Genomic DNA, 57,671 nt, shown 5'->3' on the forward strand with positions numbered 1-57,671 from the left:
GGCGAGGTCCGCCGTGGTCATCGTGCCGGCCGGGGCCGGGAGAGTGGACGACGGATCGATCCGCGGATGCTGCACCACATCGGCGATCTCGGCGGCGAGCCTGCCCTCGTACAGCGCGTTCGGTCCGCGCAGGGCGATGAGGGCGAGGGTCTTGGCCAGCGCCGGGTTGCGGAAGGTCGTGCCCACCCGGGGAGCGTCGCCGCCCGGAAGGAACAGCTTCGCGGTGTCGGGGAACGCGGAGAAGCGCGCCTTGTTGTCGAGGGTCTGGCTGCGGAAGGTCTCATCGACCGGGAATCCCTTCGCGGCCAGCAGGATGGCCGGCGCGAGCATGCTCGAGAGCCGCTTCGTGCCGAACTCGTCGAGCGCGGCGTCCCACGTGGCGAGGGTCCCCGGCACCCCCACGGAGACGCCCGAGGAGACGAGCTGCGGCGTGAACGGATAGGGCGCGCCCGTTGCCGGGTCGATGAACGCATCAGGCGTGATGCCGGCCGGTGCCGTCTCGCGGCCGTCGATGGTGCTCACCTCGCCCGACTTGGCGTCGAAGTACACGAAGTACCCGCCACCGCCGATGCCGGCGCTGTACGGTTCGGTCACTCCGAGTGCCGCCGCCGTTGCGACAGCCGCATCGGCCGCATTGCCTCCGCGCTTCAGCACCTCGATGCCCACTCGGCTCGCCGACGCGTCGACGGACGACACGGCGCCGCCGTACCCCGTGGAGGTGGGTGTGGGGCGCTGCGCGCCTGGCCAACCCCCATGGCCTCCTCCGTTTCCGGAGCCCTGTGCGATGACGGATGCGGCTGCAGCCGTGGCGTTCTGCGGCTGCGCCGTCGCCGGAGCGACAGTGGCGAAAGCCCCGAAGGCGAGAGCGCCGGCGGTGGCCAGCGCCAGCCGTCGAAGCACCGGCCCCCGACGCTTCGACGATCCGTGTGCGGTGATGATGACCATGAGCGTGTCCCCCGAAATGGTTACGTACGGTCTTCCACACGGTAGACCCGGAGTCGGGTTCGGACAAGGGCCATGCCGAGCGCCGGGCAGGCCGGGATGAGGCGGAGACCCGAACTCCACCCCATCCCGGCGTCCTTCTGCCGTCAGATCGACGACGGTCTGTGCGCCGGCGTCACCGCCGCGTCATCACCACCCGACGCGCCACGATGAGCAGCGCACCAGCGGCGAGCAGCATCAGCGCGAACAGCGGGGCCGAACCGACGTCGGTTCCCGTCGACGCGAGGGTGCCCGCATCGGCCGCCACCATGGCGACCGGTGTGACGGCCGACATTCCAGCGGTCGTGGACGAGTCGGTCGGATCCTGTGGGGCTCGCGGGTCCACCGGCGTCACCTGGTCGGTCGGATCGGTCGGAGCGACCGGGTCGGTCGGAGTGACGGGGTCGGTCGGGTCGGTCGGGTCCGTCGGGTCGGTCGGAGTGACCGGGTCCGTCGGGTCCGTCGGGTCCGTCGGGTCCGTCGGGTTGGTCGGGTCGGTCGGAGTGACCGGGTCCGTCGGATCGGTGGGGTCCGTCGGCGTCACCGGTCCGGTCCCCTCGGATCCGCCCGTCTCGGCGTCACCGATGACGCTCACGGCGTCACCGCTGATGACCACGGGAATCGACACTCCGATCGGCAACTGCGTGCCCGAGAGCACACCACCATCCCCCGAGGTGACGATCGGACCGGCAGAGCCACCGGGAGCGGCATCCGTCGACCCCGCCGAACCGGAAGCGCCGGCACTGCTGGCGTCACCGACCACGGCGACCGCGGTGTCGCTGACGGTCACAGGAACCGACACGTCGATCGGCAGCTGGGTGCCGCCCAGGATGCTGTCGCTTCCGTCGGTGCTCATGCCCGCGCCCGGAGCAGGGGCAGCGGGCGCCGACGACCCGGCAGGAGCCGCCGCATCGGTTCCCGCGGCGCTCGAGTCGCCGAGCACGCTGACGGCGTTGCCCCCGATCGTGATCGGCAGGTTCACCGCGATGGGCGCCTGGGTCCCGGATGCCACACCGTCCGAGCCCGAGGTGGAGAGGTCCCCACCAGACGCCGAAGGTGCCGGGGCAGCAGCGGCCGTCTCGTGGGTGCTCTCAGCGTCGCCCACCACGCTGATGGCGTTGCCACCGATCGTGATCGGCACGCTCACCGCGATGGGCGCCTGCGTTCCGGATGCCACACCGTCCGAGCCCGAGGTGGAGAGGTCCCCACCAGAGGGCGAAGGTGCCGGAGCCTCAGCGGCAGCGGGGGCCGCCGCGGCCTCCTGCGTGCTCTTGGCGTCGCCGAGCACGCTGATGGCGGTGTCGGTGATGGACACGGGCACCTCGATGGAGATGGGCGCCTGCGTTCCCGACGCCACCCCATCCGAGCCCGACGTCGACAGCGACGGCGGCACAGCCTCGGGAGCGGGAGCCGCGGCCGGGGACTCGGCCTCAGCGGGCTGGGCGGCTTCCGTCACGGCGTCGCCGAGCACGCTGATGGCGTCGCCGACGAGAGTGACGGGAACGGAGAGGGACAACCCGCTCTGGGTGCCCGAGGCGATGGCGTCGGTGCCGTCGGTCTCAGCAGCATTCGCTGCACAGGCCCCGCCCACCGATAGACCGCCCACGAAGAGGGCGAGCCAGAGCCCTCTGGAGACGTACTTGTTCATGATGAAACTCCTTGGTCGAGTGTTGGTGCTCCCATGCGGGAGGCTTCGGATCGCGTTCTGCCTCACGGGCAGACGGATCCCACTCAGCCAGGGGTGGTGTCGTGCGCGGCCACGGGCGACGCCGGGATGCGGTCATCGCTCGGACGGTCGAAGAGTGCGGTGGTCGGATCGGGGATGAGGGCGCGAGCGGATGCCTCGGCAGCGATTCCACCGTGGCCACCGCCGCCCGGTGCGCTCGAGGACCCGCCGGCAGCGCTCGGAGCTGCGGGCAGCGCGGGATCCGGCGAGCCGTGGCGTGGCGCGTAGGGAGTCGTGGGCTCCGGAGTCAAGGTCGCTGCGGCGACGGATGCCGCGGCCGACAGCACGGCAGAACTCGCCGAGGCGGCGGGAGAAGCGTCGAGGCCTGCTTCGATGGCAGAGAGCGCCGCGAGGGTGGCCGCATCCGCGGCACTCGGACTGCGCGGCCCGAGGACCACGGGTGCGTGCGAGGAGTCGCCGGATCCGTCGGCGCCGTCGGCGCCTGTCGGATCGCTTCCCCCGGCGCCCGGGCCACCGACGGGCGGGGTCTCCGGCACCAGCACGGGCGGGAGACCGGGAGCTTCCGGCGTGCCGCCGAGATCGTCGACAGCCTGCGCGGGAACGTCGAGAGTGTCGTCCACGGCGTCCACGACAGGGTTCAGCAGGTCGCCGGTCGGTGCGTCACCGAGCAGGTCGGAGGCGATGGGAACGCTGCCGACGACATCGTCGACGACGCCGGTCACCGGCGTCACGACGCTCGACACCGGATCGGCGTCGGCCACGGCCTGGACCACATCGGAGACGGGATCGGTCACCGCGTCGACGACGGGTGCGAGGGGCTCGGGGACGACGGCGTCCACCGTCGGAACGACGGCATCCACGGTGGCATCGACCACGTCGACGGCACCGGTGACCGCCCCTCCGACGGTCGAGCCGAGAGTCGACACGAGGGAGGACACCGCAGACGGCGAGCGAGGCGGCTGCGATGCCTCGTCGGCGGATGCCGATGAGGAGCCGAAGAAGAATCCGGCGATTCCGAGGGCGGTCGACGCGATCAGCCCGCCGAGGATCAACCGCCGAACGGGGTACAGGCCGGATCGAACTTGTGCGTCGATGCTGACCACCCCCCGATGGATACCTTGCATTCACGGTACAAGTGCGGCCCTCGATACGTCTACCCCCAACTTCTCCGCGGGTGCCATCGATGTGATCTCGATACGTGTCCGACTTCGTCGGGCACTACTCGATCAACGGGGGACGTCGGGCACTACTCGATCAGCGGGGGAGACGTCGGGCGGTGCCCTACGCCGACCCGCGCACCACGAGTTCGGTGGGCATCGTGAGCCGCGCGGCGGGCTGCCCGTCGATGACCTCGAGCAGCATCCGCACCATCTCGCGCGCGATGCGATCGAAGGGCTGGCGCATGGTGGTGAGCTCCGGCGAGGTGCGCGTGGCTATCGGGGCGTCATCGAAGCCGGCGACGGCGACGTCTGATGGCACCGAGCGCCCCGCGGCGTGCAGCACATCGAGCGCACCCGCCGCCATGAGGTCGTTGGCGGCGAAGACGGCGTCGACATCCGGATGCCGCTCCAGGAGCGCCCGCATCGCGCGCTCGCCGCTCGTGCGGGAGTAGTCGCCCTCCTCGACGAGGGAGTCGTCGAAGTCGTCGCCCATCTCGAGGCGGTAGCCCTCGAGCCGACCGGTTCCGCCGGAGGTGTCGAGAGGCCCGGCGATGTGAGCGACCCGACGGCGCCCGAGACCGCGGAGGTGGACCACCATGTCCCGTGCCCCCTCGAGGTCGTCGGCGGACACGTAGCCGATTCGCCGTTCGTAGCCGAGCGGGATGCCGCAGGCGATCACGGGGATCTCGGCGGCGACGAGCTCGCCGAGGAAGCTCTCGCGTCCCCGGTGCGACGAGACCAGCAGTGCCCCGTCGACGTGGCCCGCCGTGATGAACTCCGTGGCACGGCGCTGCTCGTCGTCCGACCCGGCCATCAGCAGCACGAGGGGGAGATCGCGCTCGGCGAGCGCCTGCGCCGCTCCACGCATGAGGGCGGAGAAGTTGGGATCCTCGAAGAGCCGCTCGTGCGACTCGGTGAGCAGGAACGCGATGGAGTTCGCGCGCGCCGTGGCCAGGTTGCGGGCGTGCGGGTTGGCTCTGAAGCCCGTCTTCTTGATCGCCTTCTCGACGGCGGCTGCGGCATCCGGGCTCACCCAGTGTCCGCCGTTGAGCACGCGCGACACCGTTCCGCGTGAGACACCGGATTCGCGGGCGACGTCCTCGATGGTCGGGCGCTTGCGCGCAGTGCTCTCTGCCACGGTGTCAGCCTAGGGGTGGGCGAGCGATCACGCCTTCACCGCACCGGCCGCGAGGTCGACGCGCCAGTAGCGCTGCAGCACCAGGAACAGCGCGATGAGCGGGATGATCGAGAGCAGCGCGCCCGTGATCACCAGCGTGTAGAGCGCCGGAACCGTCGACCCCTGGTTGAGCAGGCCGGAGAGGCCGACGGTGATGGGGAACAGCTTGTCGTCGCCGAGCATGATGTAGGGCAGCATGAAGTTGTTCCAGACGGCCACGAACTGGAACAGGAACACCGTCACCAGGCCGGGCAGCATCATCGGCATCGCGAGGCGGTGCAGGATGTACAGCTCGCCGGCACCCTCGGTGCGTCCGGACTCGATGATCTCGGTCGGCACGGCTGCCGCGGCGTAGATGCGTGCCAGGTAGATGCCGTATGGGCTGATGATCTGCGGAAGCAGCACAGCCCAGTACGTGTTGGTCATGCCCACCTGTGCCAGCAGGAAGTACTGCGGGATGGCGAGGATCACGCCGGGCACGAGCACGCCCATGAGCAGCACCTTGAACACGCCGGACTTGCCCGGGAACGTGAACTTGGCGAGCGCATAACCCGAGAGCATCGAGACATAGGTCGAGAGGATGGCGCCGACACCGGCGTAGAGGGCGGTGTTGAGCATCCAGCGCCAGTACAGACCGCCTCGGTACTGCGTGAGCTCCACGATGTTGTCCCACAGGTGGGTCGACGGCGCGAAGGTGAACGTGCTGAACAGTTCCGAGCCGTCCTTCGTCGATGCGATCACCACCCAGAGCACGGGCGTCAGGCAGTACAGGGCTCCGATGAGCAGCACGAGCGTCGTGCCGATCGACATCGGAGCCTGGGCGCGCGGGGCGGCGGGCGACGCCGACGACCGCCGGGACAGCGACGGCAGGCGGGGAGCATCCGTCGTCGAAGGCAGGTCGGAAGGCGAGGAGCCGGGGTTCACGGCGGGCATGTTCGTTGTGGCAGTCATGGATCAGTCCTCCTGACCGAAGGCGCGACGCTGAACGACGCGGAGGAAGAAGAACGAGATGGCGAAGGTGGCCAGCGCGATGATGATCGAGGTGGCGGATGCCGTGTACACGTCGTCGCGCGTGAAGGCGTCGCGATAGACGAGCATGAGCGGGGACCACGTGCTCGAGAGGCTGTTGGTGAGGGGCCGCAGCGTCATGGGCTCGGCGAAGACCTGCAGCGTGGCGATCATGGAGAACAGCGCCGTCATCACGAGCGCCGGCGTGATGATCGGGATCTTGATGCGCAGGGCGATCTGCACCTCGGATGCTCCGTCGATGGTGGCGGCCTCGTAGATCTCGCTCGGCACGGCCTTCAGCGAGGTGTACATCACGATCATGTTGAATCCCACGCCGCCCCAGAGGGCGATGTTCGCGATGGCGAAGATCACGAGGTCTGGCGAGAGCATCGACGGGACATCCCAGCCGAGCTGGTCGAAGATCCAGTAGAACGGGCTCACGCCCGGCAGGTAGAGGAAGCCCCACAGCAGTGACGAGATGACGGCCGGTACCGCGTACGGCAGGAAGATCGAGACCCGCGAGAAGCCACGAGCGCGCGTGCGGCGGGAGTCGAGCAGCAACGCGAAGAGCAGAGCGAGGCCGAGCATGGTCGGGACGAGGATGAGCCCGTAGAGCAGCACGCGGCCGACGGATGCCGCGAAGGCGGGGTCGGTGAGAGACGCGATGTAGTTGTCGAATCCGGCGAAGACCTGCGAGCGAGCGCCTGAGCCGAGGCCGAGGCCCTTCACGACGGTCTTCTGGAAGCTCAGGTAGAGCGTGTAGACGATCGGCGCCGCCATGAACACCAGGAACAGGACGATTCCGGGCAACAGCATCATGTAGGGGACGATCGCGCGCTTGCGGGCCGCCTTGCGCTTCGCCGGGCTGAGCTTGACCGGCCTCTCGGCTGTCGCTGTCATCGGGGTCTCCTGAGAGTGTGCGCTTCTGGCGCGGCCTGCGGCCGGGCCTCAGCGAGCGGTGGGAGGGGTGGCGGGGGCCGCATGGACTCGGCCCCCGCCCGGTGCTGCTACTTGACGGTGAAGCCGCTCGACTTCATGTCGTCGAACGTGATCTTCTGCATCGATGTCACCGCGTCGAGGAAGGCACTCGCCTGCTTCGACTCGGCAGCCTTGGCGAACTCGTCGTTGTAGGCGCTGTAGGCCACGTTGACGTTCGGGCCGTAGGTGAAGTCGCCGACGGACTGGGCGGCCTCGGCTGCCACGTCGTAGAAGTCGGGCTGGTTGCTGAAGAACGCCGGCGCCTCGGTGAGGGCGGCTGCCGCGGCATCCGTCGCAGCCGGGTAGATGCCCGTCTCGGTCACGAGCGCCTTGACGGCGTCGGGGTCGGTGTTCAGCCAGGTGGCGAACTCCACGGCGGCCGCTGCGTGCTCGGACTGCGTGGTGACAGCGGTCGAGGATCCGCCCCAGTTGCCGTTCGAGGGGCTCGACGCATCCCAGTTGGGCAGCGGCGCCGCCTTCCACTTGCCGGCGGTGTCCGCGGCATTGCCCGAGAGCACACCCGGGCCCCAGACGGCTCCGGTCCAGCCGACCTGCGAGCCGTCGTTGAGTCCGGCGTTCCACTCCGGCGTGTACATCGGCTTGTTGTCGATCACGCCTTCCTCGACGAGCCCGCCCCAGTACTCGGCAACCTTCTGCGTGGGCTCGGCGTCGATGTCGACACCCCAGGCGTCTCCGTCGATGCTCCACCAGGAGGCTCCGGCCTGCTGCGAGAGGCCGGTGAACCAGCCGGCGTCGTTCGCCGAGAAGGTGCCGAGGAACTTGCTCGGGTCGGCTGCGTGGATCTTCCTGGCGGCATCCGCGTACTCGTCCCACGTGGTGGGAACGCTGACGCCGAGCTGTTGGAAGATGTCATCCCGGTAGAAGAACATCATGGGGCCGGTGTCCTGGGGGATGGCGTAGACGGCGTCGCTGCCGAGGGTGACCGAGTTCCAGACGCCGTCGGGGAAGGTCGAGGCGAGGTCGCCAGCGCCTTCGCCCGCGATGTCGGCGATGGCGTCGGCCGAGACGAGCGTGGGGATCTTCTGGTACTCGGCCTGGATCAGGTCCGGAGCCCCGCTGCCGGCCTTGATGGCGGTGAGGAGCTTGGTGATGGCCGGGTCGCCGCCGTCCTGCTTGGCGACGGTGACCTGGATGTTGGGGTTCGCCTTGTTCCAGATGTCGACCACCTTGTCGAGGTTGGGCGCCCAGGCCCAGTAGGTGAGTTCCACCTTCTCGTCCGATGATCCGCCGCCGCTGCCGGAATCGGCTGTCGCCGTGCATCCCGTCATGATGAGCGCTGCTGCGGCGGCTGCTGCCATGGCGCCGATGCGAAGTCGAGCTCGCATTTCGTCCTCCTTGTCGAAAGCTGTGTCGTGCAGGTCTGTGGCACCACCGCTCTCGCTGAAAGAACGCCGCTGTGCCTGTGAGCGATCCCAGTAACGCACAGACTGAATGGCTTGTCAACACGATTGCGTCCCGTCTTTGCTTATGTTTACTGGTGTGCTAGAACTGGGAACGCACACAGTCAAAGGAGATCACCCCATGTCGACCCAGCACGCGGACAGCCCGCTCGCGGCACCTGCCGAGCACGCCTTCGACGTGTCCGACGGGGTGACGGATGCAGCACGCGTCGTCGGCTCCTCCCCAGCAGCATCAGCTCGCTCTGGCTGGATCCCCGGAACCGACCGACTGCGCTTCGGCGGCGACTACAACCCTGAGCAGTGGCCTCGCGAGACCTGGCTGGAAGACATCGAGCTGATGCGCGAGGCTGGGGTGAACCTCGTGAGCGTCGGCATCTTCTCCTGGGCCCTCATCGAACCCCGGGAGGGCGAATACGACTTCAGCTTCCTCGACGAGGTGCTCGATCTGTTGGCCGGCGCGGGCATCGACGTCGACCTGGGAACCCCGACGACAGTGCCGCCGGCCTGGTTCTGGAAGAAGTACCCGGAGTCGCGACCGGTGACGAGAGAGGGTGTGACCCTCGGTTTCGGTTCGCGCGGGCTCGTCAGCCCGTCGTCGCCCGAGTACCGCGCGGCATCCGTCGCCGTCGCCACGGCACTCGCCCAGCGCTACGGCCAGCACCCCGCCGTCGTGCTGTGGCACGTTCACAACGAGTACGGAGCGCCCATCGGCGAGAGCTACGACGAGTACTCGGTGCTCGGCTTCCGGCGGTGGCTGCAGGATCGATACGGATCGCTCGAGCAGCTGAACGCAGCCTGGGGAACGTCGTTCTGGGGTCAGCGCTACGGCGACTGGGACGAGATCGACGCTCCTCGCCTGTCGGCCTCCATCACCAACCCGGCCCAGCGCCTGGACTTCGCGCGATTCTCCTCGGACGCCCTGCTCGCCTGCTTCATCGGAGAGCGTGACGCGATCCGCGCTCACGCGCCGCAGCCCATCACCACGAACTTCATGGCCACGAGCTGCCCGTCCGTCGACTACTGGACCTGGGCCCGCGAGGTCGACATCGTCTCGAACGACCACTACCTGACGGCCGAGCGCGACGACAACCACGTGATGCTCGCCATGGACGCCGACTTCACCCGCTCGCTCGCGGGCGGCAAGCCCTGGATCCTGATGGAGCACTCGACCTCCGCCGTCAACTGGCAGCCGCGCAACATCGCCAAGCGCAGCGGCGAGCTGGCTCGCAACTCGCTGGCGCACGTCGCTCGCGGCTCGGATGCCGTCCTGTTCTTCCAGTTCCGCGCCAGCCGCTTCGGAGCGGAGAAGTTCCACTCGGCGATGCTCCCCCACGCGGGCACGGCATCGCGCACCTGGCGCGAGGTCGTCGCGCTCGGAGACCTGCTGGGCGCGGCGGCCGAGCTGCGCGGCTCGCGGGTGGAGGCATCCGTCGCCATCGTCTGGAGCACCGAGTCGTTCTGGGCTCAGGATCTGGAGTGGCGCCCATCGGTCGACCTCGCCCACCGCGAGCGGATCGAGGCCTTCTACACAGCACTCTGGACCCTGGGTGTGACCGTCGACTTCGTGCATCCGTCGGCCGACCTCTCTGCCTACTCGGTCGTCTTCGCACCGTCGCTCTACCTGCTCGACGACGAGGGGGCCGCCAACCTGCGCGGCTACGTCGCCGGCGGCGGCACTCTTGCCGTGTCGTACTTCTCGGGCATCGTGTCGTCGAACGACGACGTGCCTGCCGGCTCGTACCCGGGCCAGCTGCGCGAGGTGCTCGGTCTGTCGATCGAGGAGTTCCTGCCGCTGAAGGCCGGCGACCGGGTCGCGCTATCGAGAGCCGCGGATGCAGCCGCCGATGTCGCGCCCGATGCCGGTGCTGCGGCGCCCTGGTCCGGCTCGGTGTGGAGCGACGCCATCGTGCTCGAGGGGGCGCGAGCCGTGACGCACTACCTCGACGGGCCGGCCGCCGACCAGCCCGCCGTCACCCTCAATGACCTGGGCGACGGGTCGGCCTGGTACCTCTCGACCCGCCTCGACGGGGCAGACCTGGAGGAGTTCGTCTCCGAGGTGCTCGCGTCGGCGGGCGTCGCCGTGTCACGCCCGGCTCCCGGCGTCGAGCGGGTCACTCGCGTCGCCGACGACGGCACGCGGTTCACCGTCGTGATCAATCACGCCGACGCCGCTGCATCCGTCGGCGTGGAGGGAACGGACCTCGCCACGGGAGAACCGCTGACCGCCGACGCCGAGGTGGCTGGCGGGGCCGTGCGGATCGTCAGGTCTCCGGCTACCGCGCCACGTCGTACACAGCCTTGATGATCCCGTTCTCGTAGGCCGCCTGGTCCACGAGCTCGAGCTTCGAGAACGGCGCACGATCGTCGTCGGCGAACAGCCTCTTGCCTGAGCCGAGGAGCACCGGGAACACGAGCAGGTGATAGCGGTCGACCAGACCGGCGGCCGCCAGCCCCTGCGCGAGGGTCGCACTTCCGTGCACGATGATCGGGGCGCCGTCGCCCTCCTTCAGTGCCGCAACGTCGTCGAGCGAACGCACGATCGTCGTGTTGTTCCACGTCGGTTCCTCGGTCAGCGTTCTCGACACGACGTACTTCGGCATCGCGTTGTACTGCGCGAAGTCCTCGACCATGCTCGGCCACACCGGGGCGAACTCCTCATAGCTCACCCGACCCATGAGCATCGCACCGGCCTCGAGCTGCTCGGTGCCCTTGATCTCGTAGGCGGCCGCGACGAACGGCACCTCCGTGAAGGTCCAGCCGGCGCGCGGGTGCGAGCCGCCGCCCGGTGAGTCGATGACTCCGTCGAGCGACATGAATTCGGTGACGATGAGCGTGCGCATGAGTCTCTCCAGAAGTTCGGATGATGAGGCGGAGCATCCGTCTCATCATGACGTCGAACGGCGGGCGAGGCGATCGACATCCGGCACGAGATCCGGTGCGGCGAGGCCGACGGACGCACCGCGGATGCTGCGGGCGACTACACCATCGCGCCGCGGCTCTCGCAGGATCTGCGGTTTCATGTCACCCGTTTGTGGGACATCGACCTTCTTGGCGCCAGACCCTTGCAGCCTGCGCTGCAGCGGTGGAATCATCGCGACTCATACGCCGGAGTCCACCGGCGCGCACTCCTACTACGACGTCAGGATCGACATGCGCAGATTGAGAACCATCGCAGTGACATCGACCATCGCACTCGCCATCACGGCATTGGCAGCCGTTCCGGCGAGTGCCGTCACGACCGAGACCGCCTCGGCGACGGGCGAACAGGAATTCGTCGTGCTCTTCGCCGAGGGCACCTCCCAGGCCGAAGCCGCGGCCGCAGTGACGGCGGCAGGCGGCACGATCGTCTCCCAGAACACCGACGTCGGTGTCGCAACGGTGCGAACGACCGACGCCGATTTCGCGACGGATGCCGCAGCCCAGGGTGCGATCGAGGGAACCGCCCAGAACCGCGTCGTCGCCGACGTGCCTGCTGGTCGATCCGCCTCGGGTGACGCGAAGAAGATCGACCAGGCGGAGGCCGAGGTGCGCGCCGCGGGCGGCACAGCCACCGCGCCGAAGGCAGCCAAGGCCCCTGCAGCGAAGAAGGGGGCGATCGCTCCGGAACCACTCGCATCGCTGCAGTGGGACATGAAGCAGATCGGCGCCACGACAGACGGCTCGTACAAGTACGAGAAGGGCAGCAAGAAGGTGCTCGTGGGCATCCTCGACACCGGCGTGGACGGCGCGCACCCCGACATCGCCCCCAACTTCGATGCGAAGCGGAGTCGCAACTTCACCGTCGACATCCCCGTCGACGCCAACGGGGCCGACATCGACGGCCCGTGCGAGGAGGAGCCGGACCAGTCCTGCACCGACCCGTCCAACGTCGATGAGAACGGCCACGGAACCCACGTCGCCTCGACGATCGGGTCGCCCATCAACGGCATCGGCATCGCCGGCGTCGCTCCGAACGTGTCGCTGGTGAACCTGCGCGCCGGTCAGGACTCGGGATACTTCTTCCTGCAGCCGTCGCTCGACGCCCTCACCTACGCGGGCAAGATCGGCGTCGACGTCGTCAACATGAGCTACTACGTCGACCCGTGGCTGTTCAACTGCACCGACAACCCGGCGGACTCCCCCGCCGACCAGCAGGAGCAGCAGACCATCATCACCGCCATGCAGCGCGCCCTCGACTTCGCGCGCCTGCGCGGGGTGACGCTGATCTCGGCCGCCGGCAACGGTGCAACCGACTACACCAAGGCGCTGACGGATGCCGACAGCCCGGACTTCGCCGACGTTCCCGGTGAAGTCGCCTACACGCGCGACCTGCTCGACCCCGCCAGCTGCGTCTCGATGCCGTCGGAGGGCAAGGGCGTGATCGCCGTCAGCAGCACGGGCCAGACCAAGCGCAAGGCGTACTACTCCGACTACGGCAACGGCTACGTCGATGTCGCTGCTCCCGGTGGCGACGTCTACGACACCCCGGCGGGCACGCGAGACTACGCGGGCGGAATCCTCGCGGCCTACCCCGCGGCCCTCGCCGCGTCGGAGGGTGCCATCGACGAGGCGGGCAACGTGATCGTTCCGTGGGCTGTGAAGAGCTGCGATGCCGCGGGCACGACCTGCGGGTACTACCAGTACCTGCAGGGCACATCGATGGCGTCGCCGCACGCCGTCGGAGTCGCCGCGCTCATCGTGAGCAAGTACGGCCTGCCCGACATCTTCCGGGGCGGAAAGTACCTGCCGGCCCAGCTGGTGGAGGCACGGCTGAAGCAGAGTGCGGTCGCGACCGCCTGCCCGGTTCCGGCGGCGTTCACGTACACGCGGACGCTGGTCAGCGGCGCTGTTGTGACCGACACCCACACCTGCGAGGGCACGACGTCGAAGAACGGGTTCTACGGATCCGGAATCGTCAACGCGCTGCGGGCCGTCGGGCACTGATGCGCTGATCAGTCAGCAATGACGGGGCCGACCTTCGGGTCGGCCCCGTTTCTCGTTCTCCCCCTCCGCTCGCTGAGACCCGGACGGAGTCCGCGGCCGAAGCGCTTCGGGCGGTCGCCACGCTCGGCCCTCAGCGACCGGGCAAGCTCAGTCGGGGTGCTCCGCCAGCCACACCTTCGCGAGCTTCTGCGGCGCCACGGCGAACCACGCCTCCACGACGAGCTCCTCGAGCCGGCGCTGCGGAATGCGGTCGAGCCACACCAGGATCGCCGGGAAGTCCACGAAGTGCGGAGTGGTGAAGAAGACGTCGGGGTCCTCCTCGAGAAGCGCCAGCTTCGTCGCCTCGTCTTCGACCCGCGCGCCGAGCACGGGCTCCGGCTGCTCGTCGAGCCCGAGATGCACGAGCTCCTTCTTGCGCAACGGCCGCTCCCACACGAAGCCCTTGTCGCGCACACGCCAGTGGGCGCTGCCCCAGCTCACTGCCTCGGTCGTGTCGGGCAGCTCGAGAGCGAGCCGTCGCAGCTCATCCCAGTCGGCCATGTCGCCACGCTACGCCTGGGCACCGGTCGCTGTCACCAGTCAGCCGCCGGGTCGGTTGGCAGCCACGTCCCACTGGAACGTCGAGGCCGGTGCCTGCGACCCGTCGGGCAGCTGCCGACGATACTCGAAGGCCACAGCGGCGTAGCCCAGGCTCACGCTCTCCACGGCGTCATCGCCCTCGACCGCATCGAGGAGCACTGCCGCGATCGTCGCGCTCGTGAACCTGATGACCAGGTACTCCAGCGGATTCTCTCCGGCCCGCCGCACGGTGAAGACGGCCTCGGGAATGTGCTTCCCGGTCGCGCAGGCGAGCATCAGGCCGGCGGATGCCGCATCGACGCGATGCGTGAAACGGAAGTCCTGCGCAGTCACCTTGCCGACTCCCGCACCGCCGCCCCCTCCTCCTCGCCCACCCGAGATGGCGGAGGCGGAATTCGTGGCGCCCCACGTCCACGAGAGCACCTCGATCTCATCGGCATGCTGGGCATCGACACTCTCGCCCGCGATGCCGGCGACCTTCAGGAACATGGGACCGGACATGATGGCACTCCTCGTCTCGCACGACGGATGCGTCGGGTGGCGCCCCGCTCGCCCCTATCCCACCCCTGACCGCCGGTCGGCGCAACCTTCCGTCGAGGATGGCTCGGGAGTAGAACTGACAGCATGGAGCCTGCAGACACGTGGCGGCAGGGCGGAGCCTACGACAGGTACATCGGTCGCTGGAGCAGCCGGGTCGCCGACCTCTTCCTCTCCGGGCTCGACGCGGCGCCGGGACTGCGGTGGCTCGACGTCGGCTGCGGAACGGGCGCGCTGACGGAGGCGATCCTCGACCGGTGCTCGCCGTCCGAGGTCACCGGCATCGAACCGTCGGCCGGATTCAGATCCTCAGCAATCGAGCGCGTCGGTACCCGCGCCCGAATCCTGCCGGGCGACGCCCAGCGCATCCCGTTGCAGGATGCATCCGTCGACGTCGTCGTCTCGGGCCTGGTGCTCAACTTCGTGCCGGATGCCGTCGCCGCGCTCACCGAGATGACCAGGGTGGCGACGGATGCCGCCATCGTCGGCGCGTACGTCTGGGACTACTCCGACGGCATGGAGATCGTCGGCCGGTTCTGGGAGGCGGCGGCGAAGCTCGACTCCGAGATCGACTCGCTGCGGGAAGCGACGCACGTCGAGTTGTGCCGCCCGGACCCCCTGCTGCAGCTGTTCTCATCGCGGCTCTCCGCTGTCGAGGTCGAGGCTCTCGATTTGCGCGCGGAGTTCCGGGACTTCGACGACTACTGGACACCCTTCCTCGGCGGTCAGGGTCCGGCGCCCGCCTACGCGATGGCCCTCGACGAGCAGAAGCGCGTCGCGCTTCGCGAAGGTCTGCGCGCTCTGCTCATCGAGCGCGGTCTCCGCGTCGACAGGCCCTTCACGCTCGGCGCTCGTGCGTGGGCGGTGCGAGGCCGGGTCGCCCGAGGCCGCTAGGCTGCCTTCCCCTCCAGGTAGCGCCGTTCGGCGGCGTTCAGCGCCAGCCGCGCCGCCATCGCGAACTCGGAACGGGCGGCGTCAGTCTCCCCCGACAGTTCGAGGAGGTGCCCGCGAACTGAGTGCACCCGGAAGTGGCCGGCGAGCGCCGGTTCGAGGGCGACCGTCTCGAGCTCGCGCAGGCCGACGGCGGCACCCCACACCATGGCCATCGCCACCACCCAGTTCAGCTCGACCATCGGCCCGGGCGCGATGCGGCGGAGCAGTTCGTAGAGTCCGAGGATCTCGGGCCAGTCGGTCTCGGCGGTCGATGGCGCCTCATCATGGACGGCGGCGATGGCGGCCTGCAGTTGGTACGGCCCGGCAGGTGCCGATTCGAGAGCCCCGCTCACCAGCGCGACGCCCTCGTCGATGAGGGCCCGGTCCCACAGCGAACGATCCTGTTCCGCGAGTGGGACGAGGGTGCCGGGGCCGCCATCCACCTCGAAGCGGATCCGGGCGCCCCGACGACATTCCGTCAGGAGCATGAGCGCGAGCAGCCCGGCCACTTCCCCCCTCCACGGCGCATCGGCCGGCGTCGCATCCTGCAGCTGCCTCGCCAATCGGATCGCCTCCGACGACAGGTCGACCCTGGTGAGCGACTCTCCGCCCGTCGCCGTATGCCCCTCGGTGAATACGAGATAGAGGACCGAGCACACCGCACCGACCCGGTCGCCCAGCTCCGCGTCGGACGGCATCCGGAACTCCGAGCCACTCGCGCGGATCCTCGCCTTCGCCCGCGAGATGCGCTGGCCGATGGTGGCCTCCGGAACGAGAAGGCCGCGCGCGATCTCGGCCGTCGTGAGACCGCCGACGGCGCGGAGTGTCAGGGCGAGCTGCGCCGGCAGAGCCAACGAGGGGTGGCAGCAGAGCAGGAACAGCGTGAGCGAGTCATCGCGCGACGGCACGAGGTCGGGCGGCGCCTCGAACACGCTCTCCTCGCGACGACGCCTGGCCACGTCGCTCCGCACCTGCTCGACATGGCGCCGGTGGGCGACGGTCACGAGCCAGGCCCGCGGGTTGTCCGGCGGATCGCTGCGCCACTGAACGGATGCCGCGAGCAGCGCCTCCTGCATCGCGTCCTCGCTCGCCTCGAAGTCGCGGGTGCGGCGCACGAGGATCGCGAGAGCCGACGGGGCGGCGGCCCGCAGCATCCGTTCGATGTCGGTCATCGGCGGCAGGATGGACCGTCAGAGCTCCATGCCCGCGGAGGCCATCACCGGATGCACCGACACCATGCCGTTCCTGGCCTCCGGCAGGCGGCCGGCGATCTCGACGGCGCGGTCGAGCGTGTCGACGTCGACGATGTAGTACCCGCCGAACCACTCCTTGGCCTCGACGAACGGTCCGTCGCTCGCGACGGGGCCGTCGGCGCCGATGCTCACGACGCGGGCGGTCTCGGGAGCGGCGAGCTGCTCGGCATCGACCAGCTCACCGGACTCCTGCAGGTCGGAGAACAGCTTCTCGTAGAGAGCCATGCCCTCGGCCTGCTGCTCTGGCGTGAACGAGGCGAAGGCGCCGGCCCACTCGGGATTGCTCTTGATGAGGATGAGGTACTTCACGAGATCCACTCCTTGCACTGGTGTTCGGGAGGCCGGACGGCGTTCCCATCAGTATGTCGATGCCGGCCACGCGATTTCGACACCTCCGCCCAGAACCCCCCAGCCGCTGCATCCGCGCGCCGGCGACGGCTGCGCTCGGTTCACCGCCGGCGGCAGGACCGGGGCCTGCCCCTAGAGGCTGACGCCGCGCCGGGTCTATAGTCGGACACCAGATCAGTCGTCAGCTCCCGCCCCTTCGCGTCAGTCGACTGCCCCGAACAAACTGAATTCTCGCGATGCCCGCTGTGTTTCGGGCGTCCTTCGCCCGCGCGCCGAGCCTCCATCCCGCCCGATCGCGTGCCCGGAGCTGATACGCCCGCAGCGCTGCGGGCGCACGCACACAGGAAGCCAGGCGCCACGGCACGCACGCCGCCACGAAGCGCCCGCACCGCACAGTGGGACACGATGACCGACATCGGAACCGGATTCCTCAACGGAATCGAAGCCTTCGCCAATTCCCGCCTCGGCGACATGAGCGGCACGACGTTCAAGGACACCGTGCCGTTCCTCGAGTCCATCGTCACCTTCGGCATCGTCGGCGACGTGAAGCCGACCTTCGAGAAGCTGAAGGCCGACATCAAGGCGGCCGTCGCCCTGGTCGAGCCGATCTCGAAGGCGATCAAGAAGCAGACCGACCTCATCGCGAAGATGGTCAAGGAGTCGGCCGACGACATCGACAAGGACGACTTCGACATCGACACGGCGTCCAGGGTCGCCGTGCGGATCGGCATGGCGCTGGCGGCCATGGACGAGGCGTTCAACATCGTCGCCAAAGAGTTGGCCAAGAAGGCCGACGGCACCGTGGACGAGGCCATCCGTTCCGGCCTGATGGACCTCTGGAATCCCTGGGCCCAGCCGTTCAAGGACCTGGGCGCCGGCTCCGGAAAGCTGCTCGACAGCTTCGGTTCCACTGTGCTCGGCGTTCAGGGCCTGACCAAGAAGCTCGGCGACGTGCTGGTGCTCGACCGCACCGGCGGCAAGTTCCTGCTCGCCGCCAAGCTCGTGAACCTCGGCCCTGTCGGACTCGGAGCGATGACTCTCGACAAGGTGTCGTTCGAGGCCTTCCTGCAGTTCAGCGACCGCGAGATCGCCAACCCCACGGCCGAGGAGAAGACGAGCCTGCTGGAGCGGGACGGCAAGTGGTTCATCGGCGACGTGGCGATCCTCGGCTTCCGGATGCAGACCATGCTGGAGCCCGGGCTCACGAAGGACCCGCTGCTGTCCAAGGTCATGCCGGGCTCGCAGGAGCCGAAGACCACGACGCTGACCACCATCTCGGTCGACACGGGGCAGGGCGTGTACCTCGGCGACGGACGAGGCAACGAACGCGCCGTCCTGCCGGTGCGGTTCTCGTTCCCCGGCGTCGAGCTGCGCGAGGTGGCGTTCGGACTCCGTCGAGACGCCGCCCGCGACGTGACGGGCTTCGAACTCACCACGTCGATCGCGGCCAAGATCGGCGACGCGGTCGGCCTGCAGATCGTCGGTTCCGGCTTCATCGTGGCACTGAACGGCGACGTCGAACAGCAGGCGATCTTCGACATCCCGGTCTCGCCGCGCTGGCCCGATGCCATCGGGCTCCGGGTGAAGGCCGGCCCCGTGACCGGCGGCGGCTTCATCCAGCGCGTCGAGCGCACCTACAAGGTCGACGGACAGGACGTGAAGAGGGTCGAGTTCGGCGGCGTGGTGCAGCTGCAGATCCTCAAGTTCGGCGTCTCGGCCATCGTCATCCTCTCGCCAGACCCGTTCTCGCTGGTGCTCGTCATCGGGGTGCGCTTCCCTGTCGCCATCGACCTCAGCATGGGCTTCACGCTGAACGGCATCGGCGGCATCCTGGCCCTCAACCGCGGTCTCGACCTGGAGGCGCTGCGCTCGGGCATGAAGGAGCACATCCTCGACAAGATGCTGTTCCCCGACAACCCCGTCGCCGAGGCACCCAAGCTGCTCGACAAGGTGGCGAACGTGTTCCCGCCGAAGGACGGCGGCTTCGTCTTCGGTCCGATCGTCGAACTCGGCTGGGGCTCGCAGGCGAAGTTCGTCGAGATGAAGCTCGGCGTCGTGCTGGCCCTCCCCGACCCGATGATCGTCATCCTCGGGTCGCTGCGGGTGCGGGTGCCCACGAAGGAGGCGCCGATCACCGACATCCGCGCCGACGTCTTCATCGCCATCACGCCCGACTACCTGCTGCTGTTCGCCAGCATGCGCGACTCGACCGTGGCGGGCATCAAGATCTCCGGCGACCTCGGGCTCTACATCCAGTGGTCGGGCAGCGGCGCGTTCGAGTTCTCGGTCGGCGGCTTCCACCCGGAGTATGAGAAGCTCACGGGCGGCAAGCCGAAGCTCGGCGACATGGACAGGGTCACCATCGACCTATCGCCATCGAAGGCGATCAGCTTCGTCATCAAGGCCTACTTCGCCATCACGGCTGGATCCGTCATGCTCGGCGTCGACGGCCGCCTGAACGCCGACTTCGCCGTCATCACGGCGAAGGCCTGGCTCACCCTCGACATGATCTTCATCTGGGCGCCGCGGTTCGCGTTCAAGATCACCATCGAGGTGGGCGTCGAGGTGGAGCTGTTCGGCTGCACCCTCTGCTCCATCGTGTTCCGTGGCTCGCTCGAGGGGACGAAGCCCTTCCGCCTGGCCGGTCACATCAAGGTCGACGTGTGGTTCCTGCCGACGTTCGACGAGGATCTCGGCCCGGTCGAGTGGGGTGAGAAGCCCGCCCCGATCCTCACCAAGGTCGACGCGCTCCAGATCGCGGCGAAGGCCATGAACGAGGACGACGCGTGGAAGGTGCAGCTGCCGGATCACGCGGCTCAGCTCGTCACCCTCGCCGAAGTCGATGACATCGACGGACGCATCGCGCATCCGCTCGCCGGAGTGGAGGTGTCGCAGACCCAGGTGCCGCTCGGGGTGAAGATCGCCCGCATCGGCTCGGCTCCGGTGGCGGCGGACATGGTGACCATGGGCACTCCGACGTCGAGCCCCGACGCCGGCATCGTCGGCGCCGTCAGCGAGCTCAAGACGGCCTTCGCTCCCGGCCAGTTCTTCGAGCTCGAGGGCGAGGGCCTGCTCGCGCGGTCGGGATTCGAGGACATGACCGGCGGATGCCGCATCGCGGCGGCGACGACGCCGAAGATCGGCACGGCCACCCCGGCGAAGGTCGCCTACGAGACCTACGTGCGCAATCCGGACGAACCGAGCTCGCTCATCGAGTTCGCCGGGAAGTTCGCCGCCTACGCCAGCTCCTACGCCACCAAGACGACCGTGGGCCGGGCCGTGGCGGAGGTCGGCAATCCCTACGTCCAGCCGAAACCGCCGAACGCCGGCGTGACGGTGTCGGACAAGGGCACCTCGATCATCGCGGATGCCGTCACCGGTGCCGCCCTGGTCTCCGGGCTCGGAGAACTCAGCGCAACCCAGGCCGCGCTCGTGACGGCGGCAGTGAACACCGGAAGCGCCGCATCGGCGACGCGCCTGATCGTGAAGGGGTGACCTGATGGCCGACCTTGATGCCATCGCCGCGAGCGTCGTCTCGCCTCTCGCCAACACGGCGACCAACGTGGTGCGGGATGCGTTCCTGCTCGCGATCAGGCCAGAGGACGAATTCGACGAGAGCGCCGTCGCCATCGAAGAGCTCGAGTTCGCCTCATCAGCCGTCGGCGGCCTGTCCTCCGCGGCGAGCACGCCGGCGGCCGGCACCGTGCGCTCGACCTCGCGCGTCGAGGTGCCGCTGGCTGACAGCGCCGGAGGCAGTGCATCCGCTGGACTCTCGGTGACGCTCTACGGCCCTGGAGATGTGCGCGGGATCGACCCGGCCCAGATCGTGCGACGCTTTCCGGCCCCGGGCGCCCAGACGGCGGAGGAGACCGTCCTCGCGCACATCGAGTTCGATCGGCCGGAGCTGCCGTGGGCGTTCAGCGCGACGAAGCAGGCCGCCGTCATGCGCCCCTGGCTGACGCTCGTGGTTCTCGAGCGCTCCAGCGTCATCCGGGAGCCCGCGACCAGTGCATTGCTTCCCGTCTTCCAGGTCCCCCTCGCGCAGCTGCCGGTGCTCACCCACGCCGACCTCTGGGCTCACGCCCAGGCACCGGCGACCGCGACCGGGCAGGACCTGAGCGCACGGCTCTCGCCGGCTCACGCCCGCGTCAACCTCTCTCGGGTCATCTCCCCGCGCATCCTCACCCAGGACACCGACTACATCGCCGCTCTCGTTCCGACGACCGACGTCGGGGTGCGCGGCGGTCTCGGCCTGACCGGAGGCACCCTCGAGCCCGCGTGGACCAGCTCCTCCCCGGATCCCGTGCGGCTGCCCGTCTACGACAGCTGGGAGTTCCGCACGGGTCCCAACGGCGACTTCCGCTCGCTGGCGCTCAAACTGGAGGGTGTCGCCGCCCCCTACGAGGTCGGGCGCAAGTTCATCGACACCTCGCAGCCGGGCAAGCCACTGCTGGCCCTCGGGCCGGACGAGGTCGGTCGCAAGCAGGTGCTGCGGTGCGCGCTGTTCTCCCCCAGCCTGCCGAAGACCCCGGAACAGCAGGTGGCCGAGACCGCCGTCTGGCCCGATGCGATGATCGACAAGCTGCACAAGGAACTCGACCTGCCGGCCGCCATCGAGGGCACGCAGAAGCAGACCGCCGGAGTACCGGAGCTGCCCATCATCGGTCCGCGCATCTACGCCAAGCTGCACCGGGGCAGCGCGGTGATCGAGGGCTCCGACTGGTTCTCGGAGCTGAATCTCGCCCCCGTGAAGCGCATCGTGGGCGGACTCGGCACGCGCGTCGTGCAGCGCGACCAGGAGCGGCTCATGCAGTCGGCATGGGCGCAGCTCGGCGAGGTCGAGGCCGCCAACCGCGCCATCCGCCTGGCCCAGCTCGCCGAGCTCCTCGCCACGAGGCTCCACAGCAGGCTCGGAGAGCTGCAGACTGGCCACCTGCTGCAGGTGACGTCGCCTCTGGCCACCCGCATCTCGGTCAGCGCCGGGAGCACCCTCTTCGCCGACGTGACGCTGAGCGCGACACCGGTGGCAGCCACGAGCGGCGCCTTCCGACGGGTCACCCGGCCGGCCGGCCCGATGATCCGCCGGACCGACGCCGCCTCGCAGGAGCGCGTCGGCAACGTGGTGGGCACCGAGACCACCCTGCGCGACTTCACCAGGGTGTACTCGAACCCGGAGGGGATCGGCAGACTCACGGCCGACGTCGTGGCGCATCTCGACCTCCAGCTCGTGAGTGCCGCCATCGGCACGCCGGTCGACGCTGTCGACGGGCTGCTCAAGCGGGCGAACGCGGAGGTCGAAGGTCAGGGCGGCTTCGCCACCTACCTCACCGAACCGAGCCGGTGGCGGGCTCCGGATGCCGGCTTCGATCTCGGCGCCGTCGTCGCCGAGCAGTGGACGGAGAAGCTGCTGCGCTCATCGCCGATCCCCGTCATCGAGTCGATCCGCGCCCAGCGCGTCGGGCCTCTCGCTGCCGAACTCTCGCTGTCGAAGACGACGAGTGCGAGCCCTCTGCTCGAGCAGTTGAAGGGCACGGCCGTGAAGCTGAACGACAGGGTGCTCGTCGACCTCGGCGTCGTCGACGGACGACCCGGCGGACCGGTGATCGACGGACCCATCGTCCGTGGGCCCGTCATCGACGGTCCTGTGATCGACGGTCCGGTCATCGACGGCCCGATCATCCGCGGGCCCGTCATCGACGGACCGATCGTCCGCGGACCCGTCGTCTCACCGCTGAACCCGCGCATCCCACTCACCCGCCGTTCCCCCATCGGCGGAGCCGTCGGCCGCCTGCCTCAGAACGGTGCCGGCGCCGCGGTGCGGGTTCCCCTGGGGGGCGGAGTCCTCGCCGGGGGCGGAGCCGGGGGAGGCGGGCGAGACGGCCTGCGTGCTCGCCGGATCCCCGTCGACGGGCACGTCCTGATCGATGGTCGCGGCCTCCGCGTCATCGACGTCCGGCACCTCAAGAAGCTGGGCGACACCCGCGACGCCGCCGAACTCGACGCCGGCCTGGCGCAGTTCGCCGATCTGGCCGAGGTGAAGCTGACCCCCACCCTCGATCGCATCGACCAGCTGCCGGTCGACGTGCTGCGTGCTGAGATGACCAGCATCATCGACCCCGGCGCCCTGCTCACGATCGACGTCGTCCCGCATCGTGATGCTCTGGCCGTGGCATCCCCGGCTCTCATCGCGGCGATCGATCCGAAGCAGACCGTGCGCGCGTCGCTGGCCGGGCGACTGCACCTGAGTGCCGGGCTCGCCGAGCGCTGGTTCGCGCAGCCCCGCATCGCGCCCATCATGGCGGCCCCTCGCTTCGACCGGCCGATGTACCGGGCGCTCGAGGAGTACGACCGCGACTGGCTCGTCCCCGGGCTGGGCCTGCTGCCCGCCGACGACTTCGTGACCGTGCTGTCGACCAACCGTGAGTTCATGGCGGCGTTCTTCGTCGGACTCAGCGACGAGATGGGGCGCGAGCTCCTCTGGCGCGGCTATCCGACCGACCAGCGTGGCACCTACTTCCACCGCTTCTGGAACCCGAACACCGACGAGCTCGCGAAGCCCATCCACCTGTTCCCGAAGAAGCCATTGGCCGAGCAGGTCTCGATCGGCGGCAGCGGCGGAAAGGACTGCGCCGTCATCGTGGTGAAGAGCGAGCTCGTGCGCCGCTTCCCCGACCTGATCATCCAGGCCGTCGAGAACCAGGGCACTGTGCGCGACCCGGTGTTCGAGAAGGTCGACTCGCCGCAGAAGACCGCGCGCGTCCTGTTCTCCGAGGTGCTCGACCCCGACATCGCGCTCGTCGGCGTCGACATCAGCGTCGACGAGCTCGACGGCGAGAAGTGGTGGATCACCATAGCCGAGCATCCGAGCGCCACCCGCTTCAAGCGACCGCCCGACACCGATCTGCCGGCGGCACAGAAGTTCCTCACCGACACAGCCCCGCATTCCGCCGTCTACGCCGAGGATCACCTGCACCGTCCGGTGCGGGTCGCGTTCCAGGCGACGGACCTCATCGTGAGAGAGGCATAGACCATGCCCGTCGAGACCCCAGCCGAGCTCGCCAGGGTGCGCGAGAGCATCGCCACCCTCACTGAGAAGCGCCGCACGCTCATCCGCAAGCCGGCCGAACGCGGCCTGCGAGGCGACATCCTGAAGCTCGACGGCGACCTGCGCGAGATCATCGGGGGCCTCCGGGAACGACTCGATCCCTGCGACGCATCGCCCGAGGTCCCCCTCGTCCTCCTGCCCGTGCGCATCGAGAGCAAGCTCGCTCCGGGCACGTCGACGCTGCGGGTGCGCATCTCCCCGGACGAGGCGCACATCGACAGCCTGCTGCGGTCGGTGACGGATGCCGAGGTCGCCGCCGGCCAGGCCTACTGGCGTGCCGTCTGGGTCGACGCCTCAGACTCGGCGGCATGGCCGGAGCTCATCGAGGCCGTCGGCGCCCGTCGAGCCGGCTGGGTCGCCGAGGTGACGACGCCGACGAACCTCGCAACGCGCGGACAGGGCGACCCGTCGTTCCCGACCACCCCGGAGGAAGTCGCCCACGGCACCGTCGCACGGTGCCTGCCCGACCAGTTCGTCGTCCGAGTGTTCCCGAACGGCGCAGCGCCCATCACGGTGACGGGCTCGCCCGTCGCCCCCGACGTTCCCCTCTCGCCCATCGCCTTCGGCGACGACGAACTGAGCGAGGTCTCGGGACTGAACGTCCCGGTCGGCTCGGAATGGACCGTCGACTTCCCGGCGGCCGTGCAGGCCGGTCTCGGGGTCGAGGTGCCCCTGCCTGCCGGCACGACGCTCATCGACCGCATCGTGGTGGTCGGCACGCGCAACTCCGTGTCGGAAGAGGCCAACGCGGCCGACTTCGTCGAGCTGCTGACGAGTCACAGGTTCAGCGACGGGGTGTCACTTCTCGCCGCCGGAACCGCAACCAACAACGCCGACGCCGAGCGGTCGCCGTACCGTCCGGGCGCGAGCGCCGGCGCACCTGCGCTGGAGCCGCGCACGCCGACGCGGGACGCCACGCGTCTGGCCGCTGCGCTGGGTTTGGATGCCGCATCCGTCGAACACCTCCTCGACCCCGCCAGTCCGGTGTCGACCCAGGACGAGGCGGAGGAGGCCGCGAACACCGCCCTCTGGTTCGCCACGTGGGAGGGTGTGCTGGAACGCCTCGACGACCCGGCCATTCCGGCCGTCACTCCGGGCAGCATCGAATCTGCCCGGCGTCTGCACCGCGACCACGTTCGTGGAGCCGGCCCGGCCCCGGCGCTCCGCATCGGCGCCCAGCCGTACGGCGTGCTGCCGGTGACGGACCTCGACGCCTGGAGCCCGTGGTCGGGCGAGATCACAGCGCAGCTCGTTCCGCTGATCCGCCGCACGTTGGCGCGCTGGGCCAGTCGCTCGTCGGTCGTCCCCCACGTGCGGCCCGGTGACCAGCTCAGCGACCAGGACCTGCTCGACATGCTCGGCACCAGCCCGGTCTCGACCGGCGTGAGGGCGCGGCCGGCGGTCGATGGCGCGCAGGTGGGCCCCTTCGCCGCAGCGACGGGGGCGGATGCTGCCCGGGTGCAAGCCGAGGCGCAGCTGCGCACGGCCATCCTCTCCCAGTTCTCCGTCGACGCCGCCAAGATCCTGAAGACCCCGGCGCTGCACGACGAATCCCGCACCATCGGCCTGCCGCTGGTGTCGGATCGAGACGCCGAGGTCGTGGCCGAGATCCTCGCCGGCACCACCCCGAAGGTCGACAGCGTGCTGCAGGCTCTGCTCGACATCGCGTGGGACAGCGCGAAGCGGCTGCGCTTCCGGGCGACGCCGCAGGAGTTCGTGGGTCCGCTGCTCGACTTCGTCGAGCTCGACCCCGAGATCGTCCGTCTCGTGACCTCCGCGGCATCCGCCGATGCAGCCCTCGACGACACAGCACCCTCTCACTTCTTCGCCGCGGCCGAGAAGGTCGCGTCGGTGCAGCACTTCGAGGGTCAGCCGGCCGAACGGGTGAGCATCGCGGCGATCGAGCCGATCGCTGAAGCACGCACCTCGCTCGCTCAGGTCGCGCTCGATCTCGGCGACACCGCCCAGGCCAAGTGGCTGGGAGGCAGTGCCATCACCGAGCTGCTCTACGCCTTCGGCGTCAGCGGGGAGGTGCGCGCCGCCATGATCGCGCTCGCTGCCGCCCCGCTCGAGGAACGCCGCATCGCCGTCGCCCACGCCCTCGACCTCGCGTCGCACCGGGTCGACGCATGGGCGACGGGCCTCGCGACATCACGTCGGGCCACGCTCGCGGCATCCGCTCCCGTAGGGATGACCATCGGGGCGTTCGGCTACGTCGAGCAGATCCGGCTTGGGGCCGGCCGCCGCGATCCGGACGGATGGATCCACGCGCCGAGCAGTTCGCACGCCGTCGCCGCCGGAGTGCTCGCGAGCGCGCACCGCTCCAACATCGGCGCGAAGCCCGGCGCTCAGCCCTTCGCGATCGACCTGTCGAGTCGCAGGGGCGTCGAGCTCCGCCGCGTGCTCGAGGGTGTTCAGGCCGGCCAGTCGATCGGGGCGCTGCTCGGCTACCAGATCGAGCGCGGCCTCGCCGGAACATCGGCGGCCCGCTTCCAGCTCAGCCTGCGCCAGATCGCACCGGAGGCCACCGACCAGCTCGGCAACGACGAGGCCCAGGAGGTCGCCGCCGCCAGGGTCGCCGGTGGTGACGTCGTCGACGGCGCCGAGCTGCTTCGACTGTTCCCGGTGGACTCGCTTGGCGGGGCCAACCCGCCGCTGCGCGCCCGGCTGTCACGCAAGCCCGACAACGCCTTCATCGAGACCTGGGATGCGGTGTCGGATGCCGAGTGGAACCTCGTCGTCGCTGCGATGCGCGGTGCAGCGGCCACCCTCGACGCCGTCTCTGACGCCCTGCTCAGCGAGAGCGTGCTGCAGTACTCGTCAGGCAATCCGTCGCGGGCCTCCGCCGCGATGGACGCCATGGCCAGTGGCGCAGCCGTCGACCCCGACCTCGGCGTGCTGAACGTGCGGCAGACCGGCCGCATCCTCACGCACGGAGTGTTCGCCGTCATCCCCGTCGGGGCACCGGGCTGGTCGACCACCCGCCCGCGCGCTCTCGCAGAGCCGCGACTCGAGGCCTGGGCTGCCCGGCGTCTCGGCGATCCGGCCGGCATCACGGTGACGGATGCCGCGGGAGACAGGCACACGCTCGCCGAGGCCGGCTGGGCGGCCCTCGACCTGGTCTTCATCGACGACGCGGCCTCGCTCGATCGCGAGCTGCGCGCCGCCATCCCCGCGATGGGCGACGCCCCGCTCGCCGACGAACTGGTACGCGCTGCTGCCCTCGCCGGCAGCCTGCGTTCGCTGGCGGCCGGTGGCACCCCGCTCGGCCCGGACGCGCTCGTGCGAACCGGCGTCTCCCCCGAGCGCCGGTTCGACACCGACGAGCTCCTCGCCCGCTGCGACGCCGTGCTCGACGCCCTGGCGGATGTGCTCGCATCGGGCCAGGCCGTGATCGCCGCCGTCGATTCCGACACCCTCGCTGTCGAGGAGGACGACGTGGCCGATGTCGTCGCCGCCGTCCGCGGCCTCGCCGCCTTCGGAGTGCCGCTGGTTCCGGATGCCGCCATCCCGTCGAACATGGCCTGGGCCGTCGGTGCCTGGCAGGCCGCATCCGCCCGCCTCGAACAGGCACGGGCAACTCTGGCCGCCCTGCGCGACCCGGCGCGCGACCCCGCTGCGACGGAGGGCGAGCTCATCGACGCCTGCCGTGCTGTGGCCGAGGGAATCCTCGGCGACGGCTTCCTGCTGCTGCCGCTGCTGGCGAAGCCGACGGGCACCGACGCGTTCTCGACCGCCGTGACGAAGCCCGCGATGAAGAAGCAGCCGCCGCGGTCGCGGGTGAACGCCTTCGTGCGGGACCACGCGAGCGTGCAGGCCGGCGTCGGGCGCCTCGCCGAGGCACAGCTGCTCGGCAGCGCCCTCGGCCAGCCGATCCCCCTGCGCGTCGTGCAGCTCACCGAACGCGACGAGTCGACCGGCGACCCCGCCGTCGGCACCGATCGCTGGCTGGCCGGAGCCCTGCCGGACGACCTTCCGTGGCCTGCCGCATCCGCCAGTCACCTGATCGTCGAGATCGTCGGCGACGAGGATGCCGTCGGCGGAGCCTTCGCCGGCCTCGCCATCGACGGCTGGGCCGAGACCCTGCCGTACCAACCCGATCCTCGAGCGTTCGATCCCGCGGCCCCCGACAATCCCCTCAGGGCGGCTCGGGCGACCACCGGCCTCGCCGTGCATGCCAATCAGGCCTCGGCGCGGGCGCCGCAGGTAGTGCTCTCGGCGGTGTCGCCGGACGGGAAGCGCTGGACGACGGACTCCGTGGTCGCGACGGTTCTCGAGGCGGTCGATCTGGCCAAGGCGCGACTGGTGACCTACGAGTACACACCGGGTGACGCTGCGATCCTGCCGGCCATCTACGTGGCGAGTCCCTGGTTGCAGATCCGCAAGGGCCTCCAGTTCTCCGAACTGGCCAAGGCGAAGTGGTCCGGCGCCACGATCCCGTTCCTCTCGGAGGTGAAGTGATGGCCGTCAACATCCCCATCGACATGATGGTGAACGCCGTGACAGACCAGAACCTGGCCTCGATCGTGAAGCTGCTGCAGGTGGCCGATTCTCCGGCCATGGTGCGGCTCGAGCCCGACTCGATCACCGGTGATCCGGCTCCGGGCTCCGAGGCGCGGATCGGCGACGCCGCGTGGCTGCTCGGCCGGCAGTGGCAGTTCGGCGAGCTCACCGGCGAGGACGCCGGCTCGGTGGTGTCGGTGCACGTGTCGTCGAGCGCTCTGCCGATCACGGCGTGGGCGCCGCTCGCGGGTGCGGCGGCATCCTCATCCGATCTCGCCGGGGTCGACTGGCACCCCTGGCGCACCGGGGCGCTCCTCGAAGAGCTCGTCCAGGACGTTCCGGAACTGGCGTTCGGCGACGGGTTGCGCCAGCGGGCCGAGGCCGGCGCCCAACTCGTCGACCTGCTGACCGATGCCGGCGAGAAGACTCTCGCGCGCTCACTGGTCGGGCGGCATCCGCTCACCCTCGACGACGACCCCAACGACCCCCTAGGACTGAACGACCCTCAGGCGGCACGCCTGTTCACGGTGCTCGGGGGAGCCGTGCCGGACGGAGGCTCGCTCGCGGCCGAGGTGCGCGCCGGCGACCCGGCGTGGATCGGGGAGGCGACGGATGCCGCAGCCACCCGCACCGTGATCGCCGATTGGCTGGAGTGGCTGGGCGGTGCACCCGATTCGGGCGGAGCCTGGTCCACCGAACGGCTGGAGTACAGCTTCGCGCTGCGCTTCGGCGACGAGCACAACGCCGTGTTCGCCCGCGGCACCCAGTTCGGGTCGGCGTCGGTGCGCTGGAGCGACCTCGAGTGGGTCGAGGGCGCGAGCGGTTCCCTCCCCGATGGATCGGCAGACGGGACCCCGGTGACCAGCGAGGCCACCATGCTCGCCACCCCGCTGCGGTTCCCCGGGATGCCCGCCGACCGCTACTGGCAGCTCGAGGACGGCGCCGTCGACCTGGGCGCGATCGAGGCCCAGACCAACGACCTCGCCAGGCTGTGTCTCGCCGAGTTCGCCCTGTCGTCAGGCGACGACTGGCTCGCCGTGCCCGTCGACGGCCTGCTGGGCGCCGTCAACAGGGTCGGCGTCGTCACTCTCACCGATGACTTCGGCGATGCCGTCACGGTGTCGGAGCTCTCCGACCCCGCCTTCACGATGTTCGGCGTCGCGTCGGCCGGTGGGCGGATGCTGCCCGGAATCGTGCTGCCGCCCACCGCGGTCGGCACCCTCGTCGGGGAGGCCCTGGAGGACGTGCTGTTCCTCCGCGACGAGATGGCGAACATGGCGTGGGCCATCGAGAACTCGGTGCAGGGACGCAGCGGCGACCCGCGACGACGTTCGAGCGAGCCGGCGCCAGAGCCCGACCCGTGGCCGACCGGCCTCACCCAGGAGGAGCGCGCCTACAGACTGCAGTCGCCGGTGCCCGCGCACTGGATACCGCTGGCTCCGGTCGCACTGAAGCCAGGCCAGGTGTCGCTGCGGAAGGCCGCCCTCCTGCGCGACGGCGCTCCCGTCGTTCCGAGCGGCGTCACCCTGAGGCCGACACCGCTGACCTTCCCCGGTGAGGAGCTGCCGCGCGAGGGCGTGCACCTGCGTGCCGTTCCGGTTCTGGCGCGACGGGCCGACGGAAGCTACGCGAAGTGGGCGGCCTACAGGGTGCGGACGGGACGCGGGGAGGCCTCCAGCAGGCTCGCCTGGGACTCCGCCCTGTCGTTCACCGACATGACGCATCCGCCGACGGCGTAGGCATCCCCGCTCGCTGAGCCCCGGACGGAGTCCGCGGGCGAAGCGCGCATCGCTCGTCACACCCCTCCGCCGCCCCCTCCGCCGCTGCCGCCGCCCGACGAAGCGCCGCCGGTGGATCCGCCACTCGACGCCGAGTAGCTGGACGTGACGCTCGATGAGACCGAGCTGATGCTCGTCGCGAAGAGGGCCGCGTTGAACGGATGCGACCCGACGTACCAGCCGGGCTGCGCCCCGATCTCCTCGTAGTAGCGACCGAGTTCCGCCGTCCACTTCTTCTCGTGTCCGAGCAGCACCGCCCAGGGCAGCAGCCGCTCGGTGAGGTCGAGCATCTGCTCCCTGTCGTCCGTGGCGACGGGGGTGCGCTCGGCACCTTGGGGCGATTGTAGGTAGCGGATGCGGTCGGCCTCCGCCAGCCTGATGTACTCGTCGAGTCCCCTGAGGTGATCACGCGCCTCGACGCCCTTCGCGTCGAGCGGGTACTTCGCCACCGCGACGCAGGCTGCGATCATGGCCGCGACCGCGACCCCGAGGAACACTCCGGGCCAGAATCCGCCGTACACCGTGGCCAGCGAGATGGCCGAGAACAGGACCGCGAGAACTCCGGCCACGATGGCCCCCAGGACCACGAGGGTGACAGGGCGCGTGGGGAACCGCCTGCGGTACCCATCGGTCACCGCATCCGCTCGCACCCTCTTGCCGGCAGCGGTGAGCCGCTTGAGCGCCTTCGAATCGGCCTTGCCGAGCGGCCGGCGCTCGCCGGGGGTGAGCTCGGCACCGAAGATGGCGTGCAGCACCTCGAGGTCCTCGGCACTCGGCTCAGGGTGGCGATAGGCCTCGCGCCCCGTCGCGCCGGTCTGGACGAACTCGAGCTCGTAGGAGTCCTTTCCCCTGCCGCGCGGGTCGGCCACCTCGACGATGCGCACCCGTCCGGCGACGGCGAGCGCGAGGATCTGGGCTGGCGGCACCGTCGTGCTCTTGCCGAGGATGACACCGGCCAGGGCGACGCCGACCCCGCGTGGCGGCAGGTACTCCGCCACGATGGTCCCCCGCCCCGGGGCATCCCTCAGCCGGGTGGACCGCACCACGAACGCCCCGATCATCGCCAGCACGGCGAGCATGGTGAACACGAGCGCGAGAGTCGGCCACGGGGCCGCCGTGAAGCCGTCGTCACGGGGAGTGAACGTGCCGTTCTCGAAACCGATGGAGAAGGTCAGGTTCTCGTGCGGTCCGACATCGGACGCGGCGAATTCGTAGCCGTCGGCCGTCTCGGTGATCTCGGCCGGTCCGTTCTCGCCCTCGGCACCCGAGGCCGCATCGGCATTGCCCGTCCGGGCCTCGAGGAGCTCATCGCTCAGGTGCACCGTCGCGGTGACCTGCCCGAACGGCTGAGCCCAGTCGGTGCCGTTGGTGTCGCGGTAGAACTCCTGCGCGTCGGTGTCGGCGTAGTACCTGTCGAGGTACTTCTCGGTATAGGTGATCACGTAGGTCTGGCGGCCGTGCACGTACTCGTCGCCGGCGATGGTGAGGCTCACGACGCCGTCGTCGCTGTCCTCCTCGTAGGCGCGCTCCCGGCCGTCGCCGTCGGTCACCGACACGATGGTGAGCTCGGTCGGATGCCCGTCGTAGTCGGCGTTGAGGTTGCGGCGGATGCCGCGATTCTGGTCGGCATCCGGGAACAGCGCCACCAGTGTCTCCACGGTCGTCACGGTGGAGTGCCCGTCGGCGTCGCGGTCCAGCGAGTAGTCGCCGGAGAAGCTCTCGAAGGTGAAGTCGTCGACGTCGGCGAGCGCCGGGGCCGCCGGGAGGAGAGCGCCTCCGACGGCGATCGCAGCGGCGATGGTCAGTGCTATGAGTCGTCTCACGCGATTCAGCCTAGGTCGGACACGGCGTCGGATGCCCACCCGGGATCGGCCATACTCGGAACCATGCCCACTTCGCCAGCGCCGAGCAGTGCTCAGCGCCCGCATCCGAACTGGCGGGTGCACCCGGCCTGGATCGTCGCCGGCGTGGCGTTCCTGGCCCTGGTCGGCGCGGCCGGGTTCCGAGCAGCGCCGAGCGTGCTCATGCTCCCCCTCGAGGCGGAGTTCGGGTGGTCGCGCACCCAGCTCTCGGTGGCCGTGACGGTGAACCTGCTGCTCTACGGGCTGATGGCGCCCTTCGCCGCCGCCCTCATGGCGCGCTTCGGCATGCGGATCGTCACCACCTGCGCACTGCTGCTCGTCGCGGCGGGCGCCGGGCTGAGCGTCTTCGCGACCGAGCCGTGGATGCTGGTGCTCACGTGGGGCTTCCTCATCGGCATCGGCACGGGATCGATGGCGCTGGTCTTCGCGGCGACCGTGGCCGACCAGTGGTTCGTCCGCAGCCGCGGACTCGTCGTGGGCATCCTCACTGCCGGAAGCGCGACGGGCCAGCTGGCGTTCCTGCCGTTCATCGCGATCCTCGTCGAGCAGCAGGGGTGGCGCCAGGCGACGCTGCTCGTCGCCTGCGGAGCGCTCGCCGTGGTGCCCCTGGTGCTGCTCTTCCTGCGCAACAATCCCGTCGACCTCGGCCTCACGCCGTTCGGTGCGCCCGACTCCTACGTCTACCAGCCGCCCGCGCGGGGCAATGCCGCCAAGCTCGCGCTGTCCACCCTCGCCAGGGCGAGCAGGGTGCGCACGTTCTGGGCGCTGGTCGCCGGATTCGCCATCTGCGGCGCCACCACCAACGGGCTGGTCGGCACCCACTTCATCCCGAGTGCGCACGATCACGGCATGGCCGAGACGACAGCCGCCGGTCTGCTCGCCGTCGTGGGCTTCTTCGACATCGTGGGCACCATCGCATCGGGCTGGCTGACGGATCGCGTGAACCCCCGCATCCTGCTCGCCGTCTACTACGCCGGCCGCGGCGTGGGCCTGCTCGTGCTGCCGTTCCTGCTCTCGGCCACCGTCGCCCCGCCCATCATCATCTTCGTCGTCATCTACGGGCTGGACTGGGTCGCGACGGTTCCTCCGACAGTCGCCCTCTGTCGCGAGGTGTTCGGCAAGGACGGACCCATCGTCTTCGGCTGGGTGTTCGCGTCGCACCAGGTCGGAGCGGCCATTGCGGCCACCGCCGCCGCGACGGTGCGCGACACCACGGGCGAGTACACCCTGGCCTGGTTCGGCGCGGCCGGGCTGTGCATCGTGGCTGCCGTCGTGAGCATCTCGATCTCGCGGCGCCCGCGAGCCCTGGATGCGGCATCCGTCGCGGCCTGATCGATGCGGGAGAAGTCGAGGATCGATCGCTTGACGCCGTCGCGCGCGCGTGCAATTCTGAAAGGCTGATTCGGGCGCACCTGCTGCGTGCGCCGGCCGCACACGAGACACCGACCACAGCCAACGTCGCCACCCGTGTCGGTGGGTGGGTGCAGACTGCGTCTGCAACCCGCGTGACACCCATCACCCCAGATGTCCCTCCATTCCACCACCATTCGGAGATCTGATGCTCGGAAAGCTCCTCGTCCGCTACCTGAAGCCGTATCGCTGGGCGCTGCTCGGCGTGCTGGTCTTCCAGTTCATCGCGGCTCTCGCCTCGCTGTACCTGCCCACCCTCAACGCCCAGATCATCGACGAGGGCGTCGCCACCGGCGACACCGGCTACATCTGGTCGACGGGCGTGATGATGCTCGGCATCTCGCTCGGCCAGATCATCGCCTCGATCATCGCCACCTACTTCGCCGCCCGCGCCGCGATGCAGATGGGCCGCGACATCCGCAACAACATCTTCGAGAGGGTGAGCGGCTTCTCGGAACGAGAGGTCTCGCAGTTCGGCGCCGGGTCGCTCATCACCCGCAACACGAACGACGTCCAGCAGGTGCAGATGCTCGCGATGATGGGCGCCACCATGCTCGTCTCGGCTCCGCTGCTGGCCATCGGCGGCGTGATCATGGCCATCCGCCAGGACATCGGCCTCACCTGGATCATCGCGATCGCGGTTCCGGCCCTGCTGATCGTGGCCGGTCTCATCATCAGCCGCATGGTGCCGCTGTTCCGCACCTACCAGAAGCGCCTCGACGCTGTGAACCGCATCATGCGCGAGCAGCTCACGGGCATCAGGGTCGTGCGCGCGTTCGTGCGTGAGCCCATCGAGGAGGAGCGCTTCGCCGGCGCGAACCACGACATCATGGTCGTCGGCCGCAAGGTCGGCTCGCTCTTCGTGGTGCTGTTCCCGCTGGCCATGCTGGTGCTCAACGTCACCGTCGTCGCCGTGATCTGGTTCGGCGCCATCAGGGTCGACAACGGCGAGATCCAGATCGGCACCCTGTTCGCGTTCATGCAGTACATCATGCAGATCCTCATGGGCGTGCTCATGGCGAGCTTCATGACCATCATGATTCCGCGCGCCGCCGTGTCGGCAGACCGCATCGGAGAGGTGCTCGACAGCACCAGCACGCTGATCCGTCCGACCGAGCCGGCGACGGCCTTCCCCGAGCCCGGTGCTGTGTCGTTCGAGAACGCGGGCTTCACCTATCCCGGCGCCGAGCAGCCGGTGCTCTCCGGCATCACCTTCAGGGCGGAGCCTGGCGAGACCGTCGCCGTCGTCGGATCGACCGGGGCCGGCAAGACCACCCTCGTCTCCCTGATCCCCAGGCTCTTCGACGTGACGGCCGGTTCGGTCTCCGTCGGCGGCGTCGACGTGCGCCAGGCCGACCTCGACCTGCTCTGGAACGGCATCGGGCTCGTGCCGCAGCGTCCATTCCTGTTCACCGGGACGATCGCGTCGAACCTCCGCTTCGGGCGGGAGGAGGCGACGGACGACGAGCTGTGGCGGGCACTCCAGATCGCCCAGGGCGCCGACTTCGTCTCCGAGATGGACGGCCAGCTCGAGGCCCGCATCTCCCAGGGCGGCACCAACGTCTCCGGCGGCCAGCGCCAGCGCCTCGCCATCGCGAGGGCCATCGTGCACCAGCCCGACGTGCTCGTCTTCGACGACTCGTTCTCGGCGCTCGACCTCACCACTGACGCCCGACTACGACAAGCCCTCTGGAGGGAGCTGCCCCAGGTGACGAAGATCGTGGTCGCCCAGCGCATCTCGACCATCACCGATGCCGACCGCATCGTGGTCCTCGACGACGGACGGATGGTGGGGGTCGGAACGCACGAGCAGTTGCTCGAGACGAGCCAGACCTACCGCGAGATCGTCGAATCGCAGCTCGGAGTGGAGGCAAGCGCATGAGCACCGGAACCACGAGCGTGATCTCCGCCGAGGAGCAGCTGGAACTCGAACTCGCCGAGCAGGCGCGCCTCGCCTCCGGCGACTGGGACAGCGTCAAGCCCGGAAAGGCAGCGAACTTCCGCCAGAGCTTCGGCCGCCTCATCGGCCTGCTGAAACCGCACCGCGTCGCGTTTATCTTCGTGTCGCTGCTCGGGGCCATCGGCGTTCTGCTGACCGTCGCGGCACCGAAGGTGCTCGGCGAGGCGACCAACATCATCTTCGAGGGCGTCGTCTCGGCGCAGCTGCCCGCCGGCGTCACACAGGACCAGGTGGTCGCGGGCCTCCGCGCCGAAGGCCAGACCGACCAGGCGAACATGATCGCCGCCATGGACATCACACCGGGCGAGGGCGTCGACTTCGTGCGACTCAGCCAGGTGCTCATGTTCGTGCTGGCGCTCTACCTCGTCGCATCGGTGCTGAGCTGGGTGCAGGGCTTCGTGATCAACATCATCATGATGCGCACGATGTACCGCCTGCGCGAGTCGGTCGAGGCGAAGATCAACCGCCTGCCGCTCAGCTACTTCGACAAGGTGCAGCGCGGCGAGCTGATCTCGCGGGTCACCAACGACATCGACAACATCACGCAGACGATGCAGCAGTCCCTCTCCACTGTGATCACCAGCGTGCTCACAGTCGTCGGCGTGCTCATCATGATGTTCTCGATCTCGTGGCAGCTCAGCATCGTCGCCCTCGTCTCGCTGCCGCTCATGGGCGTCATCTTCGGGATCATCGGCCCGAAGTCGCAGAAGGCCTTCGGCATCCAGTGGCGCAAGGTCGGCCGTCTCAACGCCCGCGTCGAGGAGTCGTTCTCCGGACACGCCCTCGTCAAGGTGTTCGGCCGCGAGGAAGACGCCATGGCGAAGTTCAAGGCCGAGAACGAGGAGCTCTACCAGGCCTCCTTCAAGGCGCAGTTCCTCTCCGGCATGATCATGCCCGGCATGATGTTCATCGGAAACCTCACGTACGTGGGCATCGCCGTTCTCGGCGGTCTCATGGTGGCGAGCGGCCAGCTGCGCCTCGGTGACGTTCAGGCGTTCATCCAGTACTCGCAGCAGTTCACGCAGCCGCTGTCCGAACTCGGCGGCATGGCTGCTGTCGTCCAGTCGGGCACAGCATCGGCTGAGCGCGTGTTCGAGCTGCTCGACGAGGAGGAACAGGAGCCCGACGCCGTCGATGCGCCCAAGCCCGCCGATGGCGACGGCACGATCTCCTTCGAGAACGTGGCCTTCTCCTACACGCCCGACCGTCCTCTCATCCGCGACCTGACGTTCAGCGTCAAGCCCGGCCAGACCGTGGCGATCGTCGGCCCGACGGGTGCCGGGAAGACCACGCTGGTGAACCTCATCATGCGGTTCTACGAGCTGAACGGCGGCCGCATCCTCCTCGACGGTCAGGACATCGCCGAGCTGCGCCGTCACGACGTGCGGTCGCGCACGGGCATGGTGCTCCAGGATCCATGGCTGTTCGCGGGAACCATCCGCGAGAACATCCGCTACGGACGACAGAGCGCGACCGACGAAGACATCGTGGCCGCGGCCAAGGCCACCTACGTCGACAGGTTCGTTCACTCCCTGCCCGAGGGATACGACACCCTGCTCGACGAGGACGCGTCGAATGTGTCCGCTGGCGAGAAGCAGCTCATCACGATCGCGAGGGCGTTCGTCTCGAATCCATCCGTTCTCATCCTCGACGAGGCGACCTCATCGGTCGACACCCGCACCGAGCTGCTGCTGCAGCACGCCATGGCAGCTCTCCGCAACGGGCGCACGTCGTTCGTGATCGCTCACCGACTCTCGACGATCCGCGACGCCGACCTGATCCTCGTGATGGAGCACGGCGACATCGTGGAGCAGGGGTCGCACGAGGAGCTCATCACCCGTGAGGGCGCGTACTTCCGCCTCTACAACTCGCAGTTCGAGGGCGCGACCGACATCGACGCCGAACTGGCGGCCGTGACGGGATCCGTGTCGGCGGCGTCAGGACCCGAGTCGGCCGCGGAAGCGCAGAGCGACCCGGCGAACGCCTAGCGGCATCGGGTGCTCCGTTCACTTCGAACGGAGCACCCGGAACGCCGACGTTCACCTGACGGCCCTGTCGCAGACGGCGGAATCGCGCGAGACTCGAGCCATGGCCGCACGGGAGACACGGATGCCGCGCTCGATCGCGGCCGTCGTCGGCGTGCTTCTCGTGGCGACGGCGGTCATCGTGGCCATCGCGGGAACGGCACTGGTGGCGGCGGGCGCCGAGATCGCGTTCCTTCTGGTGCTGGTCGCCCTCCCCGTGTTCGTCACGGGAATCGGTGCCCTGGCCGTCGACGCCGGGCGGCGGTGAGGGCGGTGACGACGGGATCAGCGGCGCCGGCATCGGCTTCAGCGATGCGCCGCCGTGAGGCTGCTCCGGCGCCCTGGGCGCCCACAGCTATCCTCCTCATCGTTGCCGGAATCGCTCTGGCCATCGCTGCCGGCATCAGGTGGCAGCCCTGCAGCCTGGACATCGATTCGATGGCCTGCGTCGCGGCGCAGGACCACCTGCGCGACTACGGGATCGTCAGCGCACCGTTCGAGCCGATCTTGGGCGCCGTCGTGCTCGCCGCACTGGCCTCCTTCGTGATGACGGGCTTCTGGCTGCTGTGGGCGTCGTGGGCGGCATCTGCAGTTGCATCGCCGGCTGCATCGCGCCTCGCTCTCGTCACCTGCCTCGTCTCGGCCGCGGCGACCGCTGTCATCGGCGCTGGCCAGCTCCTGGCTGCGGTCACGGATGCGGCACTCGGTGTTCTCGACTGGGTTCCGGCATCCGTTCTCGGGCTCATCGCGTTCCTCGCACCCGTCATCGCCGCGAGCGTTCTGCTGGTGCTCAGCTCATCCCGCCGCGGCCGCCTCGCCTGGGCGGTGCTCGTGCTCGGGCTGTGCATCGGCAGCCAGATCGCCGAGTTCGTGCTCCTGTCGAGCCTGTTCCTCGCCTCGCACGACTCCCCGATCGGCACAGGGTTCGTCTCGGCAGCGACCCTCGTGATCAGCGGCTGCTTCTTCGGCGTCGCCGCGATCGACCGCGCCCGAATCCGCGTTGTCAACCCTCCCGCGAGTTGATCACCGGCGCTTCCCCCGGGCATACGATGGGTGCCGTGGAGAGGGCGGCTCCTGTGTGAGCCGAGGACCTGATGATGCCGAAGAAGCCGTCTGCAGTCCGCACGAATCTCCGCTCAGCCACGTCGACGCATCGCGCAGCTGACACGAGCACGCCCAGACGAGCGCGCCGGAACGATTGAAGGGGAGAGTCGTGACGACTTCCAATGAGAGTGCCAAGGCGACGGAGACGAGTGGCAAGGCGCCGACAGGCAAATACCGACGCAGGGCGATAGGCCTGGCCGTCTCGGCCGCCGTCGGTGGATTCCTGTTCGGTTTCGACTCATCGGTGATCAACGGCGCCGTCGACTCGATCCAGAAGGACTTCGGCCTCAACGACGTCATCACGGGCTTCACCGTGGCCATCGCGCTTCTCGGCTGTGCGCTCGGCGCCTACCTCGCGGGCACCCTCGCCGACCGCTGGGGCCGGCTCAGGGTCATGCTCCTCGGTGCCATCCTGTTCTTCGTCAGCTCCATCGGCGCCGGTCTCGCCTTCTCGGTCTGGGATCTCGCGCTCTGGAGGGTCATCGGTGGTCTCGGCATCGGCATCGCCTCCGTCGTCGCTCCGGCCTACATCGCCGAGATCGCGCCCCGACAGATCCGCGGCGGGCTGGCCTCGCTGCAGCAGCTGGCGATCACCATCGGTATCTTCGCCGCCCTGCTCTCGGACGCCCTCCTCGCCGGTGTGGCCGGCGGTGCAGACGACGTGCTCTGGCTCGGACTCGAGGCCTGGCGCTGGATGTTCCTCGTCGGGGCCATCCCCGCGGTCGTCTACGGCGTGATCGCCCTGCGCCTGCCGGAGTCGCCGCGGTACCTCCTCACCCAGGGCCGCACGGAGGAGGCTCGCGAGATCTTCTCGACCCTCGTCGAAGCGGACGACCTCGACCGTGCCGTCGACGACATCCAGAAGGCGATCGACGAGGACAAGGAGGGCGCGAAGGCCACACTGCGCGGCAAGGCGTTCGGCCTGAAGCCCATCGTGTGGATCGGTCTGACGCTGTCGATCTTCCAGCAGTTCGTCGGCATCAACGTGATCTTCTACTACTCGACGACGCTGTGGAAGGCCGTCGGATTCGCTGAGTCCGACTCTCTGCTCATCAGCGTCATCACCTCGATCACGAACGTCGCCGTCACGGTGGTCGCCATCCTCCTGGTCGACCGTCTCGGCCGCCGCCCGATCCTTCTCGCCGGCTCGACGGGCATGTTCATCTCGCTCGGTGCGATGGCCCTCGCGTTCTCGTTCGCCGTCACCGGGTCGAACGGCGAGGTCTCGTTGCCGGATGCCTGGGGCCCGATCGCTCTGGTCGCCGCCAACATCTTCGTGATCTCCTTCGGCGCATCGTGGGGCCCGATCGTGTGGGTGCTCCTCGGCGAGATCTTCCCGAGCCGCATCCGAGGCAAGGCCCTCGGCCTGGCGGCGGCAGCGCAGTGGATCGCCAACTTCCTCATCACGGTGTCGTTCCCGGCACTGGCGGCGTTCTCGCTCACCTTCACCTACGGCATGTACGCCGCGTTCGCCCTGCTGTCGGGCATCTTCGTGTTCTTCAAGATCCCGGAGACCCGCGGCATGGCGCTCGAGGAGGCCGAGGTCACCTTCGCGTCCAAGCCCAGGCGCGGCAAGGCGGAGGTCTCAGCCAAGCTGTAGCCGCACACCCCGGCAGGACTGCTGAGGGTCGGGCGCGCTTCGCGCCCGACCCTCACTGCGTCTCGGCACGCAGCCCGCACTCAGCTGCCGTTCACTTTCGCGGCATCCCGTGCTGCCATGATCGACCGATGACCACACGCGCCCGCCGACGCACAGCGCGAGGTCTCTCGGTGCTGGTGTGGGGCATCGTGCTCTCGGCCCTGCTGGTGTTCCATCGGGTCCTTCCCGGCTTCGCCGGCGCACTGTCGCTGATCGAGGCCGCATTCCCCTGGTTGGGCATCGTCGTCGTGGCGCTGATCGTCGGGGCCATCATCGTGCGCACGCCGGCAGGCGTCATCGGAGCGGGTGCCGCGACTCTCGCCTGGTGCGTCGTCGTGCTGCCGGCCGCGCTGCCGGTTCCCGCCGTCGCCGCCACCGCCGAGACCACCACGATCGTCAGCGAGAACCTCGAGGCCGGCAACGGGGACGCAGCGGCCATGGTGAGCGCCCTCGCCGATGACGCACCCGACGTGATCGTGCTGCAGGAGCTGAGCGGCGACATCCGGGACACCGTGGCGGATGCCCTGGCCGACCGGTACCCCTACTCGTTCGTCGCCGGCACCGTCGGCGTCTGGAGCACGACAGAGCTCACGAACGGACAACGACTCGATCTCGGGCTGGGCTGGAAGCGCGCGCTCAGCGTCGACGTCGAGACGGCGCAGGGCGTGACACGGCTGTTCGCCGTGCACCTCGCCTCGTTCCGACCCGGCGAACATGAGGATCGCGACAGGATGCTCGAGAACCTCGCCGGCACGCTCGCGGACGACACGTCGAGCCGGCTGGTCGTGATCGGCGACTTCAACACGTCGACAGACGATCACATGCTCGTTCCGGTGACGGATCAGGCGCCGCTCGTGCGCACCGACACAGCAGGATTCCCGTTCACCTGGTCGGCCGGGATCCCGCTGGTGGCGCTCGACCACGCTCTCACGCGAGGCATCGGCGCCGCATCCGTTCATGTGCTCGACGCCAACGGATCCGACCACCGGGCCATCGAACTCACCGTCGGACGCTGACGGCGCTTCTCGTGTATTGACTGAGCGGATGCCCCCTGAACGGGGTACGCGTCCTACGCTGGTACCGGACAGACGACGGGGGAGAGCCATGGCACCGCAGACAGGGAACTCGGCGACGGGCGGCGACTACGCCCGCATGATCACCGTGGCGGTGAGCGCCGTCATCGCCGTGGTCGGCTCGTTCATCGGTTCGGGGGCAGCAGGCGGCACCCCGATCCAGGACGCCGCCGGCGGCGCGCTCGCGGCGGACGCCACAGTGGTCGCGCCGGGTTCCGGTGCGTTCAGCATCTGGAGCGTCATCTACGCGGGCCTGCTCGCCTACGCCATCTGGCAGTTCTTCCCCGGGCAGCGCACCGCGGAGCGCCACCGCCGCCTCGGCTACTGGATCGCGGCGTCGCTCATCCTCAATGCCGCGTGGATCCTCAGCATCCAGTTCGACCAGCTCTGGCTGAGCATCCCGATCATCATCCTCCTGCTCGTGGTGCTCATCCGCAGCTTCCTGCTCGCCAGGCAGTTCCGCGGCGACGGGGTGATCGACGCCATCATCACCGACGGCACCATCGGGCTCTACCTCGGCTGGGTGACCATCGCGACTGTCGCGAACATCACGGCCGGGCTGGTGGCGATCGGCTTCGACGGGTTCGGCCTGGACCCCGACATCTGGGGCGTGATCGTGATCGCGGTCGCTGGCCTCATCGGCGTCGGCCTGGCGGTCAGGGGCGGAGGCAGGCTCGCACCGAGCGCAACACTCTGCTGGGGCATCGGGTGGGTCGCGATCGCCCGCCTCACCGGCGACCTGCTCTCGACACCGACCGCCATTGCCGCGATCGTCGCCGTGGTGGCCATCGTGATCGTGACCATCGTGGTGCGCCTGCGCGCGACGACCGAGGACCCCGACAGGATTCCGGCCGCGGCCGTGGCCTAGGCGGCGTCGTCAGCCGGCTTCGACCCCCGTCGTCGGCGCGAACCGAGATCGAGCACCGCGATGGCGAAGGCCACGGCGATGAACAGGGCGACCGACAGCATCCCGTAGCCGTAGGCGTGGTGGTACAGCGTGATGTCGCTCTCGCCGCTGCCCTTCTCCCGGTAGATCGTGGAGTAGAAGAGCGACAGGGCGATGGCGGTCCCGATGGCCGTTCCGATGCGCTGACCGAGCTGCCCGACGGAGCCGGCCAAGCCACCCTGACGCACCGGGATGTCGTGCAGGGTGAGCGTCTGGTTCGGCGAGACGACGAAGCCGCCGCCGGTTCCTGCGACCAGCATGGCTCCGGCCATGAACCAAGGCGTGAGTTCGGGTGGGGTCAGGATGGCGGCGGCCACGAGCAGCCCGGCGCCCAGCAGCACGCCCACCAGACCCCACACCACGAGGGTGCGGCCGTAGCGGGCGACGAGGATGCCGCCACGCCAGGACGAGAAGGCACTCGTGAGGGCGAATCCGATCGAGACCATCCCCGCGAACACCGGTGCGAGGCCGAGCCCCTGCTGCAGGTAGAGGGTCGTCAGCAGGAACGCCGACGGGAGGGCGGCGAAGTACACGCCGATGAGGGCCGATCCGTTGCGGAACGAGCTGATGCGGAACAGCGTCAGGGGGATCAGCGGATCCCGTCCGTGGGCGGCGTAGCGGGTCTCCCAGGCGATGAAAGCAGTGACCCCGAGCACGAACACCACGAGCATCCACCACCGGGACGGGTTGTCGGTCGGCGCTCCCGTGGTGAGGAGGAACGGCCACATCAGGGCGAGTACCGCGATGCCGAACAGCAGGATGCCGATGGGGTCGACGCTCACCGAACGCGATGATCGCTCGCGGGTCTGCGGGAGCAGCCAGATGGCGAGAGCCAGGGCCGCCACTCCCAGTGGGAGGTTGATCCAGAAGATGAGGCGCCAGCCGTCGCTCTCGCCGCCGATCGCGATCAGCAGGCCGCCGAGAGTCGGGCCCACAGCCGTCGCGATGCCGATCATCGCACCGAACAGGCCGAAGGCCTTCCCACGCTCCGCGCCCTGGAAGAGCTGCTGGATGAGCCCGAGCACCTGCGGCATCTGGATGCCGGCCGCGACACCCTGGACCAGACGGGCGACCAGCAGGAATGTGCTCGTCGGCGCCAGGGCGCAGCCGATGCTCGCCAGGGTGAAGAGGGTGAGACCGACGATGAAGAAGGTCTTGCGCGAACGGATGTCGCCGAAGCGGCCGGCGGGCACCAGCGTGAGCCCGAAGGCGAGCACGTAGCCCGAGACGATCAGTTGCAGTTCGGTCGAACTGGCGCCGAACGACTTCTCGATCGACGGCAGGGCGACGTTGACCTTCGAGAGGTCGAGAATGGTGAGCGCGGCGACAGCGACGCAGACCCAGTACGCTCGCCATCGCTTCTGCGGCGTGAGCGGGATGTTCTGCGTGATCGGAGCAGCCGTCATCGCCTCAGCCTAGGCGGCTGCGCTCTCCGCGGGCCAGCGCGGGTCAGGTGGAATGCAGCCGCTCGACGTACTCGTCGGCGTCGACCCACTCCGAGCCGCAGGCTCGGCAGTGGCGAGTGGGGGCGTCGTTCTCGGTCAGCCAGCCGCCCAGCACGACATCACCGTCGTCGGCGGCTGCGCGCAGCACGTCGTCGGGGATGCCGTAGATGATCTGCACCGTGGCACCCGAGCGACAGTCGGGGCACGCGAAGCGGCGGGCTTCCGTTGGGGTGTTGATCTCGATGGTGCTCATGCAGAAGACGGTACGTCGGCCCACCGACATCCGCCCGGCACGCCCCCGGCGGTTCGCATCGACATGGCCCCGGTCGGCAGAACAGCCGACACGGCCAACGGTTCTGTACCCCGATCCCTGCCGAGCCGCCGAGCGCGACCCCGCACTGTGGGGACATCCACGCTGCGTTTGTCCCGCGTACGGGGAATGTCGGCACCAGGCATCGGTGGTTAGCGTTGAAACGTGAGCCCTACTCCACAACTCTCCACCGTCGCAGACGAGGAAACCGCAGCGCAGACGCGCCTCGGAGACCCGCGCGACATGTCCGACATCCTCAACCCCCTCGGGTTGCTCCAACCCAAGCTCGCGCGTATCGAGTCGATCGTCGCGCGCACCCTCGGCGCCGTCGTGGTCGTCGGCGGTGTCGGCTACCTGCTGTTCTCCCTCGCAACCACCGCTTCCTGAGTCGCGTTCCCGGCCGCGCGGCGCCGCCGCCTAGTGTGGAAGCCGTGCCAGCCGAAGACCCCGCATCCCGTCCCCGCCCGGGCATCGCCGAGAGGCTCTCGCGCCTGGTGCATCTGCCCACGGTCTCGGCCGAGCTCGAGACGCGGGGCCGCACACCGTTCGAGGATGTCGAGTCCTTGATCCGTGAGCTCTACCCGCTCGTGCACCAGCACCTCGCCTTCGAGAAGATCACCGACTTCGGGCTGCTCTACCGCTGGACGGGAAGCGCCGGCCCGGCCGCAGACAGCGCCGACGAGCCCGTCATCCTCATGGCTCACTACGACGTGGTGCCCGTCGACGAGACAGACCCGTGGAGCTACCCGCCCTTCGACGGCACGATCGCCGACGGACATGTCTGGGGCCGCGGCACGCTGGACGACAAGGGTGAACTGGTGCTCATCCTCGACGCCGTCGAGAACCTTCTGGCCGCCGGCTTCACGCCGGCCCGCGACGTCTACCTCTCCTTCGGCGGCAACGAGGAGACCTTCGGCGAGGCGGCCAAGACCATCGCGAGCACACTGAAGGGCCGCGGCATCCGCCCCTGGCTCGTGCTCGACGAGGGCGGTGCTGTGACGGATGCGCCTCTCCCGTTCATCCCCCTCGTCACGGCCGTCGTCGGCGTGGCCGAGAAGGGCGCGCTCACCGTGCGACTCGACGCCCGGGGCGAGCCCGGTCACGCGTCGGCTCCCCCGCGCGAGACGGCGACCACGCGAATCGCCCTGGCCGTGCGGCGCATCACCAGGCGCGGCTTCCCGCCGCACTTCCCGAAAGCGGCCCGCGCGATGTTCCGCGTCTTCCGCGAGAACACCACGGGCCGGCCGCGCGCCATCGTGTCGGCACTGCTCGCCGCGCCGCCGGTCACGGCCAGGCTGTTCGCCAGACTCGCCGGAGATGCCGGCGCCATGGTGCGCACGACCGTGGCCGTCACCATGCTCGGCGCCGGGACCGCAGCCAATGTGCTGCCGTCCCAGGCCTCGGCGACGCTCAACATCAGGATCGCCGTCGGCGAGACCGTCGCGAGTTCTGTCGCCCGCATCCGTCGACTGGTCCGCGGCCTCGACATCACGGTGACAGTGCTGGAGGGTGACGACCCGTCGCCGGAGTCCTCGACGGGGAACGCGCAGTTCGCGCTCATCCGCGACGCCGTCGGGGTGGCCTATCCCGAGGCCGTCACGGCGCCGTACGTGCAGATGTCGGCCACCGACGGTCGGCACTTCCACCGCTTCTCTCCGGCCACCTACCGCTTCGCGCCGCTCATGATGACGGGGGCGCAGCGTGCGTCCATCCACGGCATCGACGAGCACGTCTCCATCGACAGCCTCGAACGGGGGGAGCGTTTCTACAACGCACTGCTGCGTTCGTTGCCCGCCTGAAACATTCCTCTGTCTAGAGTGTGACTCGGCCCGGATCGACGGGCCGCCTCGTGCCGGAAGGAGCCGCGATGACGCGCGCAGTGAAACTCGGATCGGTGGCCGGCGTCGTCGGCTTCCTCGCCTTCGTGGAGTTCACGAGCGGCATCCTGCAGGGCTACTACACGCCTCTGCTCACCGAGATCGCGCGCAACCTTGGCATCCACGATGCCGACGTCAACTGGCTCGAGGGCACGCAGCTCATGCTCTCGGCTCTTGTGGTGCCGGCGATGGCGAAGCTCGGCGACATGGTCGGGCATCGACGGATGCTGCTCATCTCGACGGCAGTCACGGCCGTTGCCTCGCTCGCCCTGCCGTTCACCGACGTGTTCTGGGTCTTCCTCGTGGCCTGGGCGCTGCAGGGTTTCTACGTTGTGTGGCTGCCGCTCGAGATCGCGCTGGTCTGGTCTCGGAGCCGCTCGCTCGACTCCCCGGCCGCCATCACCCGTCGTGCGGCCGGACTGCTGGTCGCGGCACTCGAGTTGGGCGCCATCGCCGGTGCGCTCACTGCGGGCGCACTGGCCGATGTCATCCCACTGCAGACCACCCTGCTGATTCCGGGCATCGCCGTGGCGATCTGCTTCTTCGTCGTGCTGTTCGGCGTGAAAGAGTCGCCCGACCTCACCGGCGGCAGGTTCGACACGGGCGGCCTCATCCTCATCTCGCTGGCCCTGCTCGCCCTCACCGGCGGCCTCAGCCTGCTGCGTCTCGCCGGCCCAGGCGACCTCCTCTCCTGGGCGGTCGTGCTGCTCGGCGTGCTGCTCGTCATCCCGTTCGCCCGCTACGAACTGCGCCAGAACGACCCGCTCATCGATGTGCGGCTGTTCCGCTCGCCGGCCCTCGGCCCCATCTTCCTCACTGCCGGTCTGTTCGGCGTGAGCGTGCTGGGAGCACAGGCGCCCCTCTCCACCTTCGCCAGAACCGACGCGGCCACCTATGGCTACGGCCTCTCGGCCAGCAGCGGCCAGACCTCGATCCTCATTGGGGCGTACGTTCTGTCGATGATCGTCGGCGCCATGCTGTTCCCCGTCGCGACGAGGTTCGTGACCCCGCGCATCGCGCTCATCGGCGCGAGCCTGCTGGTGGCCATCGGCTACCTGCTGTTCCTGCCGTTCCACGAGGGCTACGTGAACGTGCTTGCGAACATGATCATCGCCGGCATCGGCTCGGGCGCCCTCGTCGCCGCACTGCCGGCCGCAGCAGCAGCTGCCGCGCCGCGCCGTCAGACCGGCGTCGCCACCGGACTCACCAACTCGGTCAAGACCGTCGGTGGCGCCATCGCATCCTGTGTCTTCGGGATCGCCCTCCTCAGCCACGTCGGCGGAGCAGCGACAGAGGGGACGGCCGGATCGCTGAGCGGTTACATCACCGTGTGGCTCATCTGCGGACTGACAGCAGTCGTGGCCGCCGTGCTGCTGGTCTTCGTGCCGAAGCTGGCGTTCTCGGATGCCGCGGTGTCCGACGTCGCGGTCGAGCCGGTGGTGCGGTAGCACCCGACCGCCGTCAGTAGTCCAGCTTCTCGATCTCGAGACGCGCCAGGTCGACGTTGCGCACCATGCGCATGCGCTCAGCGCGGGTGCGCAGGTAGTTGGAGTCGACGGCGCTCTGCGGGCGCTCGAGGTCCAGGCGCACGCCGATGGCTCCGGCCACGTCGTCCCAGGCGTCGTCCCGTGCCGCCGTGATGAAGGTGCGCAGGTACTCGTCGTCGGCAGCGCGTTGCTCGAGCTCCGTCGCCACGGCGAGGTTCACCCGCTCACGCAGCCCGAGGTTCACGAGGTCCTTCGACCTGTAGTCGTGCATGTCCTGGGGGTTGCCGTGCAACGACGCGGCGGCAGCGCTCTCCTGAGCGACCCTCTCAGCGGCCCCGCGCATCTCCGCCGCCAGCGCTGCGAGCGCGTCGCGGGCGTCGGGCAGGAAGGAGTCGACGTCGAAGTCGACGCCCTCGCCCAGCACGCTCACCAGGATGCGGTTCTTCAGCACCATGCGGCTGGAGTACTCGGCCAGCATCACGCCCTCTTCGCGGGCGTCGGCCTCCTCGGGAGGCTCAGCCCACGGCAGTGTGGAGAAGTCGAACGGCGGCGGCTTCCTCTTGCGCCACCGACTGAACCACATCGCACTCCCGCTCCGGGGCATCGATCGTCGACGCACCTCTGTCGAGAATACCGGCGGTCCGTGACACGGCGGCAGCGGGAGGGAGAACGACTGGATCCGAGACGGCGGTCTCCACCACCTCGTGTCGCCGGCTCGCGCTATCGTGCAGACAGGCGACGCGACAGACGCGACGCCTGCGGCGGAGGTGGCATGTTCCTGCTCGATGGCACCGTGGTGACGAGCGCGAGCGACCTCACCACGGCCTCGAAGTGCGAGTTCGCCTTCCTGCGCAGACTCGATGCGAAGCTCGGCAGGATCGCTGCCGTCCCCGATGCCGAGGATGCGATGCTGGCCCGCACGGCGATCCTCGGCGACAAGCATGAGAGCCGGGTGCTGGCCGATTACCGTGAGCGCTTCGGCGACGGCGTGGTCGAGGTGGCGCGACCGCCCGAGCTCACGACCGAGACCCTGCGGTATGCGACGGATGCCACCCGCTCCGCCTTCGCATCCGGAGCCGATGTGGTATTCCAGGCCACCTTCTTCGACGGCGCGTTCCTGGGGTTCGCCGACTTCATCGTGCGGCGTCCCGGCGGCGTCTACCTGGTGCAGGACACCAAGCTGGCCCGGCGCGCGCGGGTGACGGCTCTGCTGCAGCTCGCGGCATACGCCGATCAGCTCGACGTGCTGCGAGTGCCCCGCGCCGACACCGTCGAGCTGCTGCTCGGCGACGGCAGCGTGAGCGTGCACAGGGTCGACGACATCCTGCCGGTCTACCGCAAGCGCCGCGCCCGGCTGCTGCAGATCGTGGATGAGCGGCTGGAGGCATCGACGCCCGTCGCCTGGGGCGACCCGCGGTACACAGTGTGCGGCCGGTGCGAGACCTGCGCCGCGGAGGTCGACGCCAGCCGTGACGTGCTGCTGGTCGCCGGCATGCGCATCTCCCAGCGCGACGCTCTGCGCTCCGCCGGCATCACCACCATCGATGAGCTCGCCGCAGTCGAGATGCGCGCCGACGGCGAATCCCCCGTCGACGGCATGGCCCGCAGCACCCTCGAGTCGTTCAGGGTCCAGGCCGCCCTGCAGATCGAGGCCGGACGGGCGACGGATGCCGCACGCGTCGCTGCGCTCGCCGCCGGGTCAGACCCTGACGACGTGCATCTCGCGCCCCCCGTCGCCGTGCGCGACCCTCAGGCCCTCGCCGCGGTGCCCGAGCCGGATCCGGGCGACCTGTTCTTCGACTTCGAGGGCGATCCGCTCTACACCGAGGGCGCCGGCATCAGTTGGGGCATCGACTACCTCTTCGGCGTGCTCGACAGGAACGACGAGTTCACGACGTTCTGGGCGCACAGTTTCGCCGAGGAGAAGGTGGCTCTCGAGCTCTTCCTCGACTTCGTCGACGAGCGTCGGCGCGCGCATCCGGGCCTGCACATCTACCACTACGCCAGTTATGAGCGGACCCACCTGCTCTCCATCGCCGCACGGCACGGCACCTGCGAGGCGCGCGTCGACCAGCTGCTCAGCGACGGAGTGCTCATCGACCTCTACCCGATCGTGCGCCGCGGCATGCTCGTGGGCAGCCGCTCCTACTCGATCAAGAAGCTCGAGCCGCTCTACATGGGCGACGAGGAGCGCGAGGGCGTGACGAACGCCGCCGACTCGATCGTCGAGTACCAGCGGGCGATGGACCTGAGCGCCGCCGGCGAACAGGCGGAGTCGCAGGCCATTCTCGACGACATCGCCCGGTACAACCGCTACGACGTGCTGTCCACACTGCGCCTCAGCGAGTGGCTCCTCGAGCGCGCCGCCGAGGTGGGAGTTCGTCCGGCGCCGCGCGCGCCCCGCGAGGGCGAGCAGTACGTGCAGTCCGAACTCGCGATCGCCCTGTCGCACCTGGCCGGCTCCGGCGATGCCTCCATCGACCACCGCACGCCCGACCAGACGGCGCTGGCCCTGGCCTCCGCCGCCATCGACTACTACCCAAGGGAGCGCAAGAGCTTCTGGTGGGCGCACTTCTTCCGACTCGACCAGCCCCTGCGGGAGTGGGAGGACACCCGCGACGTCCTGGTCGTCGATGCATCGAGGTCGCGCCTCGAGGTCGACTGGCACCTGCCGGAGGGCAGGAGCCAGAAGGAGCGGCGCACTCTGCGGCTGCACGGGCGGTTCGGCCCCGGCACGCGCATCTCGGTCGGCGCCGGACTCTTCGCCCTCTACGAGCCCGATGGAGCGGTGCTCGACGCCGATGCCGACCCCGGCCAGCGCATCAGGCGCGATGTCACGGTGCTCGAGGTGCTCGACGACGGACTCGTCGTCGAGGAGTCGCTGCCGATGGGAGCCGCGAGGCACCGCCAGGCACCGATGGCCATCGCACCCGGTTGGCCGCTGCGCACGACAGCGCTCGAGAACGCGATCAGCGAATGGGGTGCGGCGCTGGTGCGGGAGCATCCGACCTGGCCGCGTGATCCCATGACCGACATCCTCAGGCGCCTGCCCCCGAGGTCGCTCAGGGGAGAGCTCGTGCCCGTCACCACGGGTGGCTATGCAGACGCCGTCGTGGCCAGTCTGGTCGACCTCGATTTCTCCTATCTCGCGGTTCAGGGCCCTCCCGGCACCGGCAAGACCTACCTCGCCTCGCACGTCATCGCCCGACTCGTGAACGATCACCACTGGAAGATCGGCGTCGTCGCCCAGTCGCACTCCGTCGTCGAGAACCTTCTCGATCGGCTCGCCGACGCCGGGCTCGACCCGGCGCTGGTGGGCAAGGCACCCAAGTCAGGCGACACGACAGTGCACGGGTACACCCAGTTCGCCGACAAGAACGCCGCGCTCCTCTTCGCCCAGGCCCATGCCGAGAGCGGATTCGTCGTCGGTGGCACGGCGTGGGACTTCGCCAACCCGGCTCGCTTCCCACGCCGCGCGCTCGACCTGCTGGTGGTCGACGAGGCCGGCCAGTTCTCGCTGGCATCCACCCTCGCCACGAGCGTCAGCGCTCGCAATCTGCTCCTCCTCGGTGATCCGCAGCAGCTTCCGCAGGTGAGTCAGGGCACCCACCCCGAACCCATCGACAGCTCGGCACTCGGCTGGGTGGCTGCCGGGCACGATGTGCTCCCGAAGGAGTTCGGCTATTTCCTCGCCGAGAGCAGACGGATGCATCCGGCCGTCGCCCAGCCCGTGTCGACTCTGTCCTACGAGGGAGAGCTGCGGTCCCACCCCGATGCCGCCGACCGTCTGCTCCTGGCGACCGAGCCCGGGCTCCACACGGTCCCCGTCGTGCATTCGGGCAACGCGACGGAGTCGCCCGAAGAGGCCGCGGTCGTCGTCCCGGTGGTGCAGTCGCTGCTCGGTACGCCATGGCGATCCAGCCGAGATGCGCCGGCCCGCCCGATCGAGCAGGCCGACTTCATCGTGGTGACGCCGTACAACGCCCAGCTCGCCCTCGTGCGCCAGGTGCTCGACCGATCCGGACTCCCCCAGGTGCGCGTGGGCACCGTCGACAAGTTTCAAGGGCAAGAGGCCGTCATCGCCGTCGTTTCCCTCGCCGCGTCATCCGCGTCCGACGTGCCCCGCGGGATGGAATTCCTCATCATGAAGAACCGCCTCAACGTGGCCATCTCCCGGGCGCAGTGGGCTGCCTATCTCGTCTACTCGCCCGAACTCACGGAGTACCTGCCGCTGACACCGCAGGGCGTCACCGAGCTGAGCGCCTTCATCAGGCTGGTCGAGCGCTGACCGGTCCCCGGGCGGGACAGCGGAGCATAGGAAGCGCATAGCGAACCCATAGCGCCCCCGTCGGCCCCAGAAAGGGTCGCCATAGGAGCGCGCGGCTTGATGGAACTCGGAAAGAACACCACCGAGACCTCTGGAGCCTCCGCATGCAAGCCATCACCATCGCCATCGACCTGGTCGCCATCGGCGTCCTGACCTTCGGCATCTACTTTTCCCCGCCACCGCCGCCGCGATCTCGTCGTCGCCTTCCTCGGCGTCAACGTCGGCGTTCTCGCCGTCTCCATGATCCTCGGTTCCACGGCCATCGGGGCCGGCCTCGGGCTCGGCCTGTTCGGTGTGCTGTCGATCATCAGGCTGCGCTCGCGCGAGATCGAGCAGCACGAGGTCGCCTACTACTTCGCCTCCCTCGCACTCGGCCTCATCGCCGGACTCAGCGTGAACTTCGACTGGCTCACCTTCGCCCTCATGGCCCTGGTCATGGTCGTGCTGTTCATCGGCGACCACCCGCGGCTCTTCGCCCGCTACCGCCAGGAGCTCGTCGTGCTCGATCGGGCCATCCCCTCGGAAGCCGCGCTCATCGCCCACCTCGAGCAGCTTCTCGACGCCCGCGTGCACGGGGTGAAGGTCGAGGAGCTCGACATGGTCAACGACACCACCCACGTCAACGTGCGGTACCAGCTGCATGCACGGCTGACGGATGCCGCATGCTCGGGCGCGGGCCGCCGCGACGAGTTGGCGGTGGCCCGATGACCGGCAACGCCCTCGCCACCATCACGGCACTCTCCCCCGTGACCCTCGACGAGCTCACCGAACGCGCCGAACTGCAGACGCGGGTCGACCGCAAGTACATGCTGCCTCTCGCCGACCTCGCCGACGTGCTCGCCGAGCTCGACGACGATACCCGGGTGCTGGAGTTCGAGTCGGCCACGACCGCGGCGGACGGATCGCATGCCGCGAGCGGCATGTCGTCCCGCATCCGCTCGGCGGCGTACGAGTCGGTCTACTTCGACACCCCGGAACTGGTGGCGTTCCACCTGGCCGCACGCGGCCGACGCCGCCGCTTCAAGGTGCGCACCCGCTCCTACCTCGAGTCGGGCGCCACCTTCCTCGAGGTGAAGACGCGCGGCGGTCGCAGCCTGACGGTCAAGGACCGCCTCGCCTACGACCCGGCCGACCACGACAGGCTCACCGCCGAGGGACTCGCCTACACGAGCAGCGTGCTCAGCGAATCCGGCGTGGCCGACGGCGAGTGGTCGACCCTCACACCGACCATCGTCACGCGCTACCGCCGCACCACGTTGCTGCTTCCCGCAGCCGCCGGTCGCGACGAGAGCCGCGCCACCATCGACCTCGACCTCGAATGGATCGACGAGGGCGCCGGCCTGTTCCCGCGACGCCTGCGCACGCCGGCATCCGTCATCGTCGAGACGAAGTCGGGTCGCGCCACCGGCAGCCTCGACCGAGCACTCTGGCGGCACGGACACCGGCCGGCCACGGTGTCGAAGTTCGGCACCGGGCTCGCCGCCCTCCGCCCCGACCTGCCCTCGAACAAGTGGACGCGCGTGCTGCGCCGCCACTTCGCCACTCCGACCACCACGACACCACAGACCGCCGCGTCCCTCGCGGCCTGAGCTCCAGGAGCCATCATGCGATCCCCCAAGTACTTCCTCCTCGTCCCCGTGCTCGCGACCGGCCTCGTGCTCGCGGGCTGCGCCGTCACCCAGACCGACAACGGCAGCGGTAGCGGCAGCACGTCGAGCACGACCAGCAGCAGCGAGACCACAGCCGAGCTCGTGCCACCGGCATCCGTCGACGTCACCCAGACCGCAGCCGAAGTGCTGGCCGCGAACCAGAAGACCCACACGAGCGCAGAGAACGGCGACTCGGATGCAGCGTGGAGCGAGGCCGACGCCACGGCCATCGACCTCGACGAGGAGAATGGAACCGTCACGATCTCCGAGGCCGGCACCTACCACCTCACCGGCACCCTCGCAGATGGCCAGGTCGTGGTGAACAGCACCGGCGACGGCCAGGTGAAGCTCGTGCTCGACGGGGTCGATATCACCAGTTCGACGGGATCGGCGATCAGCATCGTCGCCGCAGACGAGGCCGTCGTCATCCTCGCCGACGGGTCGACGAACACGCTGACGGATGCCGCGAGCTACGCCGACGCCGATGTGGACACCCCCGTCGCGGCCCTGTCGAGCGCGGCCGACCTCACCATCACGGGCACCGGAGCGCTCGACGTGACCGGCAGCAGCAACGACGGGATCTCCTCGAAGGACGGCCTCGTGATCGCGGACGGCGACATCACCGTCGACGCCCAGGACGACGGCATCCGTGCCAAGGACTACCTCGCGATCCTCGACGGCACCATCACGGTGACCGCGGGCGGAGACGGCCTGAAGAGCGACAACGACGAGGACGCCACGCGCGGCTACATCGCCATCGAGGGCGGAGCTGTCACGGTCGAGGCGACGGGCGACGGCCTCTCGGCCACGACCGACGTGGTGATGACGGCAGGCGCGCTCGACGTGACCTCAGGTGGCGGCGCCGACAAGACCGTGGCCGATGACGCCTCGGCGAAGGGGATCAAAGCCAGCGCCATCGTCGTTCTCGGTGGCGGCGACGTCAGCATCGACGCGGCCGACGACGCCGTGCACTCCGACAACGCCGTCCACGTCTCCGGCGGCGTGGTGAAGCTCGCCACGGGCGACGACGGCGTACACGCCGACACCGCCCTGCTCGTCTCAGACGGCACCCTCACCATCTCGCAGTCGTACGAGGGCCTCGAGAGCTCCGAGATCACCGTCGCCGGCGGCACCACCTCGGTGACGGCCAGCGACGACGGGGTGAACGTCTCCGACGGCAGCGGTGCCAGCGCGATGGGCGGGGGCGGCCGGATGGGTGGCGGGCCCGATCAGGCGGCGGATGCCGCGGCCGAGGATGCAGCAGACGCGGCGGCAGACGACGACGCCGCCACCGACTCGACCGACGGCACTGCGACCGGCGACATGAGCCTCTCCATCACGGGCGGAACCCTCACCGTGAACTCGGAGGGCGACGGCCTCGACTCCAACGGATCGGCGTCGATGTCCGGCGGCACCGTGGTCGTGAACGGCCCGACCGGCAGTGGGAACGGTGCCCTCGACGTCGACGGCGCATTCTCGATCAGCGGCGGTTCTCTGCTGGCGGTCGGGAGCGCCGGCATGGTCGTGGCTCCGGATGCCGATGCCGACCAGGCCTCGATCTCGGCGGTGCTCGACTCGAGCCATCCGGACGGCAGCACCGTCGAGGTGACCTCGAAGGACGGAACCGTGGTCGCGAGCTTCACGGCCACGAAGGAGTTCGCCTCGGTGGTGTTCTCCTCCGCCGACATCGTGAACGGGCAGACGTACACGGTCACTGTCGACGGCGCCGCTGCGGGGACCGCCGTCGCCGGCGAGCAGGCCACCGAGATGGGTGGCCCTCCCGCTCGCTGAACGAGTACTCGGCGAGCTGTCAGGTGGCAGCTGCTAGATCCCGCCGACGCTCACCGTCGCGCCCACCGCCGCGCCCGCCGCATCGCGCAGCACGGCGACCACCATCGATCCGTAGGGTCGGCGCCACACGCTGTGACGCACTCGATGGGCCTCTTCGGCGACAGTGGCCCTGGCCACGAAGCCGGCGTCGTCGACCTGGGTCTCGACCGGCACGCCGTCCACCGAGATCGTGAGGGACGAGAGACCGGCCGGCGCCTGGAACGATCCACGCACGACGATCTCGACGCGACCATCCTCGGGAGGCAGGGCCTCGGCTTCGAGCACCAGGGCGGGCGCGCCGGCTGGCGGGCCGGCGACTGCTCCACCGACGGCCGCAGCGGCATCCGTCGTCGCGTCGGAAGCGTCTCCCGCCAGCGCCGGCGTTCGCCCGGGTGCCACCCGGCGCGAACCCGGCGCTCCCGTCGCCTCGAAAGCGGCCGCGAGTCGCAGCAACGCCGTGTCGGAGTAGGCGGCTCCCGCGAAGGTCAGGCCCACGGGCATGCCGGTGTCGTCCATGAGGCCCATCGGCACCGTCACCGTCGGGATGCCGAGGTGTCGCGGAACCAGGTTGCCGTTGGCCACCCAGGTGCCGTTGCGCCATCCTCGCGCGGCCGAGACCTCGTTCACGTCCATGTCGGCAGGCCCCACGTCGGCGACGGCAGGGAACACCACGGCGTCGAGGCCGAGCCGGGCCATCCATTCCTCGAGGTCGATGCGTCTGGTCTCCTCGAGCCCGCGCAGCCCAGCCTCGAGGAGCGGAATGTCGATCAGCTCTCCCGACGGGTGTTCCCGGGCGAAGTCGGGGTACTCAGCGATGTCGTCGTCGAAACCGGTGTACCTGTCGGGCAGGGCGCCGGGCGGCTGCGGGAAGATGCGCGCGCCGTCGACGTCGGCGACGCCGCCGATCGCGGGATCTCCGTTCGCGGCCAGGAAGTCGTCCCACGCCCAGACCGACAGGTCGACGATCTCGCGCTTGAGGTAGTCGGCGCTCACCAGGCCGCGCGTGGCGATCGTCGGCGCTCCGGGTCTGTCACCCTCGTAGTTCGACACCACCGGGAAGTCCACCTCGACGACCTCGGCCCCTGCGGCCTCGAGGTCGCGGCGGGCTGCTTCCCAGAGGGCGATGACGGACGCGCGCGTCTCGATACGCTCCCCCGTCGGGCCCCCGATCCCTCCGGCCTGGGCGGTGCCAGCCTCGGGGTCGTCGTTGATGTACATGCGCGGGATGCCGAGACGCGTGCCGGCGAGCGCGGCACCGGGGCCGGCATCCGCACCGACATCGGATGCCCCGACCAGCCCGGCGTACGACTCCGGCCGCACCTCGGACGACGCCGGGATCGACACCCAGGGCTGCGTGCGCCAGAAGTCGCCCCGGGTCTCGGCGTCGTCGGCCACGATGACATCGAGCACGGCGAGCAGGTCGGCCACGGTGCGGGTGTGCGGCACGACCACGTCCATCGTGGGCACGAGCGGCCAGTTGCCGCGCACCGAGATGACGCCGCGGGACGGCGTGTAGGCGACGAGGGAGTTGTTCGAGGCAGGCGCCCGACCGCTCGACCAGGTCTCCTCGCCGAGCCCGAACGCTCCGAAGCTGGCGGCGGTGGCCGTGCCCGATCCGTTCGAGGAGCCCGAGGCGAAGGCGGCGGTCAGGAACTCGGGGTTGTACGGGCTCTCCGCGCGGCCGTACACCCCTCGCTGCATGCCGCCGTTGGCCATGGGAGGCATGTTCGTGAGGCCCAGGAGCACGGCGCCTGCGGCCCGGAGTCGCGCGATGGTGAAGGCGTCATCGGTCGCAACCAGGTTCTCGAAGGCTGGCGACCCCGCAGCCACGGTGAGCCCGCGCACCTTGTAGCTGTCTTTGGCCGTGTAGGGGATGCCGTCGAGAGGGCCGAGCGCACGGCCCGCCGCGCGGCGCTCGTCGGACGCCCGGGCGTCGGCGAAGGCCGCAGGGTTGAGCACAGGAACCGCGTTCAGCCTGATCCCCTGCCTGTCATAGGCGGCAATGCGCTCGAGGTAGGCCGCGACGAGCTCGACGCTCGTGAAGTCGCCGGCCGCCAGGGCGGCACCGAGCTGCGCGATCGAGGCCTCGACGACGTCGACCGGCCGCTGCGCTGCAGTCGAGGTCATCGCGCGACCCCGGTGGGCTGCTGCTGCGTGATGCAGTGGATGCCACCGCCGCGGGCGAAGATCTCGCGGGCGTCGACCGTGACGACCCGGCGGCCCGGGTAGGCGCCCTCGAGCAGGGTGCGTGCCCGGGCATCCGCCTCGTCGTCGCCGAAGCCGCACGCGATCACTCCGCCGTTCACCACGAGGTGGTTCACGTAGTTGTAGTCGACGAAGCCCTCCTCGTCCTCCAG

Annotated in this window: 38 protein-coding genes and 2 pseudogenes (2 of these 40 running past the window's edge); 22 read left to right on the plus strand and 18 right to left on the minus strand. The window is 69.4% G+C overall.

Annotated features, from left to right (window positions below; genetic code table 11):
• From ggt to ASC59_RS11285, 7 genes are all read right to left on the minus strand, one after another.
• Positions 1-945, minus strand: partial view of a gamma-glutamyltransferase gene (ggt, locus tag ASC59_RS11255; protein WP_055822266.1) — the start only. 981 nt of this gene lie to the left of the window's left edge; only the first 945 of its 1,926 coding nucleotides appear in the window; the start codon lies at positions 943-945; its stop codon lies beyond the left edge, outside the window.
• 172 nt (positions 946-1,117) lie between these two features.
• A complete protein-coding gene (locus tag ASC59_RS17650) occupies positions 1,118-2,629 on the minus strand; it encodes a hypothetical protein (RefSeq protein ID WP_055822269.1) in 1,512 nt (503 codons plus the stop codon).
• An 83-nt stretch (positions 2,630-2,712) separates the two neighbouring features.
• On the minus strand, positions 2,713-3,771 hold the full coding sequence (locus ASC59_RS11265; protein ID WP_157487997.1) for a hypothetical protein: 1,059 nt from the start codon (positions 3,769-3,771) through the stop codon (positions 2,713-2,715).
• Positions 3,772-3,949: 178 nt separating this feature from the next.
• Positions 3,950-4,966: a LacI family DNA-binding transcriptional regulator gene (locus ASC59_RS11270; protein ID WP_055822274.1), complete on the minus strand. Its 1,017-nt coding sequence runs from the start codon at positions 4,964-4,966 to the stop codon at positions 3,950-3,952.
• A gap of 27 nt (positions 4,967-4,993) precedes the next feature.
• Positions 4,994-5,815: a carbohydrate ABC transporter permease gene (locus tag ASC59_RS11275; protein WP_082513639.1), complete on the minus strand. Its 822-nt coding sequence runs from the start codon at positions 5,813-5,815 to the stop codon at positions 4,994-4,996.
• 144 nt (positions 5,816-5,959) lie between these two features.
• Positions 5,960-6,913: a carbohydrate ABC transporter permease gene (locus ASC59_RS11280; RefSeq protein ID WP_055822278.1), complete on the minus strand. Its 954-nt coding sequence runs from the start codon at positions 6,911-6,913 to the stop codon at positions 5,960-5,962.
• Between the two features lie 107 nt (positions 6,914-7,020).
• Positions 7,021-8,337, minus strand: a complete 1,317-nt coding sequence (locus ASC59_RS11285) for an ABC transporter substrate-binding protein (RefSeq protein WP_055822281.1) — start codon at positions 8,335-8,337, stop codon at positions 7,021-7,023.
• A 196-nt stretch (positions 8,338-8,533) separates the two neighbouring features.
• On the opposite strand from ASC59_RS11285, the gene ASC59_RS11290 reads away from it, so the two are divergent.
• Positions 8,534-10,714 carry a beta-galactosidase gene (locus tag ASC59_RS11290; RefSeq protein WP_082513543.1) on the plus strand — a complete coding sequence of 727 codons (2,181 nt, stop codon included), beginning with the start codon at positions 8,534-8,536 and terminating at the stop codon, positions 10,712-10,714.
• Here ASC59_RS11290 and ASC59_RS11295 read toward each other — a convergent pair.
• Positions 10,686-11,252 (minus strand): dihydrofolate reductase family protein, encoded by a 567-nt coding sequence (locus ASC59_RS11295; protein ID WP_055822283.1) that lies wholly within the window; start codon positions 11,250-11,252, stop codon positions 10,686-10,688. The genes ASC59_RS11290 and ASC59_RS11295 overlap by 29 nt on opposite strands.
• A 310-nt stretch (positions 11,253-11,562) precedes the next feature.
• Between ASC59_RS11295 and ASC59_RS11300 the strand changes: the two genes are divergently transcribed.
• Positions 11,563-13,335 carry a S8 family serine peptidase gene (locus tag ASC59_RS11300; RefSeq protein ID WP_055822286.1) on the plus strand — a complete coding sequence of 591 codons (1,773 nt, stop codon included), beginning with the start codon at positions 11,563-11,565 and terminating at the stop codon, positions 13,333-13,335.
• 147 nt (positions 13,336-13,482) lie between these two features.
• Here ASC59_RS11300 and ASC59_RS11305 read toward each other — a convergent pair whose 3' ends face one another.
• Together ASC59_RS11305 and ASC59_RS11310 are read right to left on the minus strand one after the other, a co-directional pair.
• On the minus strand, positions 13,483-13,875 hold the full coding sequence (locus tag ASC59_RS11305; RefSeq protein ID WP_055822288.1) for an MmcQ/YjbR family DNA-binding protein: 393 nt from the start codon (positions 13,873-13,875) through the stop codon (positions 13,483-13,485).
• 39 nt (positions 13,876-13,914) lie between these two features.
• Positions 13,915-14,415, minus strand: coding sequence for an Hcp family type VI secretion system effector (locus ASC59_RS11310; protein ID WP_055822291.1), 501 nt, complete (start codon positions 14,413-14,415; stop codon positions 13,915-13,917).
• Between the two features lie 123 nt (positions 14,416-14,538).
• Between ASC59_RS11310 and ASC59_RS11315 the strand changes: the two genes are divergently transcribed.
• On the plus strand, positions 14,539-15,345 hold the full coding sequence (locus ASC59_RS11315) for a class I SAM-dependent methyltransferase (RefSeq protein WP_055822295.1): 807 nt from the start codon (positions 14,539-14,541) through the stop codon (positions 15,343-15,345).
• Here ASC59_RS11315 and ASC59_RS11320 read toward each other — a convergent pair.
• Positions 15,342-16,556 carry an RNA polymerase sigma factor gene (locus tag ASC59_RS11320; RefSeq protein WP_055822297.1) on the minus strand — a complete coding sequence of 405 codons (1,215 nt, stop codon included), beginning with the start codon at positions 16,554-16,556 and terminating at the stop codon, positions 15,342-15,344. The two genes, ASC59_RS11315 and ASC59_RS11320, sit on opposite strands and share 4 nt — an antisense overlap.
• An 18-nt stretch (positions 16,557-16,574) precedes the next feature.
• A complete protein-coding gene (locus tag ASC59_RS11325) occupies positions 16,575-16,946 on the minus strand; it encodes a YciI family protein (protein WP_157487999.1) in 372 nt (123 codons plus the stop codon).
• A 444-nt stretch (positions 16,947-17,390) separates the two neighbouring features.
• Here ASC59_RS11325 and ASC59_RS11330 point away from each other — a divergent pair, with 444 nt between their 5' ends.
• The 4 genes from ASC59_RS11330 to ASC59_RS11345 are packed head-to-tail and all read left to right on the plus strand — an operon-like array spanning position 17,391 to position 30,332.
• Positions 17,391-20,480 carry a DUF6603 domain-containing protein gene (locus ASC59_RS11330; protein ID WP_055822303.1) on the plus strand — a complete coding sequence of 1,030 codons (3,090 nt, stop codon included), beginning with the start codon at positions 17,391-17,393 and terminating at the stop codon, positions 20,478-20,480.
• 4 nt (positions 20,481-20,484) lie between these two features.
• Positions 20,485-24,012 carry a hypothetical protein gene (locus ASC59_RS11335; protein WP_055822306.1) on the plus strand — a complete coding sequence of 1,176 codons (3,528 nt, stop codon included), beginning with the start codon at positions 20,485-20,487 and terminating at the stop codon, positions 24,010-24,012.
• A gap of 3 nt (positions 24,013-24,015) precedes the next feature.
• Positions 24,016-28,551 carry a hypothetical protein gene (locus ASC59_RS11340; RefSeq protein ID WP_055822309.1) on the plus strand — a complete coding sequence of 1,512 codons (4,536 nt, stop codon included), beginning with the start codon at positions 24,016-24,018 and terminating at the stop codon, positions 28,549-28,551.
• A complete protein-coding gene (locus ASC59_RS11345) occupies positions 28,551-30,332 on the plus strand; it encodes a hypothetical protein (protein WP_055822312.1) in 1,782 nt (593 codons plus the stop codon). Before ASC59_RS11340 ends, ASC59_RS11345 begins: the two co-directional genes overlap by 1 nt.
• Positions 30,333-30,388: 56 nt before the next feature.
• Here ASC59_RS11345 and ASC59_RS11350 read toward each other — a convergent pair whose 3' ends face one another.
• Positions 30,389-32,194 (minus strand): DUF2207 domain-containing protein, encoded by a 1,806-nt coding sequence (locus ASC59_RS11350; protein ID WP_162243184.1) that lies wholly within the window; start codon positions 32,192-32,194, stop codon positions 30,389-30,391.
• Positions 32,195-32,257: 63 nt separating this feature from the next.
• Between ASC59_RS11350 and ASC59_RS11355 the strand changes: the two genes are divergently transcribed.
• The 8 genes from ASC59_RS11355 (at position 32,258) to ASC59_RS11390 (ending at position 42,311) form a co-directional block, all read left to right on the plus strand.
• Positions 32,258-33,565 carry an MFS transporter gene (locus ASC59_RS11355; RefSeq protein WP_055822319.1) on the plus strand — a complete coding sequence of 436 codons (1,308 nt, stop codon included), beginning with the start codon at positions 32,258-32,260 and terminating at the stop codon, positions 33,563-33,565.
• Positions 33,566-33,791: 226 nt separating this feature from the next.
• Positions 33,792-35,525, plus strand: coding sequence for an ABC transporter ATP-binding protein (locus ASC59_RS11360; protein ID WP_055822322.1), 1,734 nt, complete (start codon positions 33,792-33,794; stop codon positions 35,523-35,525).
• Positions 35,522-37,591 carry an ABC transporter ATP-binding protein gene (locus ASC59_RS11365; RefSeq protein ID WP_055822325.1) on the plus strand — a complete coding sequence of 690 codons (2,070 nt, stop codon included), beginning with the start codon at positions 35,522-35,524 and terminating at the stop codon, positions 37,589-37,591. Before ASC59_RS11360 ends, ASC59_RS11365 begins: the two co-directional genes overlap by 4 nt.
• A 100-nt stretch (positions 37,592-37,691) precedes the next feature.
• Positions 37,692-37,895: a hypothetical protein gene (locus tag ASC59_RS11370; protein WP_157488003.1), complete on the plus strand. Its 204-nt coding sequence runs from the start codon at positions 37,692-37,694 to the stop codon at positions 37,893-37,895.
• Positions 37,896-37,939: 44 nt separating this feature from the next.
• A complete protein-coding gene (locus tag ASC59_RS11375) occupies positions 37,940-38,650 on the plus strand; it encodes a hypothetical protein (RefSeq protein ID WP_055822331.1) in 711 nt (236 codons plus the stop codon).
• A gap of 175 nt (positions 38,651-38,825) precedes the next feature.
• A complete protein-coding gene (locus ASC59_RS11380) occupies positions 38,826-40,331 on the plus strand; it encodes a sugar porter family MFS transporter (RefSeq protein WP_268765483.1) in 1,506 nt (501 codons plus the stop codon).
• A gap of 128 nt (positions 40,332-40,459) precedes the next feature.
• Positions 40,460-41,386, plus strand: a complete 927-nt coding sequence (locus ASC59_RS11385; protein WP_055822334.1) for an endonuclease/exonuclease/phosphatase family protein — start codon at positions 40,460-40,462, stop codon at positions 41,384-41,386.
• An 88-nt stretch (positions 41,387-41,474) separates the two neighbouring features.
• Positions 41,475-42,311 (plus strand): tryptophan-rich sensory protein, encoded by an 837-nt coding sequence (locus ASC59_RS11390; RefSeq protein WP_055822337.1) that lies wholly within the window; start codon positions 41,475-41,477, stop codon positions 42,309-42,311.
• On the opposite strand, the gene ASC59_RS11395 is transcribed toward ASC59_RS11390, so the two are convergent.
• Positions 42,308-43,795 carry an MFS transporter gene (locus ASC59_RS11395; protein ID WP_055822339.1) on the minus strand — a complete coding sequence of 496 codons (1,488 nt, stop codon included), beginning with the start codon at positions 43,793-43,795 and terminating at the stop codon, positions 42,308-42,310. The genes ASC59_RS11390 and ASC59_RS11395 overlap by 4 nt on opposite strands.
• Before the next feature lie 43 nt (positions 43,796-43,838).
• Complete coding sequence (locus tag ASC59_RS11400) at positions 43,839-44,087, minus strand: hypothetical protein (RefSeq protein WP_157488005.1); 249 nt, start codon at positions 44,085-44,087, stop codon at positions 43,839-43,841.
• Positions 44,088-44,309: 222 nt separating this feature from the next.
• Here ASC59_RS11400 and ASC59_RS17260 point away from each other — a divergent pair, with 222 nt between their 5' ends.
• The 3 genes from ASC59_RS17260 to ASC59_RS11410 all read left to right on the plus strand — a co-directional run bounded on the left by ASC59_RS17260 (position 44,310) and on the right by ASC59_RS11410 (position 47,469).
• Positions 44,310-44,531, plus strand: coding sequence for a hypothetical protein (locus ASC59_RS17260; protein ID WP_157488007.1), 222 nt, complete (start codon positions 44,310-44,312; stop codon positions 44,529-44,531).
• Positions 44,532-44,575: 44 nt separating this feature from the next.
• Positions 44,576-45,943, plus strand: coding sequence for a M20/M25/M40 family metallo-hydrolase (locus ASC59_RS11405; protein ID WP_055822342.1), 1,368 nt, complete (start codon positions 44,576-44,578; stop codon positions 45,941-45,943).
• A gap of 68 nt (positions 45,944-46,011) precedes the next feature.
• Positions 46,012-47,469: an MFS transporter gene (locus tag ASC59_RS11410; RefSeq protein WP_055822344.1), complete on the plus strand. Its 1,458-nt coding sequence runs from the start codon at positions 46,012-46,014 to the stop codon at positions 47,467-47,469.
• A gap of 13 nt (positions 47,470-47,482) precedes the next feature.
• On the opposite strand, the gene ASC59_RS11415 is transcribed toward ASC59_RS11410, so the two are convergent.
• Entirely contained in the window at positions 47,483-48,091 is a 609-nt protein-coding gene (locus tag ASC59_RS11415; RefSeq protein WP_055822347.1) for a hypothetical protein, read from the minus strand.
• A gap of 189 nt (positions 48,092-48,280) precedes the next feature.
• On the opposite strand from ASC59_RS11415, the gene ASC59_RS11420 reads away from it, so the two are divergent.
• From ASC59_RS11420 to ASC59_RS11435, 4 genes and pseudogenes are all read left to right on the plus strand, one after another.
• Entirely contained in the window at positions 48,281-51,796 is a 3,516-nt protein-coding gene (locus tag ASC59_RS11420; RefSeq protein ID WP_055822348.1) for a TM0106 family RecB-like putative nuclease, read from the plus strand.
• Between the two features lie 267 nt (positions 51,797-52,063).
• Positions 52,064-52,543, plus strand: a pseudogene (locus ASC59_RS11425) (DUF4956 domain-containing protein); the annotation flags it as partial.
• On the plus strand, positions 52,540-53,424 hold the full coding sequence (locus ASC59_RS11430) for a polyphosphate polymerase domain-containing protein (RefSeq protein WP_055822350.1): 885 nt from the start codon (positions 52,540-52,542) through the stop codon (positions 53,422-53,424). The pseudogene ASC59_RS11425 and the gene ASC59_RS11430, both read left to right, overlap by 4 nt.
• 15 nt (positions 53,425-53,439) lie before the next feature.
• A complete protein-coding gene (locus ASC59_RS11435; RefSeq protein WP_055822352.1) occupies positions 53,440-55,275 on the plus strand; it encodes a carbohydrate-binding domain-containing protein in 1,836 nt (611 codons plus the stop codon).
• 411 nt (positions 55,276-55,686) lie between these two features.
• Here ASC59_RS11435 and ASC59_RS11440 read toward each other — a convergent pair.
• Positions 55,687-57,441 (minus strand): annotated as a pseudogene (locus ASC59_RS11440) (amidase); the annotation flags it as partial.
• Positions 57,438-57,671, minus strand: the final stretch of a protein-coding gene (locus tag ASC59_RS11445; RefSeq protein WP_055822354.1) for an agmatine deiminase family protein. Its footprint extends 798 nt past the window's final position; only the last 234 of its 1,032 coding nucleotides appear in the window; its start codon lies off the right edge, out of view — the gene reads right to left on this strand; its stop codon occupies positions 57,438-57,440. The pseudogene ASC59_RS11440 and the gene ASC59_RS11445, both read right to left, overlap by 4 nt.

It is taken from the genome of Leifsonia sp. Root1293 (genome assembly GCF_001425325.1).
Taxonomy (GTDB): domain Bacteria; phylum Actinomycetota; class Actinomycetes; order Actinomycetales; family Microbacteriaceae; genus Orlajensenia.

Excerpts from the sequence above, each read along its gene's own strand:
- ASC59_RS17650 (WP_055822269.1), bottom strand. The coding sequence starts at position 2,629 with ATGAACAAGTACGTCTCCAGAGGGCTCTGGCTCGCCCTCTTCGTGGGC.
- ASC59_RS11305 (WP_055822288.1), bottom strand. The coding sequence starts at position 13,875 with ATGGCCGACTGGGATGAGCTGCGACGGCTCGCTCTCGAGCTGCCCGAC.
- ASC59_RS11385 (WP_055822334.1), top strand. The coding sequence starts at position 40,460 with ATGACCACACGCGCCCGCCGACGCACAGCGCGAGGTCTCTCGGTGCTG.
- ASC59_RS11400 (WP_157488005.1), bottom strand. The coding sequence starts at position 44,087 with ATGAGCACCATCGAGATCAACACCCCAACGGAAGCCCGCCGCTTCGCG.
- ASC59_RS11295 (WP_055822283.1), bottom strand. The coding sequence starts at position 11,252 with ATGCGCACGCTCATCGTCACCGAATTCATGTCGCTCGACGGAGTCATC.
- ASC59_RS11420 (WP_055822348.1), top strand. The coding sequence starts at position 48,281 with ATGTTCCTGCTCGATGGCACCGTGGTGACGAGCGCGAGCGACCTCACC.
- ASC59_RS11390 (WP_055822337.1), top strand. The coding sequence starts at position 41,475 with ATGGCACCGCAGACAGGGAACTCGGCGACGGGCGGCGACTACGCCCGC.
- ASC59_RS11395 (WP_055822339.1), bottom strand. The coding sequence starts at position 43,795 with ATGACGGCTGCTCCGATCACGCAGAACATCCCGCTCACGCCGCAGAAG.
- ASC59_RS11415 (WP_055822347.1), bottom strand. The coding sequence starts at position 48,091 with ATGTGGTTCAGTCGGTGGCGCAAGAGGAAGCCGCCGCCGTTCGACTTC.
- ASC59_RS11275 (WP_082513639.1), bottom strand. The coding sequence starts at position 5,815 with ATGTCGATCGGCACGACGCTCGTGCTGCTCATCGGAGCCCTGTACTGC.
- ASC59_RS11340 (WP_055822309.1), top strand. The coding sequence starts at position 24,016 with ATGCCCGTCGAGACCCCAGCCGAGCTCGCCAGGGTGCGCGAGAGCATC.
- ASC59_RS11300 (WP_055822286.1), top strand. The coding sequence starts at position 11,563 with ATGCGCAGATTGAGAACCATCGCAGTGACATCGACCATCGCACTCGCC.
- ASC59_RS11360 (WP_055822322.1), top strand. The coding sequence starts at position 33,792 with ATGCTCGGAAAGCTCCTCGTCCGCTACCTGAAGCCGTATCGCTGGGCG.
- ASC59_RS11320 (WP_055822297.1), bottom strand. The coding sequence starts at position 16,556 with ATGACCGACATCGAACGGATGCTGCGGGCCGCCGCCCCGTCGGCTCTC.
- ASC59_RS11355 (WP_055822319.1), top strand. The coding sequence starts at position 32,258 with ATGCCCACTTCGCCAGCGCCGAGCAGTGCTCAGCGCCCGCATCCGAAC.
- ASC59_RS11370 (WP_157488003.1), top strand. The coding sequence starts at position 37,692 with ATGGCCGCACGGGAGACACGGATGCCGCGCTCGATCGCGGCCGTCGTC.
- ASC59_RS11335 (WP_055822306.1), top strand. The coding sequence starts at position 20,485 with ATGGCCGACCTTGATGCCATCGCCGCGAGCGTCGTCTCGCCTCTCGCC.
- ASC59_RS11345 (WP_055822312.1), top strand. The coding sequence starts at position 28,551 with ATGGCCGTCAACATCCCCATCGACATGATGGTGAACGCCGTGACAGAC.
- ASC59_RS11410 (WP_055822344.1), top strand. The coding sequence starts at position 46,012 with ATGACGCGCGCAGTGAAACTCGGATCGGTGGCCGGCGTCGTCGGCTTC.
- ASC59_RS11280 (WP_055822278.1), bottom strand. The coding sequence starts at position 6,913 with ATGACAGCGACAGCCGAGAGGCCGGTCAAGCTCAGCCCGGCGAAGCGC.
- ASC59_RS11430 (WP_055822350.1), top strand. The coding sequence starts at position 52,540 with ATGACCGGCAACGCCCTCGCCACCATCACGGCACTCTCCCCCGTGACC.
- ASC59_RS11375 (WP_055822331.1), top strand. The coding sequence starts at position 37,940 with ATGCGCCGCCGTGAGGCTGCTCCGGCGCCCTGGGCGCCCACAGCTATC.
- ASC59_RS11290 (WP_082513543.1), top strand. The coding sequence starts at position 8,534 with ATGTCGACCCAGCACGCGGACAGCCCGCTCGCGGCACCTGCCGAGCAC.
- ASC59_RS11365 (WP_055822325.1), top strand. The coding sequence starts at position 35,522 with ATGAGCACCGGAACCACGAGCGTGATCTCCGCCGAGGAGCAGCTGGAA.
- ASC59_RS11330 (WP_055822303.1), top strand. The coding sequence starts at position 17,391 with ATGACCGACATCGGAACCGGATTCCTCAACGGAATCGAAGCCTTCGCC.
- ASC59_RS11310 (WP_055822291.1), bottom strand. The coding sequence starts at position 14,415 with ATGTCCGGTCCCATGTTCCTGAAGGTCGCCGGCATCGCGGGCGAGAGT.
- ASC59_RS11315 (WP_055822295.1), top strand. The coding sequence starts at position 14,539 with ATGGAGCCTGCAGACACGTGGCGGCAGGGCGGAGCCTACGACAGGTAC.
- ASC59_RS11285 (WP_055822281.1), bottom strand. The coding sequence starts at position 8,337 with ATGCGAGCTCGACTTCGCATCGGCGCCATGGCAGCAGCCGCCGCAGCA.
- ASC59_RS11435 (WP_055822352.1), top strand. The coding sequence starts at position 53,440 with ATGCGATCCCCCAAGTACTTCCTCCTCGTCCCCGTGCTCGCGACCGGC.